57 protein-coding genes (1 of these 57 cut by a window edge) are annotated in these 57,073 nt (G+C 69.6%); 31 read left to right on the top strand and 26 right to left on the bottom strand.

The window, feature by feature from the left end; genetic code table 11:
- The 4 genes in view from VF557_11160 to VF557_11145 are tightly spaced (at most 13 nt apart) and all read right to left on the bottom strand, a layout consistent with a single transcriptional unit that may run on beyond the window.
- On the bottom strand, positions 1–533 hold the 5' portion of the coding sequence (locus tag VF557_11160) for a hypothetical protein (protein ID HEX8080760.1). The gene continues 400 nt to the left of window position 1, outside the view; 533 of the gene's 933 nt are visible here — the first part of the coding sequence; the start codon lies at positions 531–533; its stop codon lies off the left edge, out of view.
- A 13-nt stretch (positions 534–546) separates the two neighbouring features.
- A complete protein-coding gene (locus VF557_11155; GenBank protein ID HEX8080759.1) occupies positions 547–1,620 on the bottom strand; it encodes an NDP-sugar synthase in 1,074 nt (357 codons plus the stop codon).
- Positions 1,617–2,627, bottom strand: coding sequence for a glycosyltransferase family 2 protein (locus tag VF557_11150; GenBank protein ID HEX8080758.1), 1,011 nt, complete (start codon positions 2,625–2,627; stop codon positions 1,617–1,619). The genes VF557_11155 and VF557_11150 overlap by 4 nt, the downstream gene beginning before the upstream one ends.
- On the bottom strand, positions 2,624–3,769 hold the full coding sequence (locus tag VF557_11145) for a glycosyltransferase family 1 protein (GenBank protein ID HEX8080757.1): 1,146 nt from the start codon (positions 3,767–3,769) through the stop codon (positions 2,624–2,626). The genes VF557_11150 and VF557_11145 overlap by 4 nt, the downstream gene beginning before the upstream one ends.
- 147 nt (positions 3,770–3,916) lie before the next feature.
- Here VF557_11145 and VF557_11140 point away from each other — a divergent pair, with 147 nt between their 5' ends.
- From VF557_11140 to VF557_11085, 12 genes are all read left to right on the top strand, one after another.
- Positions 3,917–5,005, top strand: coding sequence for a lysylphosphatidylglycerol synthase domain-containing protein (locus tag VF557_11140; GenBank protein ID HEX8080756.1), 1,089 nt, complete (start codon positions 3,917–3,919; stop codon positions 5,003–5,005).
- Positions 5,002–5,727 (top strand): class I SAM-dependent methyltransferase, encoded by a 726-nt coding sequence (locus VF557_11135; GenBank protein ID HEX8080755.1) that lies wholly within the window; start codon positions 5,002–5,004, stop codon positions 5,725–5,727. Before VF557_11140 ends, VF557_11135 begins: the two co-directional genes overlap by 4 nt.
- 109 nt (positions 5,728–5,836) lie before the next feature.
- Entirely contained in the window at positions 5,837–7,021 is a 1,185-nt protein-coding gene (locus tag VF557_11130; protein HEX8080754.1) for a glycosyltransferase family 2 protein, read from the top strand.
- Positions 7,022–7,027: 6 nt separating this feature from the next.
- Positions 7,028–8,770: a hypothetical protein gene (locus tag VF557_11125; protein ID HEX8080753.1), complete on the top strand. Its 1,743-nt coding sequence runs from the start codon at positions 7,028–7,030 to the stop codon at positions 8,768–8,770.
- Between the two features lie 83 nt (positions 8,771–8,853).
- Positions 8,854–9,468, top strand: coding sequence for a hypothetical protein (locus VF557_11120; GenBank protein HEX8080752.1), 615 nt, complete (start codon positions 8,854–8,856; stop codon positions 9,466–9,468).
- Positions 9,455–10,411, top strand: a complete 957-nt coding sequence (locus tag VF557_11115) for a hypothetical protein (protein HEX8080751.1) — start codon at positions 9,455–9,457, stop codon at positions 10,409–10,411. Before VF557_11120 ends, VF557_11115 begins: the two co-directional genes overlap by 14 nt.
- Positions 10,408–12,162: an AAA family ATPase gene (locus VF557_11110; GenBank protein ID HEX8080750.1), complete on the top strand. Its 1,755-nt coding sequence runs from the start codon at positions 10,408–10,410 to the stop codon at positions 12,160–12,162. The genes VF557_11115 and VF557_11110 overlap by 4 nt, the downstream gene beginning before the upstream one ends.
- A 95-nt stretch (positions 12,163–12,257) precedes the next feature.
- A complete protein-coding gene (locus tag VF557_11105; protein ID HEX8080749.1) occupies positions 12,258–12,545 on the top strand; it encodes a multiubiquitin domain-containing protein in 288 nt (95 codons plus the stop codon).
- A gap of 1 nt (position 12,546) precedes the next feature.
- Entirely contained in the window at positions 12,547–12,957 is a 411-nt protein-coding gene (locus VF557_11100) for an E2/UBC family protein (GenBank protein HEX8080748.1), read from the top strand.
- Positions 12,958–12,963: 6 nt separating this feature from the next.
- Positions 12,964–14,307: a ThiF family adenylyltransferase gene (locus VF557_11095; protein HEX8080747.1), complete on the top strand. Its 1,344-nt coding sequence runs from the start codon at positions 12,964–12,966 to the stop codon at positions 14,305–14,307.
- Between the two features lie 223 nt (positions 14,308–14,530).
- A complete protein-coding gene (locus tag VF557_11090) occupies positions 14,531–14,845 on the top strand; it encodes a hypothetical protein (protein ID HEX8080746.1) in 315 nt (104 codons plus the stop codon).
- Positions 14,846–15,269: 424 nt separating this feature from the next.
- Positions 15,270–15,524 carry a hypothetical protein gene (locus tag VF557_11085; protein ID HEX8080745.1) on the top strand — a complete coding sequence of 85 codons (255 nt, stop codon included), beginning with the start codon at positions 15,270–15,272 and terminating at the stop codon, positions 15,522–15,524.
- Between the two features lie 101 nt (positions 15,525–15,625).
- Here the strand turns inward: VF557_11085 and VF557_11080 are convergent, their stop codons facing one another.
- Positions 15,626–17,527 carry a hypothetical protein gene (locus tag VF557_11080; GenBank protein HEX8080744.1) on the bottom strand — a complete coding sequence of 634 codons (1,902 nt, stop codon included), beginning with the start codon at positions 17,525–17,527 and terminating at the stop codon, positions 15,626–15,628.
- A 132-nt stretch (positions 17,528–17,659) separates the two neighbouring features.
- Here VF557_11080 and VF557_11075 point away from each other — a divergent pair, with 132 nt between their 5' ends.
- The 4 genes from VF557_11075 to VF557_11060 all read left to right on the top strand — a co-directional run bounded on the left by VF557_11075 (position 17,660) and on the right by VF557_11060 (position 20,134).
- Complete coding sequence (locus tag VF557_11075) at positions 17,660–18,832, top strand: methyltransferase domain-containing protein (protein HEX8080743.1); 1,173 nt, start codon at positions 17,660–17,662, stop codon at positions 18,830–18,832.
- Positions 18,833–18,923: 91 nt separating this feature from the next.
- On the top strand, positions 18,924–19,190 hold the full coding sequence (locus VF557_11070; protein HEX8080742.1) for a type II toxin-antitoxin system Phd/YefM family antitoxin: 267 nt from the start codon (positions 18,924–18,926) through the stop codon (positions 19,188–19,190).
- Positions 19,187–19,468, top strand: coding sequence for a type II toxin-antitoxin system RelE/ParE family toxin (locus VF557_11065; protein HEX8080741.1), 282 nt, complete (start codon positions 19,187–19,189; stop codon positions 19,466–19,468). The genes VF557_11070 and VF557_11065 overlap by 4 nt, the downstream gene beginning before the upstream one ends.
- Before the next feature lie 141 nt (positions 19,469–19,609).
- On the top strand, positions 19,610–20,134 hold the full coding sequence (locus VF557_11060) for a pyridoxamine 5'-phosphate oxidase family protein (protein HEX8080740.1): 525 nt from the start codon (positions 19,610–19,612) through the stop codon (positions 20,132–20,134).
- A gap of 13 nt (positions 20,135–20,147) precedes the next feature.
- Here the strand turns inward: VF557_11060 and VF557_11055 are convergent, their stop codons facing one another.
- Positions 20,148–21,026, bottom strand: a complete 879-nt coding sequence (locus tag VF557_11055; GenBank protein ID HEX8080739.1) for a GNAT family N-acetyltransferase — start codon at positions 21,024–21,026, stop codon at positions 20,148–20,150.
- An 89-nt stretch (positions 21,027–21,115) separates the two neighbouring features.
- Positions 21,116–21,724, bottom strand: a complete 609-nt coding sequence (locus tag VF557_11050; GenBank protein ID HEX8080738.1) for a hypothetical protein — start codon at positions 21,722–21,724, stop codon at positions 21,116–21,118.
- Between the two features lie 278 nt (positions 21,725–22,002).
- On the opposite strand from VF557_11050, the gene VF557_11045 reads away from it, so the two are divergent.
- Positions 22,003–22,737: a hypothetical protein gene (locus VF557_11045; GenBank protein HEX8080737.1), complete on the top strand. Its 735-nt coding sequence runs from the start codon at positions 22,003–22,005 to the stop codon at positions 22,735–22,737.
- 211 nt (positions 22,738–22,948) lie between these two features.
- A complete protein-coding gene (locus VF557_11040) occupies positions 22,949–23,647 on the top strand; it encodes an HD domain-containing protein (protein HEX8080736.1) in 699 nt (232 codons plus the stop codon).
- A gap of 164 nt (positions 23,648–23,811) precedes the next feature.
- Here VF557_11040 and VF557_11035 read toward each other — a convergent pair whose 3' ends face one another.
- The 4 genes from VF557_11035 to VF557_11020 form a co-directional block, all read right to left on the bottom strand.
- On the bottom strand, positions 23,812–26,046 hold the full coding sequence (locus VF557_11035; GenBank protein ID HEX8080735.1) for a glycosyltransferase: 2,235 nt from the start codon (positions 26,044–26,046) through the stop codon (positions 23,812–23,814).
- Positions 26,047–26,101: 55 nt separating this feature from the next.
- Entirely contained in the window at positions 26,102–27,283 is a 1,182-nt protein-coding gene (locus VF557_11030) for an ABC transporter ATP-binding protein (GenBank protein ID HEX8080734.1), read from the bottom strand.
- A gap of 4 nt (positions 27,284–27,287) precedes the next feature.
- On the bottom strand, positions 27,288–28,223 hold the full coding sequence (locus VF557_11025; GenBank protein ID HEX8080733.1) for an ABC transporter permease: 936 nt from the start codon (positions 28,221–28,223) through the stop codon (positions 27,288–27,290).
- Between the two features lie 152 nt (positions 28,224–28,375).
- Positions 28,376–28,837, bottom strand: coding sequence for an SRPBCC family protein (locus VF557_11020; GenBank protein HEX8080732.1), 462 nt, complete (start codon positions 28,835–28,837; stop codon positions 28,376–28,378).
- Positions 28,838–29,037: 200 nt separating this feature from the next.
- Here VF557_11020 and VF557_11015 point away from each other — a divergent pair, with 200 nt between their 5' ends.
- A complete protein-coding gene (locus tag VF557_11015) occupies positions 29,038–29,736 on the top strand; it encodes an SDR family NAD(P)-dependent oxidoreductase (protein ID HEX8080731.1) in 699 nt (232 codons plus the stop codon).
- A gap of 60 nt (positions 29,737–29,796) precedes the next feature.
- On the opposite strand, the gene VF557_11010 is transcribed toward VF557_11015, so the two are convergent.
- The 4 genes from VF557_11010 to rfbD form a co-directional block, all read right to left on the bottom strand.
- Complete coding sequence (locus tag VF557_11010) at positions 29,797–30,774, bottom strand: GDP-mannose 4,6-dehydratase (GenBank protein ID HEX8080730.1); 978 nt, start codon at positions 30,772–30,774, stop codon at positions 29,797–29,799.
- Entirely contained in the window at positions 30,771–31,757 is a 987-nt protein-coding gene (locus VF557_11005) for a GDP-mannose 4,6-dehydratase (protein ID HEX8080729.1), read from the bottom strand. The genes VF557_11010 and VF557_11005 overlap by 4 nt, the downstream gene beginning before the upstream one ends.
- A gap of 189 nt (positions 31,758–31,946) precedes the next feature.
- Positions 31,947–33,890, bottom strand: coding sequence for a SpoIID/LytB domain-containing protein (locus VF557_11000; protein ID HEX8080728.1), 1,944 nt, complete (start codon positions 33,888–33,890; stop codon positions 31,947–31,949).
- Positions 33,891–34,148: 258 nt separating this feature from the next.
- Entirely contained in the window at positions 34,149–35,090 is a 942-nt protein-coding gene (gene rfbD, locus VF557_10995; GenBank protein ID HEX8080727.1) for a dTDP-4-dehydrorhamnose reductase, read from the bottom strand.
- A gap of 150 nt (positions 35,091–35,240) precedes the next feature.
- Between rfbD and VF557_10990 the strand changes: the two genes are divergently transcribed.
- The 7 genes from VF557_10990 to VF557_10960 all read left to right on the top strand — a co-directional run bounded on the left by VF557_10990 (position 35,241) and on the right by VF557_10960 (position 42,491).
- Positions 35,241–36,959: an LCP family protein gene (locus VF557_10990; protein ID HEX8080726.1), complete on the top strand. Its 1,719-nt coding sequence runs from the start codon at positions 35,241–35,243 to the stop codon at positions 36,957–36,959.
- Between the two features lie 18 nt (positions 36,960–36,977).
- Entirely contained in the window at positions 36,978–37,709 is a 732-nt protein-coding gene (locus VF557_10985) for a TIGR03089 family protein (GenBank protein ID HEX8080725.1), read from the top strand.
- A gap of 177 nt (positions 37,710–37,886) precedes the next feature.
- Positions 37,887–38,702: a CoA transferase subunit A gene (locus VF557_10980; GenBank protein ID HEX8080724.1), complete on the top strand. Its 816-nt coding sequence runs from the start codon at positions 37,887–37,889 to the stop codon at positions 38,700–38,702.
- Positions 38,703–38,708: 6 nt separating this feature from the next.
- A complete protein-coding gene (locus VF557_10975; GenBank protein ID HEX8080723.1) occupies positions 38,709–39,350 on the top strand; it encodes a CoA transferase subunit B in 642 nt (213 codons plus the stop codon).
- A 15-nt stretch (positions 39,351–39,365) separates the two neighbouring features.
- Complete coding sequence (locus tag VF557_10970; GenBank protein ID HEX8080722.1) at positions 39,366–40,418, top strand: PAC2 family protein; 1,053 nt, start codon at positions 39,366–39,368, stop codon at positions 40,416–40,418.
- A gap of 53 nt (positions 40,419–40,471) precedes the next feature.
- Positions 40,472–41,002, top strand: coding sequence for an N-acetyltransferase (locus VF557_10965; GenBank protein HEX8080721.1), 531 nt, complete (start codon positions 40,472–40,474; stop codon positions 41,000–41,002).
- A 190-nt stretch (positions 41,003–41,192) separates the two neighbouring features.
- Entirely contained in the window at positions 41,193–42,491 is a 1,299-nt protein-coding gene (locus tag VF557_10960) for a DUF222 domain-containing protein (protein ID HEX8080720.1), read from the top strand.
- Between the two features lie 168 nt (positions 42,492–42,659).
- Here VF557_10960 and VF557_10955 read toward each other — a convergent pair whose 3' ends face one another.
- Positions 42,660–43,001 (bottom strand): YciI family protein, encoded by a 342-nt coding sequence (locus tag VF557_10955; GenBank protein ID HEX8080719.1) that lies wholly within the window; start codon positions 42,999–43,001, stop codon positions 42,660–42,662.
- A 70-nt stretch (positions 43,002–43,071) separates the two neighbouring features.
- Positions 43,072–43,521: a class I SAM-dependent methyltransferase gene (locus tag VF557_10950; protein HEX8080718.1), complete on the bottom strand. Its 450-nt coding sequence runs from the start codon at positions 43,519–43,521 to the stop codon at positions 43,072–43,074.
- Positions 43,522–43,677: 156 nt separating this feature from the next.
- Here VF557_10950 and VF557_10945 point away from each other — a divergent pair, with 156 nt between their 5' ends.
- From VF557_10945 to VF557_10935, 3 genes are all read left to right on the top strand, one after another.
- Positions 43,678–45,558, top strand: a complete 1,881-nt coding sequence (locus tag VF557_10945) for an AMP-binding protein (protein ID HEX8080717.1) — start codon at positions 43,678–43,680, stop codon at positions 45,556–45,558.
- A gap of 85 nt (positions 45,559–45,643) precedes the next feature.
- Complete coding sequence (locus VF557_10940; GenBank protein HEX8080716.1) at positions 45,644–47,347, top strand: Na+/H+ antiporter; 1,704 nt, start codon at positions 45,644–45,646, stop codon at positions 47,345–47,347.
- 86 nt (positions 47,348–47,433) lie between these two features.
- On the top strand, positions 47,434–48,306 hold the full coding sequence (locus tag VF557_10935; GenBank protein HEX8080715.1) for a hypothetical protein: 873 nt from the start codon (positions 47,434–47,436) through the stop codon (positions 48,304–48,306).
- 159 nt (positions 48,307–48,465) lie between these two features.
- Here VF557_10935 and VF557_10930 read toward each other — a convergent pair whose 3' ends face one another.
- From VF557_10930 to VF557_10905, 6 genes are all read right to left on the bottom strand, one after another.
- Positions 48,466–49,512, bottom strand: a complete 1,047-nt coding sequence (locus VF557_10930) for a hypothetical protein (protein ID HEX8080714.1) — start codon at positions 49,510–49,512, stop codon at positions 48,466–48,468.
- The gene (locus VF557_10925; protein ID HEX8080713.1) at positions 49,509–50,060 is read right to left on the bottom strand and encodes a sigma-70 family RNA polymerase sigma factor; all 552 of its coding nucleotides are present in this window, start codon (positions 50,058–50,060) and stop codon (positions 49,509–49,511) included. Before VF557_10925 ends, VF557_10930 begins: the two co-directional genes overlap by 4 nt.
- A 173-nt stretch (positions 50,061–50,233) precedes the next feature.
- Positions 50,234–51,241 (bottom strand): sensor domain-containing diguanylate cyclase, encoded by a 1,008-nt coding sequence (locus tag VF557_10920; protein HEX8080712.1) that lies wholly within the window; start codon positions 51,239–51,241, stop codon positions 50,234–50,236.
- Positions 51,238–51,981, bottom strand: coding sequence for a thiaminase II (tenA, locus tag VF557_10915; protein ID HEX8080711.1), 744 nt, complete (start codon positions 51,979–51,981; stop codon positions 51,238–51,240). The genes VF557_10920 and tenA overlap by 4 nt, the downstream gene beginning before the upstream one ends.
- Positions 51,982–52,085: 104 nt before the next feature.
- Entirely contained in the window at positions 52,086–52,985 is a 900-nt protein-coding gene (locus tag VF557_10910; GenBank protein ID HEX8080710.1) for an intradiol ring-cleavage dioxygenase, read from the bottom strand.
- Positions 52,986–53,154: 169 nt separating this feature from the next.
- On the bottom strand, positions 53,155–53,373 hold the full coding sequence (locus VF557_10905) for an antitoxin (protein ID HEX8080709.1): 219 nt from the start codon (positions 53,371–53,373) through the stop codon (positions 53,155–53,157).
- Positions 53,374–53,532: 159 nt separating this feature from the next.
- Here VF557_10905 and VF557_10900 point away from each other — a divergent pair, with 159 nt between their 5' ends.
- Complete coding sequence (locus VF557_10900; GenBank protein ID HEX8080708.1) at positions 53,533–54,003, top strand: group II truncated hemoglobin; 471 nt, start codon at positions 53,533–53,535, stop codon at positions 54,001–54,003.
- Between the two features lie 447 nt (positions 54,004–54,450).
- On the opposite strand, the gene VF557_10895 is transcribed toward VF557_10900, so the two are convergent.
- From VF557_10895 to VF557_10885, 3 genes are all read right to left on the bottom strand, one after another.
- Positions 54,451–54,792 (bottom strand): hypothetical protein, encoded by a 342-nt coding sequence (locus tag VF557_10895; protein HEX8080707.1) that lies wholly within the window; start codon positions 54,790–54,792, stop codon positions 54,451–54,453.
- A gap of 543 nt (positions 54,793–55,335) precedes the next feature.
- Positions 55,336–55,935, bottom strand: a complete 600-nt coding sequence (locus tag VF557_10890; protein ID HEX8080706.1) for a DM13 domain-containing protein — start codon at positions 55,933–55,935, stop codon at positions 55,336–55,338.
- Positions 55,878–56,114, bottom strand: coding sequence for a hypothetical protein (locus VF557_10885; GenBank protein ID HEX8080705.1), 237 nt, complete (start codon positions 56,112–56,114; stop codon positions 55,878–55,880). The genes VF557_10890 and VF557_10885 overlap by 58 nt, the downstream gene beginning before the upstream one ends.
- 250 nt (positions 56,115–56,364) lie before the next feature.
- Here VF557_10885 and VF557_10880 point away from each other — a divergent pair.
- Positions 56,365–57,073: T9SS type A sorting domain-containing protein (locus VF557_10880; protein ID HEX8080704.1), on the top strand; the 709-nt coding region annotated here is incomplete at its 3' end.

The raw sequence follows: 57,073 nt of genomic DNA, 5'->3' as shown, positions 1-57,073 counted from the left end.
TGCCAGTCCCAGCTGGGCACCTCCAGCAGCCGGGCCGGCTCGGCCGGCAGCCACAGCCGCGGTTCGGCCGGTCCCGGCGCCCGCTCGCCGTAGGCGTAGGTCAGCAGCCGCCAGGCCCGGAACGCCTCCTGGCCGGTGACCCGCTGCTCCAGGCAGGCCGGCACCAGCGAGTCCAGCACCAGGCCGGTCCTGGTCAGCCGGACGCCGGGCCGGTTGCGCCGGGCCTGCCGCAGCACCGGATGGCCGCTGACGTCGAGCTCGGACCAGTCATCGCCGGCGCCGAGCAGGTCCGGCGTCGCTGCCAGCAGCCAGTCCGCGCCGGCCCCCCAGGCTCGGGCGTGCAGCTGCTCGCCGGCAGCGCTGATCGCGAGGGTTCCGGGGCCTTGCGGGGTGCGGCAGGCCCACCAGAACGTGCCGTTGACGAACCGGGCGGTCGGGTCGCCGGCGCCGTGGCACAGCGGTCGCAGCGTCCGGACCAGGTCGACCGGCGCCGGCGGCTGCCAGCGGAGTTCGGCCATGGCCGGGCTGCTCATGTCGACGCCGGAACTAGCTGTCGGCCGAGAAACGGACGCTGCCGTCAGCGAGCTGGACGTCCGGCCAGACCCGTGCCCCGGCCAGCAGTTCGATGCCGGCGCCGAGCACCGCCCGGTCCCCGATCACCACCGAGTCCAGCAGGGTGCCGGGCCCGACCACGGCGTCCCGGCCGATGATGCTGGCGCGCACCGAGGCGCCGGCCGCCACCCGGGCGCCGTCGAAGAGCACCGAGCCGTCGATCACCGCGCCCGACTCGACCACGCAGTTCCGCCCGACCGTGCAACCGCCGGTCAGGACCGCGCCGTCGGCGACCTTCGCCTCGGGCAGCACCAGCGCCTCGCCGGTGGGTCCGGGCAGCGCCTCGGTGGGCGCGATTCCCCTTACCAGATCAGCAGATCCGGCCACGAAGTCAGCAGGCTTGCCCAGGTCGCGCCAGTAGCTGGTGTCCAGGTAACCGGTCACCAGCGCGCCGCCGGCGAGCAGGCCGGGAAAGGTCTCGAGCTCCACCGAGACCGGCCGTCCGGACGGGATCGACTCGACGACAGCGCGGGAGAACACGTAGGTGCCGGCGTTGATCTGGTCGGTGACCGGGTTCGGGTCCTTCTCCAGGAAGGCGGTCACCCGGCCGTCGGCGTCGGTGGGCACGCAGCCGAAGGCGCGCGGGTCTTGCACGGTGGTCAGGTGCAGGGTGACGTCGGCCGACGTCCGGCGGTGCTGGTCCAGCAGGCCGGTCAGGTCACAGCCGGTCAGGATGTCGCCGTTGAAGATCATCGCGGTGTCACCGCGCAGCAGGTGCGCGACGTTGCCGATCGCGCCGCCGGTGCCCAGCGGCACGGTCTCCACGACGTACTCCAAATCCAGGCCGAGCGCGGCGCCGTCGCCGAAGTGCTCGGAGAACACCTCGGCCTGGTAACTGGTTCCCAGGATGACGTGGGTAATCCCGGCGGCCTTGATCCTGGACAGCAGGTGGGTCAGGAACGGCACGCCCGCGGTCGGCAGCATCGGCTTCGGCGCCGACAGCGTGAGCGGCCGCAACCGGGTGCCCTTGCCACCCACCAGCACTATCGCCTCGACCGATGACGTCATCCAACATCCCCCTTATCGGCACTGACGGCATTGTCGCCGCTGGCGGCGCTGGCGGCACTGGCCGCATTGCCCGTGCGAACCTCGCCGTCCGATCGCCGGCGCTGCTTGCCGTGCGGGCGGGCGCCGGCGCTGACACCGGCGATCCGCAAGGACAATTGTTCACGCACTGCCAAACCGAGGCGTATCACCAGCCGCAGCGGCAGCCAGCGCAGGCCCGAGTAGTGCCGGCTGAAGTACAGCCAGGCGCTGCGATGGTGCGCCGAGGTCATCGCCGAGGGGTTTCGCGAGGTGGCGTGCGCCCCGGTGTGGGTCACCGCCGCCGAGGGGACGTAGACATTCAGCCAGCCGGCGTCGGCCAGCCGCTCCCCCAGGTCCACGTCCTCGAAGTACATGAAGTACGCCGGGTCAAAGCCCCCGACGGACTCGAACGCCTGCCTGCGCAGCAGCAGGCAGGACCCTGACAACCAGCCGGCGGTCCGCTCGGCCGGTTGCTCGTTCTCGCGCCGGTAGCGGGTGCTCCACGGGTTACCCGGCCAGAACCAGCCGAACACGGCATGACCGATGCCTCGTCCGAGGGTGGGCAGCGCCCGGGCCGACGGGTAGACCCCGCCGTCGGGCTGGCGGATCAGCGGACCGAGCGCGCCGGCGCGGGGCCAGCGCTCGGCCGCGGCCAGCAGCACGTCGATCGAGCCCGGGTCCCACACCACGTCCGGGTTGGCGGCCACCACCCACTCGGCGCCGGTCGCCGCGACACCGGCGTTGACGCCCCCGCCGTAGCCGAGGTTGCCGCCGGTGCTGATCAGCCTGACCCCGGGACGCCGCGCGGCCGCCTCGGGCGCCCCGTCGCTGGAGCCGTTGTCGGCCAGCAGCACCTCGACCTCACGGTCGGTGGCCAGCGCCAGGCTGTCCAGAAAGCTGGTGAGCGAGCTGCCCGGCGAGAAGGTGACCGCGACAACCGTGAGGGTGTCCCCGGCGACGGTGTCCTTGTCGAACGTGGCGTCGGTCAACGCCTGCCCTCCTGCCTGGAGCGCCGCAGCGCGTGCTCGTAGCCGCGCAGGTGCGCCTCGGCACAGGCGGCCCAGGTGAACCGCGCCGCCCGGGCCAGGCCGGCCTGGCCCAGTTGCTCGCGCAGCTGCGGGTCGGTCAGCAGCCAGCCCAGCGCGTCGGCGATCGAGTCGTCGGTGGGCTCGGCGTAGGCGACCGCCTCACCGCCGACCTCGGGCAACGCCAGGCGCCGGGTGGTCAGCACCGCCGCGCCGCAGGCCATCGCCTCCAGCACCGGCAGCCCGAAGCCCTCGCCCAGGCTCGGGTAGGCCACCACGGTGGCCGCGCCGAGCAGGCCGGGCAGCTCGGCCAGCGGCAGGTAGCCCGGACGCAGCAGCCGCAGCCCGGCCGGCACCGCCGCCACCGCGGCCTCGAGGTCGCGGTCCCAGCCGGCGCCGCCGGCCAGCACCAGGGCCGGCGGCGGGCCGGCGAGCCGCGCGCAGGCCGACACCCAGCCCCGGATCAGCGCCGGCACGTTCTTGCGGGGTTCCAGGGTGCCCAGGAACGCGATGAACTCCTCGGCCGGCTCCAGCCCGGCGGCGGCCCGGGCCCGGGCCTTGGCCTCGGCGTCCGGCGGCTTGAACAGCGCCGTGTCGACGCCCAGGTGCGCGACCTGCGCCCGGTCGGGTTCCAGGCCCAGCCGCCGGTGCAGCTCGTCGGCGGTGGCCTGGGCCGGCACGATGCAGACGTCGGCCCGGCGCACCGCCAGGCGGGTCGCGGCGCGGAAGAACGGGCCCTTGGTGCGGGTGTGCCACTGCGGATCGGAGAAGAAGGTGCCGTCGTGCACCGTCACCGCCAGCGGGCCCCGCCAGCGCAACGGGTGGGTGTAGTGCGGCGAGTGCAGCACGTCAGGGGCCAGCCGGGCCGCCACCCCGGGCAGCCCGTACTGCTCCCAGGCCAGCCGGGCAGCCCGGCCGGCCGGCACCGCCACGTCCGGGACGCAGGCCACGCCCAGGTCCTCGAAATGCTTGCGGTCACGGGCCTGGGCGAGGGCTGTCACCTCGACACCGGCGGTCACCAGGGCAGGCAGGACGTTGTCCAGGTAGCGCCCGACGCCGCGCAGTTGGGCGGGGATGGCCGTGGCGTCGACGAGCACACGCAGCACGGCAGGACTCCAGACCGGGATCGGGACCGCGGAAAAAATCGATCCTAGTGGACCACTGGTGCAACCTATTGCGTCCAGCGCTCGGCCGAGGCGACCGCCGCGCCGTCCGCGACTGGCCGTCCGGGGGTCGGCCAGGCACTAAGCTCGATGTCCGTGCCGGTATCCGACAGCGACGCGTCAGCGGCCTTGCCGACGCCGACGCCCACGCCGTCGCCGACGCCGGCTCCGCCCGACCAGCCCACCCGGTCCCGGCTGGCGGTGGCGCTCAAGGCCGGCGGGCTGGTGATCGCGGTGCTGGCGGTCGCGCTGTGCGTGCTGACCCTGGCCCGGGAGTGGAACAGCATCTCCGACGCTCTGGCCGACGCCCGGCCCGGCTGGCTGCTGCTGGCCCTGCTGACCGCCGCGGCGGCGATGACCGGGCTGGGGCTGCTGTGGTGGCGCTGCCTGCAGGTGTTCGGGGCCGCCACCCGTCGACGGGACGCGGTGGCCTGGTACTTCGGCGGTGAGCTGGGCAAGTACGTCCCGGGCGGTGTCTGGCCGGTGCTGGGCCGCGGCGAGCTGGCCGCGCGGGCCGGCATCTCCCGCTCGACCGGGTACCTGACGACGCTGATCTGCTACGCCGTGATGTGCGTGGCCGCCGCCGTGGTGTGCGGGGTGCTCGCGCCGTTCGTGGCAGCCGACGGCGACGGCCTGAGCTGGGGCTGGCTGATGCTGGCGCTCATCCCGCTCGGCGTCGGCGCGCTGCACCCGGCGGTGCTGGGGCGGCTGCTGGCGGTGGGCGCGAAGCTGACCCGCGGCCGGGTCCGGATCGAGCCGCAGCCGTGGCGCGCCATGCTGGGCCTGACCGCCTGGTCGATCGCCACCTGGCTGCTGGTGGGCGCGACGTCGGTGTGCGTCACCGAGGCGCTGGGCTACTCCCAGCAGCCGGCTCGGGTAGCGTTCGCCGCGGTAGCGGCCTGGATCATCGGCTTTCTGGCCATCCCGGTTCCGGCCGGGGCGGGGCTGCGTGAGCTGGTGTTCCTGGCCATCAGCGGCCTGGACAACGGGCCGGCGGTCGCGGTGGCAGCCATCGCCCGGCTGCTGTTCATCGCCGTCGACGCCGGCGGCGGGCTGCTCGGGTTGTGGGCGGTGCGCCGGGCCGGCGGGGCGGTCACGGCGAGCACGGCAGCCACCAGCACGGCAGCCACCGACGGCGCGCCGGCAGGTGGCGCCTTGACGAACGGGAGCATGCAGTGACCAACAAGCCGAACGCGCTGTTGCGCGCCAAGGGGCTTTACGCGGCCGGCGCGCGGGGAGCCGGCTCGGTGCTGACCAGGGCGGGCCTGCTGAGCGAGCAGCCCCCGTCGCGCGATCAGCGCACCAAGCACTGGATGTACAGCCTGACCCGGGCCTATGACTCGCTGGCGATCGCCGAGCTGGACGTGCCGTGGTGGACCTACCGGGCCGTCGACGTGGTCGAGGCTTGGCTGACTGCTCACCCCAAGCCGGTCCGGGTGTTCGAGTACGGCTCGGGCGCCAGCACCCTGTGGCTGGCCAAGCGGGCCGATGAGGTGCATTCGGTCGAGCATCACCGCGAGTTCGGCGAGCACCTGCGGCCCTCGCTGGCGCCGCTGGCCAACGTCGACTTCCGAATCGTCGAGCCGGTGCCCTCGGACGCTCCGGTGGTCGGCTCCCGCAAAGAAGGCGCGGCCGGCCTGGACTTCGCCGGCTACGTGGCCAGCATCGACGACGTGCCCGGTGAGTTCTCGCTCATCGTGATCGACGGGCGCGCTCGCGAGGCCTGCCTGGAACGGGCCCGGCACCGGCTCGAACCGGGCGGCGTCATCGTCTTCGACAACACCCGCCGGCGTCGCTACCGCGAGGCGATCCAGCGGTCCGGAATGGCCGAGCGCCGGCTGACCGGTCTCACCCCGACCCTTCCCTACCCCGACCAGACCTCGATCCTGACGGCCCCGTGATGCCCGTCCGCCCAGTGGCCAGGCCCGGCGGGCCGCGCGCGCTGACCGGCCGGGCCCTGCTCCGGCGGTACGATCGACGGGGTCCCTTCAGCGCCGAACGGAGTACTTCGTGACCAACGCACGCCTGTCAGACGTGGACATCTCCCTTGTCATTCCTGCCAAGGACGAGGTCAAGACGATCGCTCCGCTGGTCGCCGAGATCGTCAGCGCGATGCGGCAGCGGCCGGAGTTCAGCTACGAGATCGTCTTCGTCGACGACGGCAGCACCGACGGCACCTGGGACTCGATCGAGGCGGTCGCGGCCGTCGACCCGCGGGTGCGGGCGCTGCGGTTCCGCAGCAACTTCGGCAAGGCCGCCGCGCTGGCGGCCGGCTTCGCCGAGGCGCACGGCGAGATCATCATCACGATGGACGCCGACATGCAGGACGACCCCAACGAGCTGCCCCGGATGCTGGCCATGCTGGAGAGCGGCTTCGACCTGGTCACCGGCTACAAGCGCGACCGCAAGGACCCGCTCGGCAAGCGGCTGCCGTCCAAGCTGTTCAACCGCGCCACCGGCGTGGTCACCGGCCTGAAGCTCAACGACCACAACAGCGGCCTGCGGGTGGCCCGCAAAGAGATCTATGACGTGGTGCCGCTGTACGGCGAGCTACACCGTTACGTCCCGGCGCTGGCGCACGCCAACGGCTTCCGGGTCACCGAGATCCCGGTCAACCACCGGCCGCGGCTGCACGGGGTGTCCAAGTACGGCCTGGAACGCTATGCCCGCGGCGCGCTCGACCTGCTCACCGTCGTCTCGATCACCCGGTACGGCCGGCGGCCCTCGCACCTGCTGGGCGGGCTCGGCCTGATGTTCGGCGTGCTCGGCTCGCTGATCCTGACCTACCTGCTGGCGGTCTGGCTGTTCACCGACAACGGCATCGGCACCCGGCCGCTGCTTCAGTTGGGCATCCTGCTCGAGATGCTGGCCGTCCAGCTGATCGGCATGGGGCTGCTGGCCGAGCTGATCATCCATCGGACAGATCGCAACTTCGACACCTCGGTGCCGTTGCGCAGCAGGACCCGGCCGATTCCGAACGTGCCCGCCGTGTCGGGCGTGCCGGTGGCCGACACCGGCGTCGAGACCGCGGTGCTGGCGAACGACGGCGCGCCGGCAGCCACCACCGCTCCGGTTGCCGCCGGCGCCACCTCGATGCCGGCGGCCTCGACCGAGACCACGGTGCTGCCCGCGCTGACCCCGCAGAACTCGCAGCCCCCGACCGATCCGGCGCTGGCCCGGCCGCGGGCGAACTGATCGACTGTGGACACCACGATCACCGACAGCCCTTCCGAACGCGAGACCGACCCCGAGCGCACCGGCAGGACCGGAGCCGGGGCGAGCGCGGTAGGGTCGGTCGCTGATCGTCCCGGCCGGTTCGGCCGGTGGGGTGAGCGGGCCGGGACCGTGCGGCCGGGCTGGTGGGCCGCGCTGCTGGTGTTGCTGCCGGCGCTGCTGATGGCCCGGCGGGTCGGCAAGTCCACCCAGATGCAGTACCAGGACTACTGGCCCTCGCTGGTGCGCATCACCAACCCGGACGGCAGCCTGCACCTGCGCGGGTTGTTCAGCTACCAGAACGAGCACCCGTTCTTCGTGCCGCAGGTCGTCTACTACCTCGACGCCAAGCTGCTGAACGGGACGAACCACGAGCTGGGGTACTTCGCCATCGGAATGGCGCTGGCCTCGCTGGCGGTGCTGTGGTTCCTGCTGCCGAGCCGGTGGCCTCCCCTGGCGCGGATAATGCTGATGCTGGCCGCCAGCGCGGTGCTGTTCTGCCCGACCGGGGCGTGGAACTACCTCAAGGGCATGAGCGGGACGGCCTGGATCACCGCGAACGTGTTCGGGCTGCTGGGCGTGCTGTTCGCCCGGGACCGGCGCACCGGCCTGGCCGTGGCCGCCGCGGCGCTGGCGCTGCTGAGCTACGGCACCGGGTTCGCCGCGCCGCTGGCCATCGTGGTGGTGGCGCTGCTGCGCCGTGATCGCTGGTGGCGCTGGGCCCTGCCGCTCGGGTTGTTCTTCGGCGCCGCCGTGGTGTACAAGCTGACCTCCAACGGCGGCACCACCGGCAAGGGGATCAGCAAGGACCCGGGGCTGCTGTCCCAGACGTTCCTGACCAACCTGTCGACGCTGTGGGACCCGACCGGCGGGACGTTCGGCCTGGTGGCCGGCGCCGGCGGGCTGGCGGTGCTGGCGGTGGGCTTCGTGACGTTCTGGACCCGGCGCGAGGAGTACGCCGACCTGATCCCGTGGTGGGGGGTGGCGACCTACTCGCTGCTCGCGGCCGGTCTGATCTCCCTCGGTCGCAGCGAGGTGTTCCTCGGCGACGGCGCCCAGGCACGTTACGTGTCGCTGTCCGGGTTGTTCTGGATCGCGGTGGCGGTGGTCGGCATCCGGACGCTGCGCAGCTCGCGCGAGCTGACGGTCGGCATCGCGGTCATCGCGGCCGCGGTCGCGGTGTTCTGGGCGGGCAGTCCGCCGCTGTATCAGACGACAGCCGGCGAGTCGCCGGTGCAGAACGCGATGGCCGCCGGGGTGCGGTTCGACGCGACCGACCCGTTCCAGCCCCGCCTGCAGGACCCGGACGCGGTGGTCTCCCGGCTCAAGGGCCTGGGCAGCTACCCGTTCACCAGCGACTACACCCTGGGCTGCGGGCTGAAGCCTGAGGACTCCATCGACCTGGCCAAGGCCCGCCCGCTGCCCGTCCGGCTGTTCGGCAAGTCGGCCTCCCTCGATCAGGACCGGTTGGTGGGCGGCACCCGCGAGTTCTCCGGCTGGATCCACTGGGTCGGGCACCCGCTGCAGTGCGTGGCGGTCACCGACGGCAGCGGCAAGATCATCGGCGGCGGCGCGACCCAGGTGGTGCGCACCGACGTCTCGACCGCCAACCGCGGCTTTCCGAACAACACCGGCTTCATCGCCGTCACCCCGTCCTCCAACACCGACGCCAGGTTGGTGTTCGGCTTGCCCGACGGCTTCTACACCCTGCCGGCCATCCCGACCCCCTAGGGTGCGAAGGCAATGACGACCGCCCCGCACTCCAGGCGCGCGCAGGGGGTTGCAAACCGCCAGGTTCGGACGACTGACTTGTGATGGATGACGATGCGCGCGAGCTCGACGAGCTCGTGGAGCGGTGGCAGACAGGCTACGGCGACGTCCGGAGCCTGTATGACTCGTTGCGCGAAGGCATGCACCAGACCGCTCGCCGGGGCATCCAGCGGGTCATCGCCAAGCCGCCCGACGAGCACCGGGTCCAGGACGTCGTCTACATCGCCTTCATGGAGCTGCTGCGGGGCGACCCGGCGGCGATGACCTCACCGGTCGGGCTGGCCAAGACCATCGCCTACCGGCGCGGTATCGACGAGGGCCGCCGGATCCTGCGGGAACGCCAGCGCATCTCCAGCCTGGACGCCCTCGAGATCGCCGGCACCCTGCCCGACCGGCGCGAGATCCTGGCCGCCGCCGAGGAGGAGGCGTTGCACCAGCTGGTGACCACGTGCCTGGAGAGGTTGACCGCCGATCAGCGCGCGGTCGTCCGGGCGACGGTGATGGGCAACCAGACGCTGTCGGACTGGGCGTTGACGGCCGGCACGACGCATCAGGCGGTGAGCCGGCTGCGCTCGCGGGCCCTGGACTCGCTGCGGCGATGCGTGAAGCGCCTGCGCAACCCGTCAGGTGGAAGGGAGGCCAGCCGTGGACGCAGCTGACTTCGATGACGTGTCCAGCGACCTGGTCGACAGCTACCTCCTGTTCCTCAGGGGACGCGGGCCCGAGCCCGACCTCTCGAGCTTGTCCAACGACGAGCGCCGGCGATTGCGCGAGCAGTTCGCGATCGTGGCCGCGCTGGCCGATCGGGCCCCGGCGCTGCCGCCGCTGGAGAGCGACCCGGTGGCGATCCGGCTCGGCCTGGTCGCGCCCGGTACGCAGGCGGCGGCCACCGGCAGCCGGTCCCGCCCGGACGCCGCAGCCGGGCCGGAGGTGGCTGACCCCGTCACTGATCCGGTCGAGGTGGCGCTGCGCCAGCTGGAGCTGCGCTTCGACCGGCAGGTGGTGGTGGACCGCTCCCCCGCCTGGAAGCAGTGGCAGTCGGCGCAGCTGTCGGCGGTGGCCCAGTGCAGCGCCCTCGGTGACAGCGTCGCGTTGTTCAGCGCGCCGCCGGCCGCCCTGACGGCTGAGCCGGCCGAGGTCGCGGTGTTCCTGCGGCGCTACCCCGACATCTCCGCGGTGTGCCTGAGCACGCCCGACGCCCGGCACGCCGTGCTGCTGACCGCGGCGGACGCCAACGCCTCGATCGACCCGGTCCGGGGTTGGCTGGAGCCGGGGGTCCACACCGCCGCCGACCTGCTCGAGGTCACCCTGGGCCGGTATTTCGAGTCCCGGCTGCCGCGCTGGGAGCGGGTCGCCGGGTTCACCGAGCTGATCGACCTCGGCGACGTGAGCGCCGACGCCCTCGCGGTCGCCACCGCCACGCTGGCCGCCGCGCGGCGGTCCCGGCCCCGGCTGCAGCACAAGCGCGAGGCCGTCACCGCGCTGAAGTCACTGGACCCGTCGAGCATCGGCGGGGTGGTGGCCGACGTGCAATCAGGCCGGCTGCACGGCACTGCCCTCATCACCCGGCTGGCGGCCCTGGCCGAGGCGGTCGCATCGTGATCCGCCGGATCGGGGTGCGGCACTGGCGGGCCTATGAGGACCTGGACCTGCGGCTCACCCATCCGGTGACGTTCTTCGTCGCGCCGAACGGCGTGGGCAAGTCCTCGCTGGTAGAGGCGGTCCGCTGGTGCCTGCTGGGCCTGCCCGACGGCCGCGCCGCGGTTCGGGCGATCCGCAGCGGCCACGACTCGGCGTCGGTCCAGCTCGGCTTCGACCTGCCCGGCCACCCGGACGTCCGGGTCAGCAGGTCGCTTCGCCGCAACGGCGTGAGCACGTTCTCGGCGAGCGTCGACGGTGACGCGCTGGACGAGCGCGCTTATCTGAGGCTGTTGGCCAAGGCCTGGTCGGCTGACCGCACCGTGCTCGACGCGGTGGTGTTCGGGCCGCCGCCGGCCGCCGGCAAGGCCACCGGCTTCCCGGTCCGGGACCACCTCGCGCAGGTGTTCGGCGTGCAGACCCTGCTGGCCGCGGCAGCCCAGCTGGCCGAACGCCGCCAGGTGCTGGCGGCCGAGATCAGGTCGCTGCGCGCCGACGCGCAGGCCGGTGACGAGGAGTTCGAGGCCGCGGCCCACGCCATCTCTGCCCTCGAGGCCGAGCTCGAGGCGACCTCGGCGCGGCGGCAGCAGCTGGCCGAGCAGATCACCGCGCTGGAACCGGCGGCCCGGCTGGCCACCCGCTGGGAGCAGTACCGGACCGAGGCCGCCGCTTTCAACGAGAAGGCGACCGCGCTGGCCGAGCAGATGGCAGATGCCATCGAGGTGGGCGAGCGTGACCTGCTCACCGCCATCGACGAGAGCCAGCGAGAGGTGGCTGCCGCGCTGGCCGAGACCGCGGAGGCGACCTCGGCAGCGGAGGTCCGCGTCGCGCAGTCGGCGACGGCCGCTCAGCTGCTGGCAGGCGCCCCCGGTCACTGCCCCACCTGCCTGCGCCCGCTGAGCGAGCACGAGCGCGAGGCCGCCCTTGCCGCGCACGGCCAGGTCGGCGCGGACACCGACACCGACATCCAGCGGCACCGGGAGGAGGCCAGGCGGCTGCGCGCCCGGATGACCGCGATCTCCCGGTTCACCGCCGCGCTCAGCAAGCTGCGGCCGCCGGTGGAGCCCGACGAGGCCGATCCCGGCCCGGCCGCCACCGCCGCGCTCACCGACGCCCGACGTCAGGACGTCGAGCTGGCCGAGCAGCACGGCGCGCTCACCGCCCAGCTCCGGGCCGCCCGGCAGCGGCTCACCGACCTCGACACCGCCGCCGCCGATCAGGCCGCGCTGGTGGCGGCGTCCCGCGAGGACCTGGTGCTGGAGGTGACGCAGAACAGCATGACGGCGCTGGCCGACCGCTACCTCACCCAGCGGATCAACCCGCTGGCGACCGAGATCAGCCACCGCTGGAAGCTGCTGTTCGGCTCCGAGGGGCTGCGGTTCGGCCCGCACGGGCAGTTGACCTTCAGCGAGGGCGGCGTCGACCTGCTGCTGGAGGACCTCAGCGGCGCCGAGCGCGCCACCGCGGTGCTGGTGACCCGGCTGCTGCTGGCCGCCTCGGCCACCCGGGCCTCGACGATCTGGTTCGACGAGCCCCTGGAGCATCTGGACCCGGCTCGCCGCGCGGCGGTCGCCCAGACCCTGGTCCGGGCCGCTCAGGCCGGGGCGATCGATCAGATCCTGGTCACCACCTACGAGGAGGGCCTGGCCCGCCGGCTGCAGGCCACCGCGCCGGACACCGTGGCACTGACCTACGCCCATACCACGACGCGCTGACAAATCTTTTAGACACGCCGGGGTTGCAAAACAGCCCGCTCGGTCGACTTTTCAGTGAGAGCCCCTAAGTCGGGGCCCCACTCAGGAGGACGACCATGACCCGCTCTATTTCTGACGCCGACGTGACGAACCGCAGACGCCCCGACGGCACCCCGCACCGGCTGCACGCCGTGTTCGTCTACGACGTCGACGGCACCAGCTACGAGTACGACCAGCCCACCATCACCGGCGCCCAGATCATGTTCGCGGCGGGCCTTGACCCGCAGCAGGGGCTGATCCAGATCCTGAGCGACGGATCCCGGGTCACCGTCAACGGCGGCGACACGGTCAACCTCTCCGCCGGAGCCCACTTCAAGCGCCGTCCCCGGTTCAAGCGGGGCTGAGATGAGCTCGATCTCGGCCGACCTGCGGCAGCGCCTGGCGCGGGAGAACCCATACCTGCGCCAGGCGTTTCCCACCGCGTCGCTCGACGTCGAGGCGCTCGTGGTCACCCTTGCCGACCACCGGCTGCCGCCCGGTTGGTCACATCGGCGCACCGAGGTGCTGTTCGCCATTCCGGTGAACTATCCCGCCGGGCAGCCGGAGAACATCTGCGCGCGGCCGGACCTGACCCTGGCCGGCGGCGCCGCTCCCGGCAACAGCCAGGGCATCCAGACCCACGCGGGCCGGCCGTGGCTGCAGCTGTCCTACCACGTCAACCCGGCCGATTGGCGGCCCAAGGCCGACCCGGCGGCCGGCAGCAACCTGACCGACTACCTCACCGGGGCGCTAACCCGATTCGACGAAGCGAGCTGACACACGTTGAGCACCTTGAAGTTCACCGACCCGCACCACTGGGACCGCCTCGAGCAGCATCTGGCGCAGGCCAACGGTGAACGATTCGCCTTCGCCTACACCCGGGCCATCAGCAACAACATCCGCACCGGCCCGGTGCTGGAGGTGGTCGGGATCACCCTGATCTCCGACGCCGACACCACCCGCGGCATCGACGGCTGGTACCTGTCCGACCAGGCGCTGGACCGGGTCCACAACCACGCCCTGGCGATCGGCGGCGGCATCGTGGAGTTCCACAACCACCGGCACGGGCCGCCGGCCTTCTCCTCCACCGATGAGGACACCCTGGCCCCGACGGTCCGCTACTGCCTGGACCTGCTCGACGGCGCGCCCTACGCGGCCGCCGTCTGGGCCGACGGCGCCGTGCACGCCGAGTGGTGGCGCTTCGACGCCCATGGCGGTGTCGAGCGCGGACAGTTCAGCACGGTGACCGTCCTGGGTGACCAGTTGCGGGTGCTGAACGCCGCGGCTGTTCCCGAGGAACGGCTGGCCCGGCAGGTGCCCTTGCTCGGCACCCGGGCCCAGGCGGCGATCACGACCATGCGGATCGCGGTGGTGGGCGCCGGTGGCACCGGGTCCCACATGGCGCAGTCGCTGGCCTACCTGGGCTTTCGCAACGTCCTGATCATGGACGACGACCTGGTCGAGATCAGCAACCTCAACCGGATGGTCACCGCCGGCTACGCAGACGTCGGCCACCCGAAGTCGCACGTGACCCGCAAGCGGATGCGCGCCATCAACCCGCTGATGAACGTGACGACCGCTCGCGGCGTCACCGCCGCCGACGAGCATCCCGAGCTCGAGGACGTCGACCTGATCATCGGCTGCGTCGACAACGACGGGCCACGCAACCGGCTCAACCAGATAGCCGTGCAGACCCGGACGCCCTACATCGACATCGCGACCGGTGTCGATGACGCCGTCGAGCCGTTCGCGCTGGGCGGCCGGGTGATCATCTTCACGACACCGGACGGGCCGTGCCTGAGCTGCCTCGGCGAGCTCGACCCCGCCGAGGTCGCCCGCTGGGCCAAACCGGTGCACCAGCAGGGCCTGGACCGCCAGCACGGGTACGGCACCGGCAGCAAGAGCCCGTCAGTGGTGTACCTCAACGGCCTCACGGTCAACGCGGCGGTGTCCGAGCTGGCGGCCTGGCTGTCCGGGGCGCGGCCGCCGGCACGCTGGCTCGACATCGACCTGATCGGCGAGTCGAGCCGGCCAGGCACCCGGGTCGATCCGCGCGACGTCGACGGCCCGGACCCCGACTGCATCACCTGCGCCGGCGTCAACCGCTTCACCCGGTCCCGGCAATGAAGGGGCCGGCGATGAAAGTCCCGGCGATGAAAGTCCCGGCGATGAAGGGGCCGGACTCGCCTACCGCTGGCGGCGCATCGAGACCCCGCGCATCCCGACATCGGTGCGCCGCCAGTTGATCCGCCGAAGCCAGGGCAGATGGCTCTTCCAAAGCCGCCGTCCCGCCACCTATTATCGAACGTATGTTCGACCACCCTCCCCAGCTGCTCCCACGAGGTCCCTCATGCATAACTCAGCACTCCCCGCCTACGGCGCGGTCAGGTACTGCCCCGCCGGCCACTGGCAGCCCCGTCCGGGCCTGCACCCGATGGGCCACGCGCTACCGATGGCCGCCTATCGGGTGCGCCGCGACTCCACCCGCAAGCTCGAACTCAACGGCCAGTTGACCGAGTGGCCGGCCGACCAGCTGTTCATCCGCCGGTGCACCACCGTGGTGCGCACCGAGGACCCGAACACCGGCCGGGCGGTCTCGATCCTGTGCGGCCAGGAGTGGGTGGAGTCGACCCACGGCGCCACCAACTACTGGGCCGTCAGCTGAAGTTCACGCGAGATTGGGCTGGAGAAAGGCCTGGGCGAGCCCAGCAACAGTTTCACGACCTCACTCAAATTGAATCGACGCCAAGCTGAGCGCAAATGGCCTTAGCTGTTGTCACCGGTATCTCACGGTGACGTGGGACGCTTGATCTGCGTTGGCTCACCGGATTCCACCAAATGGCGTGTCGCCCGCCTTGGCGAAGCAGTTCGCAGCCATGGCGCTGTAGATGCCGTTCCAGATCGCGCAGGCGAATCAATGGGTATCTCTTATCAAGTTGGTGCCACGTCCTTGCTGCTGCCGCAAACCCAGAGGCTGAGCATGTCAGCCAATGGACTGGAGCCGCGGCACCCTGTTGATAAGTCTCGAGCTGTGCGTCTTTTACGCCTCCAGCATGTGATACCCCCGCTGCAGGCTCTAGTCTGAGGGTGTGACCGCCACCCATGAGCTGCTGCACCTGACACCTGTCTACAAGCAGGTTGAAGGTGGCTGGATTCAGGCTGGCTTGGTGGAACTGCCGGGGGTGATCACTACTGCAGCCTCAAGAGAAGAGGCGCAAGACATGTTGCTGGATGCCCTGCGGGAGTTCCTCCTGTCATTCGGTGACGGCTCGGCAGCTACCACCCCGCCCAACCCAGAAGGCTTGACCCTTACGGTGCACATCGGGCCGGCGTCCGCCGCGTGACAGTGAGCAAGGGGTTGTAGCGCGCTTGAATTTTCGATGTTGCCCAGAGAGCCTGATGCTCAGAACAACTAGCCCACCCTGGTAAGTCCGCCGCACGCTGATTAGCTCGCGCGGATCGGACGGCCGATCCGGATGTCCGTCAGGCAGATCCCGGGATGCTGGGCGTCCAGCCGCAGGATCTTGATCGCGGTGCCACGCAGCATGAAGGTCAGCTCCCCCGACCCCTTCACCGGAAAGCCGCGGAAGGACCCGGTCGCCTCGATGTAGCGGGTGCCGTCGTGCACCGCGAACCGCAGCAGCGACGGCTTGGCCACCTTGTAGCGGAACCTGATGTTCCAGTTCTCCTTGCCCAGCGCCGGCGTCAGTGGCGCGAACACCTGCTGCTTGATGCTGGTGCTGCAGGCCAGCGCCACCGTGCTGCGGGTCTGGAACTGGGCCGGCACCACATGCCCGGCCCGGTCCAGCACGTACATCGGCCGGCGCAGGTCATCGACGCTGACCTCGTGCCCGCTCACCAGCCGGGCCAGGAACGGCGAGGTGCTGTAGCGCCCGTACGTGGTCAGCGACAGCGTGTTGGGCACCATCGTGGTGTAGAGGCTCCACGGCCCCCGGGCGTCGGCCGCCTCGATGCCCTGTTGCAGGTTCGGCACATAAGTCTTTCCGGGCGCGGTGGACCAGCGGCGCGAGACCGGCACCGCCGAGGTGATGAACACCGTCCAGGTGACCAGCAGGAAGACCCCGGTGATCAGCAGGTGCCGTCGGTTCAAGCCGCGCCAGCTGCCGCTGAGCAGGCCGGCCGCCCGGTGCGAGGGCTCGACGCCGGCTGCGACGTTCGGCCGCTCCGGGTCAGGCCCCGGACGCATCAGCACCACCGCCAGCGCCAGCACCGCCAGCACTGCCACGTCTGAGATGTAGCGGAACTCGTTGCCGATCCGGGGCCCGTGCCCGGCCAACCGGGCGGTGGCGATCGAGTACTGCGCGACCAGGAAGATCGGCAGCAGGATCAGCCAGCCGCGCAGCGAACGCCAGCCGAGCCGGCGCAGCCCCAGGACGGCGATCGCCAGCACCGCCAGCTGGGTGATCACCACCCACCACAGCGGGGTGCCGGCGGTGGAGTACGGGCCCAGCGATCTGGTCTGGATCGACCCGCCGAACAGGCTGGGCACCAGCGCGCGGCTCCAGGCCACCCACAGGTACTCCGCCACCTCGGCGTTGGTGTAGCCGGGCTGCCGGCGCACGAACGCGCCGGTCAAGTAGTACACCAGGAAGCTGACCGCCACCACGACCAGCGACAGGTAGCCGACCCAGGCCTGCCGCAGCACCCGCAGCAGCTCGCGCGGGCTGAGCCGCCGGCACACCGCGGCCGGCAGGAACAGCGCCCCGAACAGGCAGCCGAACAGCGTCCGCTCGTAGAACATCAGCCCGGCCAGCAGCCAGAAGCCGGCCAGCAGCCCCCAGAGCACCTTGCGCCGGCCGCTGTCGGAGAGGTAGCAGCGCACCAGCGACGCGCAGCTCAGCACGCTGGTCAGCGTGCAGGCCGTCACCCCCGAGCCGCCGGCCCACCACTGGCCGGTGGGCAGCCACATCGCGGTCGCGCCGGCCATCGAGGCGAACACCAGGTGCAGCGGGCTGGGCGGAAAGAGGTTGCGCAGGATGCGGTACACCGTGAAGGCGGTCAGGCCGATGCCGATCGCGACCAGCGCGGCCGCGACCTGGTAGTTCATCGGGAAGGCCCGGATCAGCAGCCAGTTGACCAGCCGGTTGCCGGGCTGCGGGTGCCCGAACACGGTCAGCTCCAGGTACGCCCTGGACAGCGGGTTCATCTGGGCCAGCTCCAGGTTCTGGAAGTCGTCCAGGAACCAGCTGCCCACACTCATGAACCGGTACAGCAGGGCCGCCTGCAGCAGGGCCAGCGCGATCGCCAGCCGGTCCAGCAGCCGATGGGGGTTCGTGGCGACGGGTTGGGAGCCGCGCTCCTCGGTGATAACTGCCTGACTCGCCACGAAGGCCAGTATGGCATTGCGGGGCCCACCGGCCGGGCAGGTGCGGCGTGGGTCGGGTCGGGCCGGGCGGACCGTTAAACTGCGCTGCGCGGGCCGTCGGTACCCGCCTGGCCAGCTAGGAGAGAGCGGTCCATGTCAGAGCTCACGACCTCGACAGAGTCGACCCCCGAACGCCTGATCTCGGAGAAGGCGGCGGCTGCCGAACCGACAGCGGCCGAGGTCGCGGCCGAGACCGCGACAGCCCCGCACACCCCAGCGGCGCACGCGGCGCCAGAACCGGCCGCGGCCGCCTCGGAGACCGCGATCGAGGCCCCGCCCCCGGTGGCCGCCGTCGACCACTACTCCAAGTCGGCCAACGACGAGGTGTGGTTCAACGCCCACTACGAGCAGGCCGCCGAGCAGGTCCTGGAGTTCTTCGCCGGCGACGGCATCTCGCTGGAGGGCAAGACGGTCGCCGACATCGGCTGCGGTGACGGCATCATCGACCTCGGCGTCGCGCTGAAGGCCAAGCCGGACCGGCTGGTGGGCTTCGACATCCTGACCCACGACATCGAGGAGCTGCGCGAGCGGGCCGCCAAGTACGCCGGCCTGGAGAAGCTGCCCGACAACCTGTACTTCTGCATGAGCGAGACCACCCGGTTGCCGGCCGAGGACGACGAGTTCGACTACGTGATCAGCTGGTCGGCCTTCGAGCACATCGAGGACCCGGTCGCGATCCTGCACGAGATCCGCCGGGTGCTGCGCCCGCACGGCGTGCTGTTCATCCAGCTGTGGCCGTTCTACCACTCCGCGCACGGCACCCACCTCGTCGACTGGTTCCCCGAGGGCTTCGCGCAGTTCAGGTTCAGCCACCACGAGATCGTGCGCCGGCTGCGCTCCGGCGGCGAGCAGCAGATGGCCAGCGACATGCTCGAGGCCTACCGCACCCTGAACGGCATCACCGCCGACGGCCTGCAGGACGCCCTGCGCCAGGCCGGCTTCCGCGTCGTCAAGGTCGCGCTGCAAGCTGACGCGGTGCACATCCCGGCCGAGGCCTCACACCTGCCGCTGTCCCAGGTCGCGATCAGCGGCATCAAGCTGCTGGCGATCGCCGACGAGGAGTGGGCCAAGTCGGCGCCCCAGTTCATCAACGCGCCCCAGCCCGCCATCGTGCTCCAGCCCGACACCGACCCGTCCGAGTCCGACCCGTCCGAGTCCGACGAGTCCGGCGCCGATCAGGACGAGCCGGCAGCCGAGCCCGGACACGCCGAGCCGACCGAGCAGCCGGACGAGGAAGCCGAGCCCGAGTCGGGCTCACCCAGCTAGCGAAGGCGCCAGCCCTGCCCGCATCGATGGCATTTCTGGCTGTGCTCAACAGCAGTGGACAAGTTTTCCTAGGTGCGCCACAATTGTGGCCATGAGTACTGAGTCGCTCCGTACGGTCCGGGATCACTTGAGCGAGATGGTCGACCGGGTCGAGCACCATCACGAGCGGTTGGTGGTGACTCGCAACGGCCGGCCTGCTGCGGTGTTGATCAGTCCGGATGACCTGGCTCAGCTGGAAGAGACGATCGATGTGCTGAGTGACCCTGACGCGCTGGCGGACATCCGCGAGGCGGACGCTGCCTATGCGCGTGGCGACGTGGTGCGTGGCGTCGATGCGGTTCGCGGATTGCGCGGGTGAGCGACCAGCAACCGTACGAGCTGGTGGTCGCCCCGCCTGCCCAGCGAGCTATCGCCGACAAGTTGCCTGAAGCCGCGGCGGTCGCCGTGATCGACTTTCTGACAACTGCGCTGATCGAGAACCCACAGCGAGTAGGCAAACAACTCCGGGACGATCTGGCGGGCATCTGGTCCGCGCGACGAGGAACCTACCGCGTGCTATATCGAATCAACGATGACCTACGCGAAGTCATCGTGCTACGAATCGAGCGTCGAAGCGATGCTTACCGCGCAAGGTAGGCGCACGATCGAAGGATGTCTGCGCGGATCGGCGCAGCGTTCAGGTGGCTGAGCGGCGACCGCCGTAGGAGGCGATCAACGCGTCGCCACGATCCTCGCTGAGTGTTGGCTTGGACGCGTGGCGAAAGTACCTTTCGCGTTATGGAAATCATCAATATCGGTAAGGCGGACGGCTTGCCGCCGGTGGAGTGGGACGGCATCGTCGAGAAACTGGACGCGGGCTCGGCGCCGGCTCCGGACGGGATCAATGCGCGCACGACGTGGTTGGCCACCGTCAACGAGGACGGCAGCCCGCATGTGACCGCTGTCGGTGCGATGTGGCTGGACGGCAGGTTCTGGTTCCAGACAGGTACCGGTACGCGCAAGGGGCGCAATGTGGCTCGTGACCCGCGGTGTTCGGTCGCGGTGTCGATTCGCGATGCCGATGTGGTGTTCGAGGGTGACGCGACGCGGGTGAGCGACCCTGCCGCCCTGGCACGCATCGCCAGGGCTTGGGCTGACAGCGGCTGGCCGGCGAAGCCCGACGAGAGCGGCTCGGGGATCACAGCTCCGTTCAACGCACCGTCGCAGGGGCCACCGCCGTGGAACGTCTACCGGATCGAGCCCCGTTCAGCGACGGTGGCCTTGTCATCCGACCCGGGAGGTTTGACCCGGTTCCGATTCTGAGCCGGCCAGTCGCTCAGGCGTCCCGGGTTCTGTCCAGCCGTTCGGGGAGTCGCTGGAAGCCCGCTGACTGGTAGGTGGCGACGGCGCCAGCACGCGCGCTCGGGGTGCAGACGAGCGCACTCGACGAACCCAGCCTCTGGAGTTCGGCCGCCGCGGCAATGCAGATCGCCCGGCCGTAGCCGCGCCCGCAATGTTCGGCGTGGACGCCCATCGGCTCGATCAGCCCCGGCTTCCCCGGACCGGCCGACCACACTGTCACCGTCGCTACCGCGACGCCCGCGTCGTCGTGCGCGAGCAGGCACCGTGCGTCGGTGAACGGCGAACCGGCCGCCATCGCCTGCCATCGCTCCTCGGTGAACCGCGTACTGCCGAATGCCGACCGGTGGACGGCTGTGAATTCGGACGCCTGCTCCGGCCCGATCACCACGATCGGCAGATCGGTTTCTTCCACCGGCCCGGTTAGGTCGCGGCGCAGCGGCGTCCACGGCTCGCCGGCGCTCCAGCCGACCTCGGACAGCAGATCGTGGACTCTGGCGCCGTTCGGAGTCTCGACGGACACCCTTCCTGCCGGTAGGACGCCACGCTCCGGATCGGAGGAGTCCGCGACCACCTGGTGAGCCAACTCCTCCTCGCGCCAGACCTCAGGCGCGACCGTCATCCGCAGCAGCTCAGGACCGTCCAGCAATCCGATGGCGAGAATCTGTCCGCCTCGGCTCCAGGTCCGCACCGCCGCGGCCGTCGCCTCCGCGCCGAACCGCCAGAACCAGCCCAGGTCACCCGGATGCAGCTGCAGCGGCGATGCGTCGTGCTGCCAGTCTCGAAGGGCGCGCACGACGTCGTCGAGCTGACCGGCTTGCGGGGTGCCCAGCTCGATCGCCACGCTTGCGATCAAACACTGTCACGCTCGCGGCGTGCACCCGAATTGTTCGGTGAGGACACCCGACCATCGTGCCGCCGTCGAACGTTCGAACCCCTGACCGCTCAGGTGGCTGAGCGGCGACCGCCGTAGGAGGCGATCAACGCGTCGGCCACGATGCTCGCGTCAGCCTCGGACACCTCCGCCGGGTATTCGGGCAGCAGGTCGTCCCAGATCGTCAACCACGACCCGTACAGCTGGGCCTGACCCTCGGGCCTGGCGAAGAACCAGACATGCAGGTGCGCGCCGCCATCGCCGATCCGATAGACATGGGCCCGCGATACGTTCGCCAGCGCTTGGATGTGGCGGGCGAGATGGGTGCTCAACACGCCCAGTTCGGCGGCCAGCTCATCGGTCAGGTCGATTAAGTCGTAGTGCTCGCGCGGCTGCAGCATCAGAACCAGCGGCGTGCCGGCTCCACTGATGCGGGTCAACCGCCAGCGGTCGTCGAGCCAGATCCCCTCGTCGGGGCGGGTGCACGCGTCGCACTCGGCCGGATCCTCCCCCTCTCGGGCAGGCTCTGGCAGCACCGGTGGGCGTAGCGGCGCGATGCGCAGCCCGGCCTCTTCGAAGGGACTGATGTCCCAGCCCGTCATGCGTGAGAGCGGAAGCCGGCGCTCGCTGTCCGCGGCTGCGATCGCGTGGTCGTAGAATTGCTGAGGACTTAGGGCCATGACCGAAGATTAGATGGTGACGCTCTTGGATCGCGGCCTGGCTCCAGTGCGGTGGGTTTACCAACCTCAGGCGGCATCCTGTAACGCCGCCAAATGAACTACGGCCTATACGGGCCTGCCAAGGCCCCGGAACAACCGTCACCTAACGAACTCAAGTCTAATCTGGCGCCCGCCAGGCATTTACACCGTGGCGTTTGTTGAACGCCGCGGGCGGCTAGCACCTGCGCATGTGCCTAATCTCGGATCGGAAGGATCGGAGGACCATCGACATGTTGCCGGTGGCAGAGTCCAAGTCAGCGAAGACAATTTCCCTTCCAACCGCCTTGAGCCCCGCGCGGCGGAGCGGAGAAGACGCGCAAAAGTTGATGGCTCACACGTACTACGGACTGCGATATGGGATTGGCATTGCCGCATTCTTCCTTCCCCTCGGCACTCGCGTAGGTCAGCAGCATCTGACGGGTCATTCCCTTCCGCAATCGATCAGCGGTTACTACCACACCGGCATGCGCAACTACTTCGTCGCCACTCTCGTCCTCATCGCCGGGTTCCTGATGATGTACCAGGGCTTCAATCAGTTGGAGAATTGGCTCTTGAACCTTGCAGGTTTGGCCACCGTTGGAATGGCTTTCTTCCCGACCGGGTGTGACAGCGGCGCGACCCAATGCGCGACATATAGCGCACCTGCCGTACATGGAATATGCGCTATTATCGCGTTCGGCAGTATTGGTGTAGTTGCGGTATTTTTAGGAAGTAGCAATTTGGATCTATTAAAGGACCCAAAACAGGTAAAACGGTATCGCATAACATACACAGCTCTCGGTGCGGCGATGATCATTCTTCCGCTCGTGACAGCAGGGCTAGCGGCCCTAGACGTCGCTTCTTTGTATTGGATCGAACTTGTTGCGATGTGGGTCTTTGTCGCGTACTGGGCCGTCAAGACGATCGAGTTCAGATCGACCCACGCTGAGACCAGAGCTATCGAGGGGACTCTGCCCGGACCCCAACACGCATGACGTTGCGTCTAAGCGGCTTGAGACCGAGGCCCCCACGCCCCGCGCAGCGGAAACGTTGTGACGCGGCAATCGGTGTCTCTGTGAACCGTGGTCGCCATCGCCACTGACCGTGGCTAGGTAGGCGAAAGGAACGCCCGTGGCCCACGTTGGAACGCTGGGGTGGTCGCGGAATACCGGTGGCCGACTCAGCGCCCGAGATCGCACTGAATTGGTGGGGCTTGCAGCAAAGACCGTGGTTGCGGACGGCCCGAACTTTCTTGCGTATCGGCTTGGACTTCAGCGTCGATTTCCAGAAGCGAAGGGCCTTGCAAGACTGAGCGCACCTGTTACCCCTGCTGCAAGGCATGCTCGCTCGTCACTATGCGAGATCGCGCCGCCATACATGGTCAATCACAGTCTGCGCACGTATTGGTTCAGTCGCCTGCTGGCTGACGATTCCAGGATTTTGCTCGACGATGAGAACGATGAGCTTCTCTACCTCGCCAGCCTCGCCCATGACGTTGGGCTGTTCTTGCCTTGCTCACCGGGGACCAGCAACGCGAGCTGTTTCTCGATCCGCGGCGCGGAGTGGGCATCGGAAATTGCGCGGCAAGCGGGATGGAAGGCGGGACGGCGGAACTGTCTTGAGGAAACGATCACGCTTAATCTCAACGGTCGTGTTCCCGCGCATTTGGGCGTGGAGGCCCACCTGATGATGCGCGGGGTCCTTCTTGACGTCACTGGCATGTACGCCTGGCGCGTCAATCCCATAGATGTAGAGGAAGTATTCGCTTTGACGCCGTTGCTTGATCAGCGTCAACGGCTGTGGCCGTTGTTCCGTGACGAGGCTCGGCGTCATCCCAAATGTCGGGGACACTTCGCGGTGTGCTGGCTCGGCTTCGGCTTCTTAATGCGACATAGTCCGTGGTAGGCGATCCTCGCTGACCAACGCCTCTGCTCAGCAGTTGCCGGATCCAAGGCAACACTGCTCGTGAGTCGAGAGAGCGAAAGCATGTCACCGCTGGTCAAGAGGGAATACAACATTTGTGAGCCGCAAGCCGAACCCGTTGAGCAAGCCAGCCGGGCGGCCGAGGGCTAGAGCCGGCGGTGGACCTGGTCGATCCCCTTGCGCACCAGGGCCTGCCGCTTGGAGTTCGGCGGCACCAGCTTCACCCGAATGTCGGGACGGGCCAGGAACCAGTCGACCGCGAAGTCGATGCCCTTCTTGACCGGCGAGCCCGACCCACCGGACCCAAAGCCGGCCCCGGCGAGGAAGGCGTAGTCCTGCTCACCGCGAATCGCCACCACCCGGCAGGCCGGCCGGCTGGTGACCTCGTGCAGCACCTCCAGCACGTCTGAGGCGACCCGTGACCACGTGAACTCGCTGCCCTTGCTCAGGATCTGGTCGACCACCTTCTGCCCGGCCGCCGGGTCGTCCAACAACGCACGAGCAGTGCCGGCAGCCCCCGCGGGGTCGAAGTCCGCGATCACCGGGATGTCCTCGGGCAGCACCTCGGCCAGCGAGCCCTGCCGGGTCGACAGGCACGGCACGCCGTAGTGCGCGGCCTCGAACGGAACCAGCCCGAAGCCCTCCGAGATCGTCGGGTACAGCACCAGCCCGGCGTTCTGGTACAGCCAGACCTTCTCGGCCTCGCTGATCATCCCCAGGTTCACCACGAACTCGGCGAGTTCGGGGTGCTCCAGCAAGAAGCGGGCCTCGGCGGCCAGCGACGAGCCGTCCGGTGGCTGGGCGCCGGCCAGCACCAGCGAGCCACGCCAGCCCTGCTTGTGCAGTTCGGCCAGCACCGCCAAGGCGAACAGCCGGTTCTTGTGCAGGTAGGAGACCCCCAGGCACAGGATGAAGCCGGTCTCGGCCGACTCGGTGCCCGGCGGGCGGATCGAGTCCGTCTGCACCAGCGCGGTGTGCTCGGTGCCGCAGTAGATGACCTTGTTCGGCTTGTCCTCCGGCAGCAGCCCCTCGGCACGGGCCGCCTCGCGGGAGTGCTCGCTGAGGTAGGTCAGGCCGTCGACCACGTAGGCCGAGAGCTTGGCCAGGTCGCGGTAGGCCCGCCAGCTGTGGTCGCGGCTGAAGTACGCGGCGTCGTGGTAGGCGATCAGGTCCAGCTGGTTGACCACCACCCGGTCACCGATGCTGCGCAGCCACTCCAGCTCGTCGGCGTCGCGCACCTGGTAGGGCCGGTAGGCCACGTGCGCCTTCTCGCCCAACTGCGGCGTGAGGTTCATCGTCCGCCGGATCTCGACCTTGGCGTTATTACCGAAGGCGTTCCAGACGTAGTCCGGCACCTGCATCGGGGTGTAGACCAGCACCTGGTACACGTCCGGACGCTGGGCCAGCGCGCGAACCGTCTCGACCACGACCACCTGGGTGCCGGCCGGCAGCGGGCCCAGGCACATCCCGTCGACCGCGATCACCAGCCCCTGCAACGAGCGCCGGGCAGCCAGCAGCGAAGCCGCCAGCGGCGAGTAGTCATCCATCGACGACCGGCGCACCCACGGGCCGTAATAGGGATAGCGGCGCTGGATAATCTGCTCGTGCTCGTGCTTGCGCTTCTCGATCTCCGGCGAGCGCCCGAAGCTCGAACCGCCCTTGTGGAACACGAAGACGTCATCGGCCACCACGTGCTCGAAGCCGGCGGCCAGCGCGCGCTGGCTGAAGTCCACCTCTTCGCCGTAGCCCGGATTGAACGCCGGGTCGAACGCGCCGACCACGTCCAGCGCGCTGCGCTTGACGTAGGTGCAGTGCCCGATCGCGGTCGGGATCCGCGGCCGCAGCCTGGGCGAGCCGGCCGCCACCCGGCGAGCGGCCTCGTCCACCGACAGCCCGCCCGGCACGTCGTCGGTCGCGACGTTGCGCTTGGGCACCGAGACGATCGTGCCGTGATTGGTCAGCGCCGTCACGGTGGCCACCGTCGAGGAGGAGAAGGCCGCCTCGCGCATCCGCTGCAACCACTCCGGGCCGACGATCACATCGCTGTTGAGGATCACGATGTCACTGCGGCCGGCCGCGACGAACGCGTCGTTCATGGTGAGCAGGAAGCCCTTGTTCGAGACCTGCTCCAGCACCACCACGTCGTGCGCCGGCGCGGCGGCGTCGAAGACCTCCTTCAGCACTGCGAACGGGCGCCGGTCCCAGCCGCGGTCGTCCACCACCAGCAGCGGCACGTCGGCCGGGGTGTTGCGGAAGAAGGCCTCGTAGCAGCGCACCACGTCGTCGTAGGAGTTGAAGACCGGGACGATCACCACCGGCTGGTCGTTGACCGGAAGCAGGCTGGCCGCCTCGGCCGGGGTGCGTGCTTGGAACAGGCTCATCGCGGAAAGTTCCTTCTCTTGACGGTCAGGCGCTCGGCAGTCAGGCGCTGGGCGGTCATTCGATCTCGATCTTCGGGCTCAGGGCCAGCACACCCGGGTCGTTGGCGCTGTTCTCCACCTGGAAGGACATCGCCCGGTCGATGCGGTGGTAGTCCGGGCCGGTCTTGGGATGCACCGCCAGCGTCACGAAGTACTGGCCCTCGGCGACCGGTAACTGGTCGAAGCGGAACCGGACGGTGCGGGTGCCGGTGATCGGGGCGACCGCGACGTTCTGCAGCACCGTGTTGGTGCCGTAGATCAGCAGCCCGGAGGCATCGGTCAGCGCCACCCCGGCGGCCCAGTCGGTGACCGCGGCGGCGCCGGCCTCGGCGCTGATGTCGAACTCCACCGCGACGCTGGACCCGACCGGGTAGGTTGCCAGCCGGTTGCCGGCGGCGTCGACGGTGCGCGGGTCCGAGATCGTCAGCAGGTGGTTGCGGGCGGCCTGCTCGACGTGGTCCCGCTCGGAGTTGGCCTCGCGGAAGTGCCGGACCGCCTCGCCCGGTGAGCCGTCGACCACCACAGAGCCCGCGTTGAGCAGCACCACCCGGTCACACATCTGCCGGACCTGCTCCAGGCTGTGGGTCACCAGAATGATGGTGCGGCCGTCCTGCTGAAACTGCTTGATGCGGTCCAGGCACTTGCGCTGGAACGGCTCGTCGCCCACCGCGAGCACCTCGTCGACCAGCAGGATCTCGGGGTCGACGTGGATCGCCACCGCGAAGGCCAGCCGGACGTACATGCCGGAGGAGTAGAACTTCACCTGGGTGTCGATGAACGGCTCGATACCGGAGAAGTCGACGATCGAGTCGAAGTACTGGTCGGTCTGCACCCGGGTCAGGCCCAGGATCGAGGCGTTGAGGTAGACGTTCTCGCGGCCGGTCAGGTCACCGTGAAAGCCGGCCCCGAGTTCGAGCAGCGCCGCGAGCCGGCCGCGCCGCTCGACGAAGCCGTCCGAGGGCGTCAGGATGCCGCCGATGATCTTGAGCAGGGTGCTCTTGCCCGATCCGTTGCCGCCGATCAGGCCGAGCGTCTGGCCCGAGCCGATCTCGAGGTCGACGTGGCGCAGCGCCCAGAACTCCTCGATGTTCGCGCGCGACCGGCGGGCGTTGACCAGCCGCTCCTTCAGCGATTTGTCTTTGCGGATCACGAATTTCTTCGAGACGTCGGTGACCCGGATGACGGGAGCGCCGGTCACGGGATCAGAGCTCCTGCGCGAAGTTGCCTTGAGCCTTGGCGAAGATTCGCTGGGCCAGCCACAGGAAGACCAGACCGGCCAGCAGCATGATGCCCAGCCGGCCGTAGATGTTGCCGTCAAACTCGAACTCGGTGCCGTCGCCCTGCGGCCAGAAGAACGCCTGGAAGCTGAACACCACCGGCGCCATCGGGTTCATCAGGTACAGCGTGTAGAGCGTCGAGGGCAGCTCGCCGCTGACCCGGCGGACGTTGTAGATGATCGGCGTGATCCAGAACCACAGCATCAGCACCACGGTGATCAGGTGCTGCACGTCACGCAGGTAGACGTTCGCCGCGGCCAGCAGCAGGCCCAGCGCGGTGGCGAAGACGACCAGCACCACCAGCCCCAGCAGCGGCAACGGCAGCTCGCTCGGATCGGGCCACTTGCCCGTGTTCAGGCCGGCGATCACCACCGCCCCGAACAGGATCACCAGCTGGAACAGGAAGTTCACCAGCGCGGCGCCGGTCGCGGCCAGCGGGAACAGCTCGCGCGGGAAGTAGACCTTCTTCACCAGGCCGGAGTTGAAGACGATCGAGGTGGTGGCGGTGCTCAGGATCTCGGAGAACAGCGTCCAGACCGCCAGGCCGCAGAAGATGTAGACGCCGTAGGCGGGAATCGCGCCGGCGCCGAGGAACTTGCCGATCACCAGCCAGTAGACGAACAGCTGCACCAGCGGCAGCAACAGGCTCCAGACGAAGCCGAGCACCGAGTCCTTGTACTTGACCTTGAGCTCTTTGCGGATCAGGTTGCCGAGCAGCTCGCGGTACTGCCAGATTTCGCGCAGCGTGTCACCGAAGCCCCGGAAGAAGCTGCCGGGTGCGTTGATCCGCTGGAGCGGGTGATCCGACGCCCCCGCCCCCGCGGTCATCCGCTCCGGCAGCTTCGTTCCGGCTGCGGTCATGGTCCTCATTCTGATCGTCGGGAAGCGCTCTCACCCGGCTCACCGGGCTGGCTGCCAACAGCACATGTTACCGACCATCCGCCGATGGTCGGTCCCAGCGCGCCTGAGCTCAGGCGGATTGCTGCCCGGACGGCTCAGTCATCCGGCCGGTTTCAGTTGTCCGGGTTGTCGACGTTGCCCCGCCACGCGCCGTCCTCGTGGCCCTTGCCCTCGATGTAGGACTTGAACCGCTCGAGGTCGGCCTTGACCTGGTGGTCATCGACGCCGACCAGCGCGCCGGCCTTCTCCACGATGCCTTCGGTCTCCCAATCGATCTGGACGGTGACCCGGCTCTCACCCTCGCCCAGCCGGTGGAAGGTGACCACCCCGGCGTGGGTGGTGCCGTCGGTGCTCTTCCACGCCACCCGCTCGTCGGGGTGCTGCTCGGTGATCTCGGTGTCGAACTCGCGGGTCACGCCGCCGATCTTGGTCACCCAGTGGGTGTGGGTGTCATTGAGCTGGGTGATGGATTCCACGCCGCCCATGAAGTGCGGAAAGGATTCGAACTGCGTCCACTGGTTGTACGCGGTCCGCACCGGCACCGACACGTCGATGGACTTCGTCACGCTAGGCATATCTGGCCCCTTTCGAGTACGGGTCCCCTGTGGTTTCAGGGCCCCAGCCACCCGGACGGCCGACCAGCGGCCGATCAGCCACCAGCAGCGACCAGCCGGGAGGCACCTATGCCACCTTACTGAAAGCCACCGGAGGCCGCCCGAACCCACCCAAGCCGCACGCGTTGGTCCAGCGCCTGGGGCGCTGCCATGCTCGGTGGATGACTGACGCGCTGGTGATCGGCGGCTCGAGCCGGATCGGGGCCGCGATCGGCCGGACGCTGGCCGCCCTCGGCCAGCACGTCACCCTGTGGGGACGGGACCCGGGCCGGCTCGACCTGGCCGCCGAGCAGATCAGGGCGGCCGGTGGCCGGGCCGGCAGCAGGGTGGTCGACGTCCGCGACCGCGCGGCGCTGGGCGAGGCCGCCGAGCAGGTGCTGGCCGGCTCCCGGCTGGCGGCGGTGGTGTGGGCCGCCGGGCTGTTCGACTGGGCCGACGCCGACCAGGCTGAACCGGACACCTGGGATCAGCTCTTCGACGTCAACCTGGTCGCGGCCGCGACGGCGACCAGGCTGCTGCTGCCGGCGCTGCTGGCCGGCGCCCCCAGCTCGCTGATCTACCTCGGCTCGGGCGCGTCCCGGCAGGCGTTCGCCCACAATGCCGCCTATGTGGCCAGCAAGCACGGGCTGGCCGGGCTGGCCGGCGGGGTCTGGCTCGACGTCCGCGACCGCGGGGTCAAGGTGAGCCTGATCGCTCCGGGCCTGGTCGCGGCCGGCGCCGGCCTGCGCTCACCACAGGGCCAGTCGAACCCGGAGCAACTGCTGCAGCCCGAGGACGTCGCGGCGGCGGTCGGATTCGTGGTGACCTTTCCCGACCGGGGCTGCCCCACCGAGATCAGGCTGGAACCGCAGCGCGGCTGAGGCGCCCAGCCCCGGACGTCCAGCCCCCGGAGCCCCGGACGTCCAGCCGGGCCGTCCTGCTCAGAGCCGGGACAGGTCCGCCTCGACCATCGCCGTGACGATGGCGGCGAAGTCCAAGGTCGGCGACCAGCCCAGCACCGTCCGGGCCTTGGTGGCATCGCCGCGCTGCTCGGCGGCGTCCACCGGCCGCACGAACGACGGGTCCACCCGCACCCTGGATTGCCAGTCGGCGACGCCGGCCGCCTCGAAGGCCGCCGCCACGAAGTCGGCCACCGTGTGCGACTCGCCGGTGGCGATCACGTAGTCATCGGGCTGCTCGTGGCGCACCGCCCGCACCATCGCCTCGACGTAGTCCGGGGCCCAGCCCCAGTCCCGCCGGACGTCCAGGCTGCCCAAAGAGAGGCTGTCCTGCTGACCGGCCGCGATCCGGGCGGCGGCGGCGGTGATCTTGCGGGTCACGAAGGTCTCGGGCCGGCGCGGGGACTCGTGGTTGTAGAGGATCACCGCGCTGGCGGCCAGCCCCCGGCTGCGAAAGATCGAGGTCATCTGATGGGCGTAGGCCTTCGCCGCGCCGTACGGGGTGCCCGGCCGCAGCGGGGTCAGCTCGTTCTGCGGCGCCTGCTCGGGGTTGCCGAAGATCTCCGCGCTCGAGGCCTGCAACACCCGCACCGGACGCCCGACCTGCTCCTGCAACCGCCAGCAGGCCTCCAGCACCGCCACCGCGCCCAGGCCCGACACCTGCCCGGTCAGCACCGGCTGCTGCCAGGAGAAGGCCACCGAGCTGATGCCGCCGAGGTTGTAGACCTCGTCCGGCTCCAGCTCGGCGATCAGGCCCCGGATCCGGTCGCCGTCGGTCAGGTCGCCTTCGTGCAGCACCGCGCCTGGGCAGCGCTCGGTCAGCGCGCCGGCCTGCTCGTCGTGGCCGTGCACCAGTCCGTGTACGGCCACGCCCTCAGCCAGCAGCCGCTCGGTGAGGTAACCGCCGTCCTGGCCGGTGATGCCGGTGACGAAGGCCGTCGGTCCGCTTTCGGGCCTCACTTGCCTGCCAGTGCTCGCTGCTCGGCCAGGTCGGAGTCGACCATCATCTCCACCAGTTGCTGAAAGCTGACCGTGGGCTGCCAGCCCAGCCGCTGGTGGGCCTTTCTCGGATCGCCGATCAGCAAGTCCACCTCGGCCGGCCGGAAGAACCGCGGGTCCTGCAGGACGTAACCCTCCCAGTCGGTGATCCCGGCCCGCCGGAAGGCGATGCTGAGGAACTCCCGGATCGAGTGGGTCTCACCGGTGGCCACCACGTAGTCATCGGCGTCGTCCTGCTGCAGCATCCGCCACATCGCCTCGACGTAGTCGCCGGCGAAGCCCCAGTCCCGCTTGGCCTCGATGTTGCCCAGCGAGATGTCCTTGTCCAGGCCCAGCGCGATCCGGGCCACCGCCATGCTGATCTTGCGGGTCACGAACTCCGGGCCGCGCCGCGGCGACTCGTGGTTGAACAGGATGCCGGAGGAGGCGTGCATGCCGTAGGACTCGCGGTAGTTGATGGTCATGTAGTGGCCGAACACCTTGGCCACCCCGTACGGCGAGCGCGGCCACAGCAGCGTCGACTCGCGCTGCGGGACCTCCTGGACCTTGCCGAACATCTCCGAACTCGAAGCCTGGTAGAAGCGCACCTTGGAGATGTCGTCACCGGCGTAGAGCCGGGTCGCCTCCAGCATGTTCAGCACGCCCATGCCGGTGACGTCGGAGGTCAGCCGGGCGTTCTCCCACGAGTAGGCCACGAACGAGATCGCGCCAAGGTTGTAGACCTCGTCCGGCCGGGCCTGGGCGTAGGCGCGGATCAGACTGGACAGGTCGGTCAGGTCCCCGGTCAGCAACTGGACGCCGGGCACTTCCTGCTCGACCAGGGCCCGCTTGGGGTTGTTCTGGCCGCGGATCAGCCCGAACACCTCATAGCCCTTGGCCAGCAGCAACTCGGCCAGGTACAACCCGTCCTGCCCGGTGATTCCGGTAATCAGCGCGCGGGGCATGTGCGACCTTTCACGTTGGCAGTCAGAGGGCAGTCAGGCTGGCGAACCGGCGCACCCCGCGGCCGCGAAGCGCGTGGGTCAGGGTACCCGGCAGCTGCCCGCCGACCGCTCAAGCCCAGCGGCCGCGCGCGAGCCCAGTAATCGCGCTCAGCTCAGTGGTCGCGCTCAAGCCCAGTAGTCGCGCTCAGCTCAGTAGTCGCGCCCGACGCCCACCGTGTCCTTGCCGTCGTGGTTCCAGTCACCGGCCAACGGTCGGTCACCGGCCAGGCCGTAGCGGGTACGGGCCGCCACCGGGCCGCCGAGGACGTTGACCATCGAGAACAGGTTGCCCTGGTACCCCCCGTAGCTGTCCGAGCCGTTGCCGTCCCAGTCACCGGCGACCGGGACGGTGCCGGCCAGGCCGAACTGGTAGCGCAGCCGGGGCGAGCCCGGCGCCAGGGTGTTGACCAGGTAGAAGGTCGTGGTCTTGGGGTCATACACCCCGGGGGTGGCGGCCTTGTTGCCGTTCCAGTCACCGGCCACCGGGATCGCGCCGGCGCCGCCGAGCAGCACCTGGGTCAGCGGGCTGCTCGACGTCCGGTTGTTGGTGTTGAGCAGGTAGAACATCGAGTTCGAGGGCCGATAGACCCCGACCGTGTCGGTGCCGTTGCCGTCCCAGTCACCGCAGACCGGCCGGTCACCGGGAGCGCCGAGGCGCACCTGGTGCAGCGTCGCGTCGGCGGCGAAGGAGTCGCGGTAGTAGAAGGTCGCGGTGGACGAGCGGTACACCCCGCCGCTGTCGGTGCCGTCGCCGTTGAAGTCGCACGCGAACGGCTGGTCGCCCTTGATGCCGAAGGCACGCGCGACCGCGGTCGTCGGGCTGCTCAGGGAGTTGGTCACATACATCGTCGGAGCGGTCAGCGGCTTGGCCACCTTGAACCAGTCCGACTTCAGGCCGAGGGTGGTGCGGAACTGGTTGCCGGTGACGGTGACCGAACGCGAGCTGCCCTTGATCACCGCTGAGAGCACCCGGCCGCCGTCTGCGCCGAGGCCGTTGCCGGTGGTGCTGATCGACTGCAGGGTGCCCACCCCGAAGGCGTTGCCGATGGTGGTGGCCGGGATGCTGATGGACCAGTTGTGGTTGGGCGAGACCGTGTCACCGAGGTCCTGCACGGCCGGGAAGGTGCCGCCGGCGGTCCAGCCACCGGTCGAGGCGCTGAACTCGGCCGACATGACCGCTCCGCTGGAGTTGGTGAGCACCTTGCCTGCCGTGCTGGAGATGGCGGTGTTGGTGCGGGGATCCTCGATCAGGACGCCGTCGAGCGCCGCGCCGCCGTAGACCTGGCAGCTTTCGGTGTCACAGGTCCGAGCCCAGCTGTACCGGTTCTGCGCGGCCGAGTAGGACCGGGCCGCGACCGCCTGGGCCTGCAGCGCGGCCATGCCCTTGCCGCCGGCCGCATCGCCCCAGTACGCCGGCGACTCCCGCGGCACCACTCCGCGCAGGTAGTCGTCCATGGCGACCAGGTTGACCAACCGGCTCGCGCCGCCGCCATAGGTCAGCGACAGCGAGCCCCGGTAGGTCCGGGTGGAGCTGCCGGAGCAGATGCTGAGCATCGAGGACAGCGAGCTCGGCGGCACCGAGGACCGGATCGCGCCCGAGGTGACCGGCCGGGTGGCCGACCACGGCTTGCCGCAGCCGGGGCTGGTGGCCAGCTGGTAGGAGTTCGTCGAGACGTAGCGCAGCAACGCCGCGCCGCCGGCCGGGATCGCCACGCCGCCGGCGGTGAAGGCGCTGCCGGAGGTGACCACCACCTGGTTCTTGCCGATGAAGGCGCTCAGGTCGACGCTGAGGGTGCCCAGGCTGCGGGTGGCCAGGGTCGCGCCCCGGTAGAAGTGCCCCAGGATCTGGGTGTGCGTCCAGCTGTAGTTGGTGGCGTAGCCGAAGGCGCCCCACTGGCCCATCCCCCGGCCGTGACCGTGGCCGTGGCCGGTGATGCTGACCTGGCCGTTGGGCCAGGAGGCAGCCGCCGGAGCAGGCGACACGACCGCCAGCGTGGTGCAGGCCAGCACGCCGCCGACCACGGCAGCGACCGCCCGCCTACGTCGTCCGTTTCCGCTGGAAGTGGTCCGGCTGAGAGATCGGGTCCTGAACATCTGCGTCACCTCGGGCGGCCCGGCCCGATAATGATGAGCCGATAAGTCCGGATAGGGGCGGTTGAAACCGCCGGGAGTCAATTTCCTTACGGCTTTACCTATTGGCCGTTACAGAGGCGATCTGAGTGATCCGGAAGGACTCTAACCCCGCCGCGTAGTGCAGCGCACTATCAGAACGGCGGCTATTCAGCTGCTTTTCGGCCTCAAAACTCTAAATATTTCAAGCCTTTTACAACCTTGATAAGTTCCGCGAATTGATCAGGCCGGGAACGGCTCAGCCGGCAGGTAGGCGGCGCGGTCCTCGGCGAACGCGCGCCGCAGCGCCGCCCGCCAGTGCGGCATCGGGCTCAGGCCGGCGTCGCGCCAGACCTGATCCGACAGGACCGAGTAGGCCGGCCGCGGCGCCGGTCGCGGGAACTTGTCGGTGGTGGTGGGCAGCACTCGCGCCGGGTCGGCGCCCAGCTCCTCGAAGACCGCCCGGGCCAGGCCGAACCAGCTGGTCTCGCCCGAGCCGGTGCAGTGATAGAGGCCGGGCGGAGCCGCGCTGCCGGCCAGCTCGACGAGCCCGCGGGCCAGGTCGGCCGACCAGGTGGGTGAGCCGCGCTGGTCATCGACCACCTCGACGGTGTCGCGGGACTGCTCCAGGCGGGCCATCGTCTTGACGAAGTTCGAGCCGATGGCGCCGTACACCCAGGCGGTCCGCACGATGTAGCCGTGCTCGGGGGCCAGCTCGCGGACCGCCAGCTCACCCGCCAGCTTGGTGCGCCCGTACGCCGAACGCGGATCGGGCTCGGCGTGCGCCGGATAGGGCTGCTCGGCCTCGCCGGCGAAGACGTAGTCGGTGGACACCTGCAGCAGCCGCGCGCCGGTGCGGGCCGCGGCGGCGGCCAGCAGCGCCGGGCCGGCGGCGTTCACCGCGAAGGCGCGGTCCTCCTCGCTCTCGGCCTGGTCGACGGCGGTGTAGGCCGCGGCGTTGACGACCAGCTGCGGCTCGAAGTCGGCGAACACCGCCCGCACCGACGCCGAGCTGGTGATGTCCAGCTCCTCGGATCCCAGGGCCAGCAGCTGGGCCGGCTCGACGCCGGCGCCGGCCAGCACCCGGCACAGGTCGCTGCCGAGCTGGCCGCGAGCGCCGGTGACCAGCCAGCGGGACGGCTGCCCGCCGTTCCGGTGCGATCGGGTCACGATCGGTCCGGTCACGTGCGGTCCGGTCACGAGCTGTCCGGGAGGGCGCGCATACGGCCATGCTCGCACACGCCGGGATCGGGTTCGGAGGTGTGTCGAGCCCGGTCTCCGGGCGTGCGCGGCTTCTGAAGTAGCACACAGCTGGCCACCGATAGACTCGCTGACGTGCCCTCCAACAACGACCGACCGCCTGGCGGCCGGCCGTATCCGGCTGATGGCGATTTGCCCCCCGAGCTCGACCCGCGCCGCGGGCGGACCCGGCCGCCGGCCAGGAACACCCAAGCGCAGGGCAACCAGGGCGCCCCATCGCCTAGTGCCGGCGCCCCGTTGCCGCCCGAGCTCGATCCGCGCGGTCGCCAGGCCGGCCGCACTCGGCCCTCGGCAGGCTCGGGACAGCCGCCGACCGGCCGCCCACCGGCAGGCCGTCCAGCGGCAGGCCGTCCAGCGGCCGGACCGGCTGGCCGGCCGAAGTCCGACCTGCTGCACGGCGCCGCGCTGGGCCTGCGGATCGTCCTGACCCTGTGCTCGCTGCTGGTCCTGATCGGCAGCGGCTGGGCCTGGGCGACGTACCGCAACTTCAACGCCGACATCGTCCGGCTCGACGCCATCTCCCCCGAGGGCAGGGCAGCCGACGGCGGCATCGACGGCAAGGCCCAGAACCTGCTGATCGTCGGCAACGACGACCGCGACACCGCCAGCGACGCCGAGCTGGCCAAGCTGGGCACCACCCGCGACGGCGGCAGCTACAACACCGACACCATGATGGTGCTGCACCTTCCCGCCGACGGCAGCAAGGCCACGTTGATCTCGTTCCCGCGCGACTCCTACGTCACCATCCCCGGCCACGGCAAGAACAAGTTGAACGCCGCCTACCCGATCGGCGTCCAGGCCGCCAAGGGCGACAAGGCCGCCGGCGCGCGACTGCTGGTCAAGACCGTCGAGAACCTGACCGGGCTGAGCATCGACCACTTCGTCCAGATCGACCTGCTCGGCTTCTACCGGATCTCCAACGCCATCGGCGGCGTCGAGGTCTGCCTCAACCGCGCGGTGAAGGAAACCAACTCGGGCATCGACCTCAAGGCCGGTCCCCAGATCATCAAGGGCACCCAGGCGCTGGCCTTCGTCCGGCAGCGTTACGGCTTTCCGCAGGGCGACCTGGACCGGATCAAGCGCCAGCAGTACTTCCTGTCGGCGGTCTTTCGAAAGGTCTCCTCAGCCGGCACCCTGCTCAACCCGATGAAGCTGCAGAACCTGCTCAAGGCGGTGTCGACCTCGCTGCAGATGGACCCCGGCCTGGTGCCGCTCAAGCTCGCCCAGCAGATGCAGAACCTGCAGGCCGGCAACTTCTCGTTCACCACCATTCCCACCCAGGGATTCGTCGACGAGAACATCAACGGGACGATCCAGAACACCGTGGCGGTCGACGCGGCCGCGATGCCGGCCTTCATCGACAAGCTGATCGGCGCCGAATCCAACTCCCCCTGGACGAAGGCCAAGCCGGCGGATCCCTCCACGGTCACCGTCCGGGTCATCAACAACACCAACGCCAACGGGCTGGAGACGGCCAACGCCCAGGCGCTGCAGGCGGCCGGCTTCAAGACCGAGATCCCGCCGGCGACTTCTGACGTGGTGGCCAAGACCTCGATCCTCTACGCCCCGGGGCAGGAGGCGGCGGCCAAGGCCCTGCAGGCCCAGGTGCCCGGCGCGGTGCTGGAGCGCACGGCTGACGTCAGCTCGGTGACCCTGGTGCTCGGCAACAATAAGGTCCAGGTCAAGAGCCTGATGCCCGCGCCGGACCCCAAGCCCTCCGCCAGCAGCACGGCCAAGGGGGTCACCCCCTCGCCGGCCGTGACCACGGCGGCCGACGCCGGCTGCATCAACTGATCGCCGCCGTTGCCTTCGATGTCGACAGCAGGCCCTGAGCAGCTCTTCGCCGCGCGGCTGGCCGCCGACCCGGGCGGCCCGCTGGTCACCTTCTACGACGACGCCAGCGGCGAGCGCGCCGAGCTGTCGGCCAAGTCGCTGGCCAACTGGATCGCCAAGACCCACTTCCTGCTGATCGACGAGCTCGGGACGGCGGTCGGTGATCGGGCCTTCGTCCGGCTGCCGGTGCACTGGCTGGCGGCGCCGATCCTGCTGGGCTGCTGGTTTGCCGGCCTCGAGGTGGTCAATGACCCGGCGGCTGCCACGGTGGCCTTCGGCGACGCCGACTCGCTGCTGCAGGCGCTGCCCGGCACCCAGCCGGACCGGCTGGACGGCGCGTTCGCGGTGTCGCTGCTGAGCATGGCCAGGCCTTCGACACCGCCGCCGGGAATGGCCGACTACGCCAGCTCCGTGCGCCCGATGCCCGATGCCTGGGCAACGGTTCAGGCCCAGGCCGGGCCGGAGCAGCCGGGGCTGGCCGGGCGTACGCGGGCCGAGCTCGGCCGGGCCGCGCGGCAGGCGGCCGACGAGCTGGGGCTGGCGCCTGGCGGCAGGCTGATGTGGAGCGCGCCCTGGACCGGGCCGCGGGACTGGACGGCGTCGCTGCTCGCGCCGCTGGCCGTCGGCGGCTCGGTGGTGCTGGTGCGCAACCCGGACCCGGCCAAGGCGGCCGCCCGGGCCGGGGCGGAGAAGGTCACCGCCAGCTTCTGATGGCTGCCGGGGGGCTGCCTGGGGCTGCTGCTCGGCGGCGGGTCGGCCACGTGATGCCGCGCCCAAGCCCGCTGACTAGAGTGCGGGGACCGACCTCGTCCGGTTGTCGGGGCAGCCCCCGCTGTGTCGGAGGCGGCCGCGCCGGACGTCCGATCGATGAGCGGGAGAGGCACAGGCGTGGACAAGGTGGTGGCAACGGCCGCCGAAGCGGTGGCCGACATCGGTGACGGAGCTTCGCTGGCAGTCGGTGGTTTCGGGGTGTGCGGCATTCCGCACGTGCTCATCCAGGCGCTGCTCGAACTCGGCAGCGGCGAGCTGGAGACCGTGTCGAACAACTGCGGGCTGGACGAGGCGGGCCTGGGCATCCTGCTGGGCGCCAAGCGGATCCGGCGCACCATCGGTTCCTATGTCGGGGAGAACCGCGAGTTCGCCCGGCAGTACCTGGGCGGCGAGCTTGAGCTGGAGCTGACCCCGCAGGGCACCCTGGCCGAGCGGCTGCGAGCCGGCGGCTCCGGAATTCCGGCGTTCTACACCCCGGCCGGGGTGGGCACCCTGGTCGCCGACGGCGGCCTGCCGTGGCGCTATCACCCGGACGGCACGATCGCGCTGGCCTCGCCGGCGAAGGAGGTCCGCGAGTTCAACGGCCAGCAGTACGTGCTCGAAGAGGGCATCGTCACCGACTTCGCGCTGGTGCGGGCGGCCCGGGGCGACCGGCACGGCAACCTCAGCTACGACGCCTCGGCCCGAAACTTCAACCCGCTGTGCGCGATGGCCGGACGGATCACCATCGCCGAGGTCGAGCAGCTCGTCGAGCCCGGCGAGCTGGACCCCGAGCAGGTGCACACCCCCGGGGTGTTCGTGCAACGGGTCGTCGAGGTCGGCGAGGCCGGCAAGCTGATCGAGAAGCGCACCGTGCGCGAGCGGTCCGAGGCCGGGGTGGCGGGCGCGGGACAGGGTTCGGAGCAGGGCGGACAACAGGAAAGCGCAGGCTGATCGACGATGGCGCTCAACCGCAACGAACTCGCCGCCCGGGTGGCCCGCGAGCTGCACGACGGCCAGTACGTCAACCTCGGGATCGGGCTGCCGACCCTGGTCCCGAACTACGTCGACCCGGCGATCACCGTGGTGCTGCAGAGCGAGAACGGCATTCTCGGAGTGGGCCCGTACCCGCTGGAGAGCGAGCTGGACGGCGACCTGATCAACGCCGGCAAGGAGACCGTCACGGTGTTGCCGGGGGCGTCCTTCTTCGATTCCGCGCTGTCCTTCGGGATGATCCGGGGCGGCCACATCGATGTGGCGGTGCTCGGCGCGATGCAGGTCGGAGCAAACGGTGACCTGGCGAACTGGACCATTCCTGGGAAGATGATTAAGGGAATGGGCGGCGCGATGGATCTCGTGCACGGGGCGAAGAAGGTGATCGTGATGATGGAGCACGTGGCCCGCGACGGTACCCCGAAGGTGGTCCAGCAGTGCTCGCTGCCGCTCACCGGAGCTGCCTGCGTGCACCACATCATCACCGATCTGGCGGTGATCGACGTCCGGCCCGAGGGCCTGGTGCTGCGCGAGCTGGCACCCGGTGTGACGGTGGACGAGGTGCGCGCGGCCACCGAGCCCGAGCTGACCGTCGCGCTGGCCGGCTGAGGCGGTCGGAGAAAGATGTTGGACCCGGCTGAGCTGTTCCAGCTGATCGAGGAGCTGCCCGACCTCGACCAGCCGGTTCTGGTGCTGGCGCTGGACGGTTTCGTCGACGCCGGCAACGCCGCCCAGCTGGCTCGCGCCCACCTGCTCAGCACGCTGGAGTCCCAGGTGATCGCCACCTTCGACATCGACCAGGTCTTCGACTACCGGGGCCGGCGTCCGGAGATGCTGTTCGTCACCGATCACTGGGAGAGCTTCAACGCCCCGCAGCTGAAGATCCACGCGGTGCGCGATGCGGCCGGCACCCAGTTCCTGCTGCTGGCCGGGGCGGAGCCCGACATCCAGTGGGAGCGTTTCGCCGAGGCGGTGCGGATGATCGTCGAGCGGCTCGGGGTGCGGATGCTGATCGCGCTGGACGCGATCCCGATGGGGGTTCCGCACAGCCGGCCGTCCACCGTGATCGCCCGCGGCAGCTCGCCGGACCTGGTCGGCGAGTACAGCAACTGGCTGGGCACCGTCCAGGTTCCGGCCAGCGCCGGGCACCTGATCGAATTCCGGCTGAACGAGGCCGGGGTGGGCTCGATGGGCTTCGCGGTGAACGTGCCGCATTACCTTGCCCACCTCGACTACCCGGCCGCCGCGTTGACCCTGATCGAGTGCATCGCCAAGGGCGCCGGCCTGGTGTTGCCCACCGAGGCGTTGCAGGAGGCTGCCGCGGCCAGCCGGATCGACCTGGACAGCAAGGTCGCCGCGTCCGAGCAGATCACCGCCGTGGTCCGGGCGCTGGAGTCGCAGTACGACGAGATCGTCGCCGGACGCAGCCGGGGACTGGTCGCCGAGGGCGCCCGGCTGCCGACCGCGGATGAGATCGGCGCGGAGTTCGAGCAGTATCTGCTGCAACAACAGGATAATCCTGGGGGTCCGGGCGTCACTGGCGATCATGAGGACCCGGGGAGTCCTGGTGACCCTGGTGACCCTGGCGGCCCTGGTGACCCTGGCGGCCCTGGCGGCCCTGGCGGCCCTGGCGGCCCTGGCGACCCTGGCGACCCTGGCGGCCGGCCTTCCGCCTGAGCTGTTATTCGCTCGCCGGGGCCGGCCCTCGGGGTGAGAATGCACCGGTGAGCATGGTCATCGAACCTGAGCGCCCGGCGGATCACGCGGCCGTCCGCGCGGTGGTGGGCGCCGCCTTTGCGGATGAGCCGAGCGTCGTGGACCTGGTGGAGCTGATCCGGGCGTCACCGGGGTACCTGCCGTCGCTCGCGCTGGTCGCGCGGGTCGATGATGAGGTCGCCGGCTTCGTGATGTTGAGCCGCGCCGAGCTGGTCTCCGATTCCGGCTCGCGGCACCCGGTGTTGACCCTGTCGCCGCTGGCGGTGGCGCCGGCGCTGCAGGGTCGTGGCATCGGTTCAGCACTGGTGCCGGCAGGTCTTGCCGCGGCTGAGCGGCTGGGTGAGCAGCTGGTGGTCCTCGAAGGCAGCCCGCGGTACTACCCGAGGTTCGGCTTTCGCGACTGCCGCCCGTTCGGCATCCAGATCCACCTTCCGGACTGGTCGGCGCCGGAGGCGGGGATGGTGTTTCCCCTTTCTGCCTATGATGGGCGAGCGCGTGGCTGGGTCGTCTACCCGCCGGCGTTCGCCGTTGTCGGCGCGGGGTGAGACGGGAGTTCCACGTCGCCCGTCGATCCTGTCCCCGCCTTACCGACACGAGTACTCCGACTGCTGGTTCTCGTCCGTGACGGTGGCCCGGGATTGCGGACGTCAGCAGGTACTTTTCGATTCGCCCAGCCTGTGGATAAGTGCTGTCACTGAGCTGGTTCTGTCGTACCCCGGGCCTAGTGTCTGATGTATGGAACCGCTGCACAACGGAGGCGTCTCGGCCGGCTTGGCCGACTTGGCTAGTGCTGCGCAGGCATATCTCGACTCGATCGCTAACTGGCTGATCCGGCTGTCTGATGCCGACGTGCTGTCCGAGCTGCGCGAGCTGGAGGTGTTGCGGCGGCGGTTGGCGGTCGTTGACCACGCGTTGGTCGGCGAGCTGGACCGGCGCGGGCTGGCCGGTCAGTTGGTGATGGCCAGCACGTCGGCTGTGCTGCAGGGGTTGCTGCGGCTGTCACCGCACGAGGCGAAAGACCGGGTTCGAGCCGCCCGCGCCTGCGGCCCGCGCCACACCCCGACCGGTCAGCCGCAGCCCGCGCTGCGTCCGGCGCTGGCCGCCGCCCAGGCCGACGGCTCGATCTCGACCGAGCACACCACGACCGTCCTCGCCGCCCTGAGCGACCTGCCGAGCACGGTCAGCGCCGAAGACCAGTCACTGGCCGAGAAGCACCTCGTCGAAGCGGCGACCACCCTGCGACCCCGCGAAGTGGCCGCGGTGGGCAGGCGAATCCTGGCCCATCTCCACCCCGACGGCACCCTGGCCTCCGAGGCGGAGCAGCGCCGCCGCCGCGGGTTCACCCTGCATCCCGAGAGCGACGGCAGCTACACCGCCCGCGGGCGGCTGACGGCACGCTGCGGCGCGCTGCTGCTAGCCACCCTCACCCCGCGCTCGGCGCCGCAGCCTACCGGTGAGGCCGGCCCTGACCCGCGCAGCCAGCCCCAGCGGATGCACGACGCCCTGCAGGACCTGGCCGGCGTCGTCGTTCGGCGCAATGAGCTGCCCGAGTCCGGCGCGCCGGCGCAGGTCATCATCACCCTGACCGCCGACCAACTCGCCAGCCGCCAAGGACTCGCACAGACAAGCTTCGGCCAACAGCTGGGCGTGAGCCAGGCACTCGCACTGGCCGATGAAGCCGCGATCAACCTGCTGCTGACCGACTCCACCGGCGCGGTGCTGGCCCACCGGCGCACCAAACGCATCGCCACCCGCGGCCAGACCCTGGCCCTGATCGCCAGGGACGGCGGCTGCACCTTCCCCGGATGCGACAAGCCACCCGAATGGTGCCAGCGCCACCACATCACCGCCTGGGCCGACGGCGGCCCAACCGACCTCGACAACCTCACCCTGCTCTGCGGCTACCACCACCGCGAGTTCGACCGCGCCGGCTGGACCTGCCAACTCACCGACGGCCAACCCCACTGGATCCCACCAGCCTGGATCGACCCCACCCGAACACCCAGACGCAACCACCGCATCACCAGGCAATAGCCAGGGCCACCGACCTCGACAACCTCACGCTGGCCTGCAGTTATCACCGCCACTCAGCCGAGAATGACCTAGCCAGGCGAGCCGCGATGTGCCGCGATGTGCCGCGATGTGCAACGGCTTCGCCGCAGTCATCGGTAATCCGCGTAGGCGCCGCCACTCGGCCCGCTCTCAGGATTCCGGGTCGTACCCGATCTCCCGGACCTCCTGCGCGCAACGGCAGCTGCTGGCGAGTCGAGCAGCCCATTGCAGCGCCTCCTCACGAGAGGGCACCTCGATGATCGAAAACCCGCCGATGCCCGCCTTCGTCCTCGGGTCGGGGCCGTCCGTGGCTGTTCCGTCGATGGCCACGATGGTCGCCCTCTGGCGCTCAACGCCGGCGCCGAAGATCCAGACTCCTGCGTCCTTGGCTTCCTGGACCACTGCGCGCGTCCTCTCACCCACCTCAGGCAAGTCCTCGTCCGGGATGTGGTCCATCGAGCCGTCGTCGAACGAAATCAGGTACCGCTGCATCTGATGACTCCCCTCCCCGGCAAACTCCTGCTGTCGATGCGTCGCTGACCGAGGCTACTGCGCTGGCTTGCTAGCGGACCGACCACTCACGATCTGTGACGTCCAGCTCGTGAAACGTCCGGCCGCTGTCGATGAACACCCGGCCACCTGGCGCGAGCGCGGTTCTGATGCGCGACATCGCTTGCCGGCCCGCGGCGGGATGGCGGCCGTCGAGCGCACCTACCCGCACGGCGAAGACGATGTCGAAAGGAAGGTCCTCGGGTTCCAGAACGAATGACTCCACAGCACTGTGGCGGACAGTCATGCGTCCAGAGGCGATCTCGCTCACCGAGCCGGCGCGCGCCTGTGCCACTGCCTTGGCAGATCGGTCGATCGCGAGGATGTGACCGCTGTCCAGCCGGCGTGCGATGGCACGCGCGGCGGCGCCGGACCCACATCCGATCTCCAACACGCGCGACTGTGGGGTGAGCGGCAGGGCATCCACGACAGCTGCCAGCCGCGGTGAAAGCTCGGACGGCATGGCCTCGAGTGTAGGGATCGGCAGAGCGTCGTCCGGCCGCGGCGCTGACCTGGGGCGGCAACGCCCACGTAGTGATCATCGGCATCGCCGTCGCCTTCTGAGTCCCACCATCCGCAGCCGTGGCGATCACGCAACGGGTACGGCACTATCCGCTACATGAGCTACGCGCAGGACTACCGGCTGAGCCTGGAGGACCCTGACCGGTTCTGGGCGCAGGCGGCCACCGCGATCAACTGGATCCACAAGCCCTCGGTGGTGCTGGACCCGACGGGCGCCCCGTTCTCCCGGTGGTTTCCCGACGCCACCCTCAACACCTGCTACAACGCCCTGGACCGGCACGTGGTGGCCGGCCGGGGCGAGCAGCCGGCCCTGGTCTATGACTCGCCGGTCACCGACACGCTAAAGGAGTTCAGCTACACCGAGCTCACCGAGCTGAGCGCAAAGTTCGCCGGGGTGCTGCGCGCGCTCGGCGTCGACCAGGGCGACCGGGTGCTGATCTACCTGCCGATGGTCCCCGAAGCGGTGATCGCGATGCTGGGCTGCGCCCGGATCGGCGCGGTGCACTCGGTGGTCTTCGGCGGCTTCGCCGCCAACGAGCTGTCCGCCCGCATCGACGACGCCCGGCCCAAGGTGATCGTCTCGGCGTCCTGCGGCATCGAACCGAGCCGGCTGGTCGAGTACAAGCCGCTGCTCGACCGGGCCCTGGAACTTTCCAGCCACCAGCCGGAGAGCTGCCTCATCCTGCAGCGTCCGCAGCTGCAGGCCAGCATGACCGAGCGCGACCTGGACTGGCGGGAGCTGATGAGGTCCCAGCTGATCGCCCCGGCCGAATGCGTCGAGCTGAAGGCCACCGACCCGCTCTACATTCTCTACACCTCCGGAACGACCGGCCGGCCCAAGGGCATCGTCCGGGACAACGGCGGGCATGCCGTGGCGTTGCGGTGGTCGATGGCCAACATCTACGACGTCGGCCCGGGCGAGGTGATGCTGACCGCCAGCGACGTCGGCTGGGTGGTCGGGCATTCCTACATCGTGTACGCCCCGCTGCTCACCGGTGCCACGACCGTGCTCTACGAGGGCAAGCCAGTCGGCACCCCGGACGCCGGGGCGTTCTGGCGGCTGGTCGCCGACTACCGGGTCAAGGCGCTGTTCACCTCACCGACCGCCATTCGCGCGGTCAAGCGCGAGGACCCGGACGGCGAGCTGACCGCGGGATATGACCTCAGCTCGTTGCGGACGCTGTTCCTGGCCGGTGAGCGGCTGGACCCGGCGACCTACGAATGGGCCAGCGCCCGGCTGGGCATCGCGGTGGTGGACCACTGGTGGCAGACCGAGACCGGCTGGCCGATCGCGGCCAACCTGCGTGGGCTCGAGCCGATGCCGATCAAGCCCGGCTCGCCGACGGTGCCGGTGCCGGGCTACGACGTGCGGATCCTCGGGGCGGACCGCCGGCAACTGGGCGCCGGCGAGGAGGGCGCGATCTGCCTGAAGCTGCCACTGCCACCGGGCGTCAGCCAGCAGGTCTGGGGCGATGACCAGCGCTACCTCGAGTCCTACCTGTCCGCGTTCGAGGGTTACTACCTGACCGGTGACGGCGGTTACCTCGACTCCGACGGCTACCTGTTCGTGCTCGGGCGCACCGATGACGTGATGAACGTGGCCGGCCACCGGCTCTCCTCCGGCCAGCTGGAGGCGGCGCTGGCCGAGCATCCCGCCGTCGCCGAGTGCGCGGTGATCGGCGTCGAGGACGCCTTGAAGGGCCAGGTGCCACGCGCCCTGGTGGTCACCAAGAGCGGCTGGTCCGGCTCGCCCGAGCAGCTCGCCGCCGAACTCAGCGCCCGGGTGCGTGAGGTGGTCGGACCGATAGCATCACTGTCACGGGTCGACGTCGTCGCCGGCCTGCCCAAGACCCGGTCGGGAAAGATCCTGCGCGCGACGATGCGCCAGCTCGCCGATGGTGGCGAACCGGTGGTCCCGTCCACCATCGAGGACATCGCCGTCCTCGACAGATTGCGGACGGTGCTCCGCCCGGAATGACGCCCTGGCGATCAAGCGGCTTGCTCGAAGGCTGAGCCACCTCGCGCCGACCGGTAAGTTTGTGGTCCTGGACGGAGGTGATGGCGTGGACCAGCTCGCATTGATTGCCGCCGTCCTGTTTGCGACCGCGGTGTTCATACCGCTCTCGACGAAGATCAACGTGCCCTGGCCGGTGCTGGTCACCCTCTTCGGAATCGTGCTGGCCGCGATTCCGCAGGTGCCGCAGGTGTACGTCGACCCGGACCTGATCCTGCCGTTGGTGCTGCCACCGCTGCTCTACGCCGCTGCCCGCAAGACATCATGGCGGTTCTGGGCCGCCAACGCCCGGCCGATCCTGCTGCTGGCGGTGGCCCTGGTCATGGTGACCACCGCCGCGGTGGCCTACGTCGCCTCCGCGGTGGTGCCCGGGATCTCGCTGGCCGGAGCGGTGGCGCTGGGCGCCCTGGTGTCACCGCCGGACCCGGTCGCGGCCACCGCGATCGCCGCCAAGCTGAACCTGCCACGGCGGCTGGTGTCGATGCTCGAAGGCGAGGGCCTGTTCAACGACGTGGCCGCGCTGGTGCTCTACCAGGTGGCCATCGCCGCGGTGGTCGGCGGCTCGCTCACGCCGGGCCAGGCCGCGACCAGGCTGCTGCTCGCGGCGGGGCTGGCCGTGGTGGTCGGCTTCGGCTTCGGCTGGGGGTTCACCCGGCTGATCGCGCTGCTGGGCTCGGCCGACCCGCGGCCGCAGGTGCTGCTGTCGGTGCTGGCGCCGACCGCGACCTACGTGATGGCCGAGGAGCTGCACGGTTCCGGGGTGCTGGCGGTGCTGATCTACACGCTGTACTCGGTGTCACGGCCGGTCGACGCCGCTGACGCGCACGGCCGCTTGACCACCGACACGTTCTGGTCGATGACCCAGACCCTGGTGACCGGCATCGCCTTCGGCCTGGTGGGCCTGGAGTTCCAGACCGCGTTCGAGGCGATCGGGGCGCGCTGGACGTCACTGGTGGGCGAGACGGTGGCCGTCGTCGGGGTGGTAGTGGTGGTGCGGCTGCTCTACCTGCTGCCCTCGGTGCTGCTGGCCAAACGGTTCTATCAACGGTTGCAGGCCGGGGCCCTCGACGACGCGCTCAGCGGCCGGAGCGCGAGCCGCCGGTTGCAGCGCCAGCGCGACACCGACGTCCCGATCGGCTGGCGCGAGACGGTGGTGGTGTGGTGGGCCGGCATGCGCGGGGTGGCCACCGTCGCGCTCGCCCTGGCCATTCCCACCGTGACCGACGACGGCACCCCCTTCCCGGCTCGGGACCGGATCCTGTTCATCGCCTTCTCGGTGGTGCTGGTGACCCTGGTGCTGCAGGGCCTGACGCTGCCGACCGTGGTGAAGCTGCTCGGCGTCCGGCCCAGCGCCCGGGACAACGACGAGGCCGAGGCGGTGCTGGCCGAGCGAGCCGCGCACGCGGCAGCCGAGGCGCTCAACCGCCTGCAGGACGAGCGGGACTTCGGGGTCGAGGTCTGGGACCGGCTCAACGCCTTTCCGACCGATCTGCTGGTGCGGCTCAACGCCCAGCTGAGCAGCGACTCCCAGCACACCTCGCGCACCGGCAAGGCTTCCGATCGCGCTGACTTCCTGATCGGGCTGCGACAGATGCTCAGCGCCGCGCGGGAGGAACTGCTCACCGCCCGATCCGAGCGCGGCGTGGATCCGTTGCTGATCGATCAGCTGGTGCGCCGGCTGGACCTGTACAGCCTGCCGGCGCTTCCGGCCACCGAAAGGGACCTCACGGGCCAACCGGACAGCACGCAATGACAGACTTTGCGATGTCAACCCGACGCTTACCGCATTGAGCCGCGCTGACCGGAGCTGACCGGAGCGCCGAGGCAGGAGGACAGCCGATGCCCCCACGGCGTAAGAAGGCCGCCGGCTTGACCGAGGAGGACGTGGCGCGACTGCGCGGCCAGCTCAGCGAGGGACGGCGGCCCCGGGTCGCGCTGTCCGGGCCGCAGTTCGAGGCCGGCGCCTCCGGCACGGTCGTGCGGATCGGCGACCCGGCCGTCGACGGGGCCGACTTTCTGACGGTGCGGGTCAAGGTCAACGGCGTCACCGATGAGCTGGCCTTCGCCCCCGCCGAGCTGAGCATCGGCAAAGCCCGCGCCAGCTCGGCCGGCGGAACCGGGACGGCGCGGACCGGGACTGCGCGGGCCGGGACTGCGCGGACCGGGACGGCGCGGGCCGGGACTGCGCGGACCGGGATGGCGCAGGCTGGGACGGCCGGTGGCCGGGCTCGCGCCGGGGGGCCCGCACCCACCTCGGCAGCGCCGGCTCCGGCAGCCTCACAGGCAGCACCGTCCCAGGCGGTGCCGTCCCAGGCGGCGCCGCCTCAAGCAGCGCAGGCAACGGCCGCTCCGGCGGCGGCAGGCTCAGCGCCACCGGCCGCTCCGGCGAGGGCGGCTGGCGCCGCGACCACGGCAGCCGGTCGGCGGCGCAAGGCTCCGGCCGCCCCGGCGGTCAACGTGACGATCAGCTCGACCGGTGCGTCCTGGTCGGTGAGCGCCAGCCGCGGCGCCCGGACGATCATCAAGAACGTCCCGATCGCTCCGGGCGTGGTGACCGCGATCGCCGAGCTGCTCGCTCAGGCGGGCTTGTCCGAAGCGGTGGCCGAGATCAACGAGACCGCGCGGCTGCAGGCACAGCAGCGCGCGGAGGAACTGCGCGCCGAGCTCAGTGACCTCGAAGCGGTGCTGGCCACCCACCGGGCGCCGCGCTGACCGGCCCCGCGAACGGTTCCCGCACACCGGTTCCCGCACACCGGTTCCCGCACACAAGGTTCCCGCACACAAGGTTCCCGCTCACAAGGTCCGGCGCCAGGTCAGCAGTGCCGCCAAGCAATGCTGACCTAGCGCTGGACTTTCTCACCAGGCTCGCTATCAGGCGCGAACACCGTGGATAGCGAACCGCTCTACCTGTTGCAGGTGTCCACCGGTGCTTGCCACGATGGTCAACACCCCACGTTGGGTGAATGAAACCGGCCCGGTCGTCCAGGGGGCGCGGTCACCGCCCGCCGGCACCCGTGCCAGTTCGGTGCGGTCGCTCCCGGTGCTGGTCATCCGCAGCACCGAGACCACGATGTTCTCATCGACGCCGCTGATGTGGCCGCCGATGGTCATCGGCGAGCTCACCTTCGAGCCGTAGGCCGGCTTCTCCAGCGTCAGCGTGGTGTCGTCACTGCCGACCACCACCCACGGTGAGTCGCTGGCGGTGCCGTACTGGACCAGGCGCAGGGTGGCCGCCGTGCGCTGGACGCCGTTCGGGTCGCGGTAGCCGATCCCGATGTGCGCGCCCAGGTCGTCGAAGAACGTCGCGGTCACCTGGTCGAGTTCGGTGAACCCGAGGTAGGAGCGGGTGAAGTTCAGCGCGGTCTCCTCGGGATCGAGGTGCCACGGCTGGGAGCCTCCTCCCTTGGTCCGCCATTGCTCAGCGGCCCACAGGCTGCCGAACGGCCACAGCGGCTGGTAGCGCTCGTACACGGGCGGCGGGAACTGCGACGGCGTGGCCGTCGCCGAGGCTGACGCTGACGGGCTGGTCGCCGTAGCGGACGGCGCGGCTGACGTCGCGGTGTGCGACGGGACCGGCGAGGTCGCCGACGGGGTGGGCTGGGTAGTAGCCGACTGCGACGGCGCCGGCTGGGTGGCTGTCGGGGTCGGCGCCGGCGGCACGCTGGACGAGGGCAGCACGGACACGGCCGGCGGGATGACCGGACGGGCAGAGTTGGAGCGGCTCACCTGCACCGCGGTGATGGTGCCCACCGCCACGGCGCCCACGACCGCCGCGGCCAGCAACGGCGCCGTCCAGCGTGGCCGTTCGGGCTGCAGCCAACGGCTGGCCGGAGGGTTTGCCAGTGACAGGTCGTCTTCGGTCAGCGTGTGCGCCTGCGCATGCAGGGCGGCTGAGATCCGGTCGTCGATCGTGTTCATTCGGCACCTCCGAGTGCTGCCGCGATCGCCTGGCGACCGTGGAACGCGTTGGATTTGACGGCTCCCAGCGAGATGCCGAGCGTGGCCGCGACCTGTGCTTCGGTCAGTTCTGACCAGTAGCGCAGCACGATCACCTCCCGTTGCCGGCGTGGTAACCGTTGCAGCGCGGCGATCACCTCGCGGTGCTCCTCGGCCAGCATCAGGCGGCCGTCGGCGGCTTCGACCGTCAGGGTTCCGGCCTCGGGTTGGGGATTGCGGCGGACCGTGCGGCGCCGGCGCAGCACCGAACGGGAGCCGTTCAGCACGCAGCTGCGCAGGTAACCGACCGCCGCCTCGCGGTCAGCCAGCGACGGCCAGCGCCGGTGCAGGGACGCGAAGGCCTCCTGCACCACGTCCTCGCTGGTCTCGAGATCATCGACGAGCAGCAGCGCCAACCGCACCATCGCCAGCCGATGGGAGCCGAACAGCGCGGCCACCGCGGAGTCGGCGTCGTCCACCGGCGAGAGCCGAACCGGCACATCCTTGTTGCGCACCATCGTCGTCCTCATGGCCACCGTCCCCGGCTCGGCGCACCATCGGCGATTCGTGGTGCTACCTCCAGAGACGTCTGGCCGGGGCAATGGTTGCACCGGGCGCCCAACGTGACCAGCGGTTCTTTCACGCTGCGGTTACGGCGACGCCTGCCGGGTGCGGACTGCCGCCGGCGTCGGCTTGGAGATCGTCAGCGCAGCCGGGCGTTGCGCAGGTGCTTGTACTCATACATCGCGGCATCCGCACGGGCCAGCACCTCGGCCGGGCTCTCACCGGCGATGGCGGTGGCCGCGCCCACCGAGGCGCTGATCCACAGCTCACCGCAGGACAGCTGGAACGGCTCGGCGAAGGCCTGCTGCAGCCGCCGGACCAGGAACTGAGCCCCGTCGACATCACCGCTGGCGCCTTCGGACAGGACGACCAGCTCGTCCCCGGACAGCCGGGCCAGCAGGTCCGAGGCGCGGACGGTGGCCAGCAGCCGCTGCGCCACGGCGCGCAACAACTCATCACCGACCGCGTGACCGTAGGTGTCGTTGACGGCCTTGAATCGGTCGATGTCGAGAAAGATCACGCTCGGCGTCGCCAAGCCACGTTGATGCTTGGCCATCGCGAGGGTCAGGGCTTCGGAGAACAGGGCACGGTTGGGCAGGCCGGTGAGGTGGTCACGGGTCGCGGCGTGGCCCAGGCGGGCGGCGTCCTCGCGGAGCTGGAGCACCAGCACCGCCTGGTCGGCGACGTCGCGCAGCCGCTCCAGCTGCAGGCGGGTCAGCTCCTGGGGACGGCCGCTGAACGCGCAAACCGTGCCGATGACCTCGCCGCCGCCCAGGATCAGCGGGGCGGCCGCGTAGAGCCGGACCCGATCCAGCACGCCGGTGACGAACGGGTTGTCCGACCACCGCGGATCGACGGCGGCGTCGGCGGTGTAGCTGACGTCCAGGCACTGGATGCTGGTGTTGCACATCGAGTCCAGCCGGCTGGACTCGACCGGCTCGAAGCCGTACGCGGCCGCCGGGAACTGCCTGGCGGCGTCGATCAGGTTCACCATCGCGGTCGGCGTCCCGCACACGAAGGCGGCCAGCCGGGCCAGGCCGTCCAGCTCCGGGGTGCGGGGCTGGTCCAGCACGTCGAGATCGTGCAGGGCGGTCAGGCGCAGCAGCTCGACCTGCTCGCGAGCCCCAGAGATCCGGAACCCGCTCACCACTGCCCCATCGATTCCGTCCCCGGTTCCTTGAGATCAGACCCTTGCCCTTTGAGATCAGACCCATGCCCCTTGAGATCAGACCCTTGCTCCTTGAGGTCGGGCCATTGCTCGGCTCGCCAGGCCGCGTCCCAGAACATCCACTCATAACGGGCCGTGACGGTGAAGTGCTTGCCCGCCCTGCGGTCCTCGTCCGCGCTGAGTCCCTCGCCGATCGCGTCAGCGAAAGCGAGGACCTCGGCCACGGTCGCGGTGAACTCCTCACCGGCGTAGGTGTCGATCCAGCGCTGGTAGCGGGGGTCCGACGACCCCTGCTCCAGCAGCGCCGCCCCGACCCGGGCGTAGATCCAGTAGCACGGCAGCACCGCGGCCAGCCCCTCGGCGAAGCTGCCTCCATGGACCGTCGCCAGCAGGTAGCTGGTGTAGCTCAGCGTGGTGGGAGACACCGGGATCTGGTCCAGCTCGGCGGGATCGAGCCCGAGCTGGGGCAGCAACGTGCTGTGCAGCTCGAGCTCGACGTCCACGGTTCCCGCCGCGTGCCGGGCGAACATCCCGGCGGCGGCATGCGTCGGCGCCTTCGCTGCCAGCACCGCGAGCGTTCGGGCGTAGTCGCGCAGGTAGTGGGCATCCTGGGCCACGTAGTAGGCGAACCGATCCGGCGGTAGCGAGGCTGCCGTGAGACCCGTCAGGAACGGGTGCTCCAAGATCGCGGCGTAGATCGGTTCGGCCTCTGACCACATACGTTGAGTCCAGCTCGTCGTCACCGGGTGATCATCGCAGCAGAATCACCAGCCAGCATGTCGACGCGTAGCCCAGTTGCGTCGATTTTATGCCGTCGATATATCTATATGGCCACCGTCAACGAGGCGGTGTACCCGCTCGACGCCGATCCGCTCATCGTCGCCAGCTGATGGACGCCGCCGTCGTCACCGAACACCATGTCCGAGGTCAGCGAGGTCCGCGCCAGGTTCTGGACGCTCTGCTCGTAGCCCGGGGTGGCGTACACCTGGGCGCACGCCTCTTCGGGCAGGGCGAGCTGGGACGTGGCGAGGATCCTGCCGGCCGCGGTGGCGTTGGCAAGGCTGGAGTACACCTCGAAGTGCAGGTGCGGCCACCGGCCGTCGTAGGCGCCCGGAAAGATCGTGGTGAAGGTGAGCTGGCCGTTGGCGTCGGATTCCTGTACGCCGCGCAGGTAGTTCTCGTTCGTGACGTTCTGCGAGTACATCGAGTACTGGCCGTCGATGTCGCAGTGCCACAGGTAGACCGCGGCGCCCTTGAGCACCTGGTAGCCGTTCGCCGAGTCGCGCAGCGTCAGCCGGACCGTGAGCGGGAGGCCCTTGGCGGTGGTTGTCGAGGTTCCGAAGCTGGATCGGATGTCGCTGCGCACGATCCCGCTCATGGCCAGCGCGTTCGGGCCGTTGGAGCCGTTGCCCGGGAACGGGCCGGCCGTCTCGTCGGGGATCTCGGTGTAGGACTGGGCAGCGGAGGGCGTGTTGCTGGCCGTGGCTGTGGACCCGGCTGCCGACGAGTTGGACGGCGAGTTGGATGGCGAGGTCGCTGTCGCGGACGCGCCCGAGGTGACCTTCGCCGCGGTGGAGCACCCCACGACTGCCAGCAGGCCGGTGCCCATGAACGCCAGTGCGCCGCGCCGGCTCAGGGTCTGCAGGTCGAACTCCAACCCGCGGTCGTGGTCTTCGATCTGGTGGTCTGGATGGTCGGTGCTCTTGGTGCGTCGGGGCGGCATGAAGGAGTCTCCGGATCAGTGGCTCGCGGTGTTGACTGCGGTGTCCACGTTGCCCGGCTTACCCCTCGAAAAGATTGTGCGAAGCCTGTGCGGCCACTGTGCGTCGTGGTGACGGGCGTCTTCGTGACGGCTCGGCGCCAAAGGGCGCCGAACCGCCGTCAGCGCGCCGCTACCTCAAAGTGGACGGCGGGTCCTGCCGCTTGTCCGGCGCGAGGAAGTCCGCGACCTTGTCGCCGGCCGAGTCGATCTGGCGGCCGCGCTTTCCGCCGGTTCGCTTGTTGGCGACCCTGCCCGCCTGGTCGATCACCCTTCGCACTTTGTCCGGATTGGCCTGCGCATAGCCGCGTGCCCGCTGCACCAGCTTGCCGATACCACCGATACCGCCCATTGCCATGACTTCTCCTGCCCGATCGCTGTCGCATGCTCCGGCTGCTTCGGAGGTGTCGCGAGCTTGTGAGCGCTTGGACCCACATTAGCTCGCAGGACGAAAGCGGGAACGTGTCACTATGTGCCGAACCGCGCTGAACCCAGAGGGGAGGGCGAGTCGATGAACCCCGACGCCGTGCCGACGCTGTTCGACTGGGCCGGCGGCCAGGCTGCGATCAGGCGGTTGATCGACATGTTCTACGACCGGGTCGAAGTCGATGCGCTGCTGAGCCCGTTCTTTCCCGGCGGGGTCAGCGAGGAGCACCGCGCACACGTCAGCCTCTGGTGGGGCGAGGTGTTCGGCGGCCCCGCCCGCTACACCGAGCAACTCGGCGGGTACGAGCGGATGCTCGCCCATCATCGCGGCCTTGGCATCACCGACGAGCAGCGGCTGCGCTTCGCCACCACCATGAGCCAGGCCGCCGATGACGCCGGCCTGCCGGCTGACCCGGAGTTCCGGGCCGCGCTGGTCGGCTACCTCGAATGGGGTACGCGGCTGGCGCTGGCCAACTCCCAACCCGATGCCCAGCCGCCGCCGCACGCACCGGTGCCCCGGTGGGGCTGGGGAGTCGCGCCGCCATACCAGCCTTGACGGACTGGATTCGCCAGGTTCGGGGTTACCCCTGAAGAGTCTGGCGTGAGAACCCAAATGGATCACGCTCGGGTAGTGGGTCAGTTTGAGGGTCGCCAGGGCTGATCAGCCGAAGTGGCACAATCATCACATGGTGGAGCTGAGGGGACTCGACCCCCTGACCCCACCTGCCAGGGGTACGGCGAGCCTCTACAGGCCCCGTGTTGCTGAGGCATAGGCATCCACTGGGCCATACCTGGTGCGGTTGACGGGCCGTTGGGCATCGTTCTGAGCCGTTGCCCGCAGGTCATCTTCCAGGGCCGCTACACCCGAGAATGGTGTGAGGCCGCAGGTGACGCCGCCGACTGGAGCACGGGCTGATCCTCTGCCAACAAATGGTCCTCAGCACCGACGCGCTACCTGCCCGCGACGACCTTCGACTTGCCAGTCGAAGGTCGTCGCTCGCGCTCACCAGCAAAAGGAAGCGTGGATTTGCTTCACCCACCTGCTATCGGATGTCGTGTAGCCCCACTTGTTATAGTGAGCGATAGGTGCCCAAATCTGAGCCAAAAAGCGGCCATCGTAGTTGCCGTGGCTTCTAAAACGGTAGCCAGTGTAAAGGTAAAGCGGGTCCGTTAAGGAATTGCCGGTGGAGGAGGCGAAGAAGCTGATGTCCTGTGCTGTTACCTCACGGCAATTCCAGTCCGCTGTCGACCCCTCGGGTGCGGGCGCGGCGGCGACTGTCCCAGGCGTGAGCATAAGCCCGGCGGCCGCCAGCACGGCGATGGCTGTGCGCGACAATCTTCGCATTGTGTCCTCCTTCAACGATGGGAAATCTTGTAGGTAGGGTAGGTAGGGTAGGGCGCTTATCACCTTATGTCGATTTTGGTGCGCTACCCGGCTTACTAGCTACACGGCCGGTTATTCGCTACTCGCGACGGCCAGCTACATCAGTCGTGGTTGCGCCAAGACCCTGCACTGGTGACTATTGCACCGGTCCGGTCCCGTAGGTCGCGGAGCTGCTGACGCAAGCCTGCATTCTGTGAACGCAAAAACGCGTTTGCCGCCTCCAAAGAACTGACTTCCCGTTCAAGCTCAACGACTTGTGCGCGCAGTGACTCAACCTCCGCCTCACTGCCACCCATTCGTTCACACTGCGTGACCCGAGAAGCCAGGCTACGGATCTTCTCTGCAATACCCACTGTGCCTCCGGTTAAGCGAGACCTTTTTCGGAAGGTTAGCGGCTGAAAGCAGTAGTTGGGTTTCCAGTACAGCGACGCGAGCCTCGTCGGAACGCCAAACGAGGCCCCGCGGTGGTGCACTCATGAGCCTTACATTGGGATGCCCGCAGTTTCAGGCGAGCATCGCCGCGCCGAACGAGACGTCGAAGCGATCGCACCAGATCACCACGCTGCGGATGCCGGCAAGGTCAGCGCCCTCCGGTATCCGGTACAGCTGGTTTCCCTGGGTGCCCTTGAGCCGGCCGAGGTCAAGGTAGCGACCGTCGTCGAAGACCCGCCAGCTGCCGGAGGTCACGGCCTGGTCGGTGAGCCAGACGTTCAGCACCGGGCCGTCGCTGGTGCGCAGGCCGGCGATGGCCAGCACCCGCGAGCCGTCCGGCTGCTTGACGACGGTGACGGTGCCGCTGGTGGAGTGCTCGTGGCTGATGAACGTTCCGCGCAGCAGGGCCATCGGTTGTGGGGTCGCGGCCGGTGAAGTGGCCGGCGAGGCGCTCGGTGCCGCCGAGGCGCTCGGCGCCGTCGAGGCGGTCGGCGCCGCTGGGGAGCCAGGCAGGGTGGCGGACGGCGACACGGCGACCGCCGGCAACGCGTCGTTGACCCGAGAACTGGTGAAGAGCTTCCAGGGCGTGAACCACCACAGCCCGAAGGCGGCCGCTACCACCACCACCGTTCCAGCCGCGATCCACGGCGCCCACCGGCGCTGCCGAGCCATCTCAGTCCTGCCTGACCTGGTGCAGCGCCATGGGTGAAACCTACTCCCACTCGATGGGTGCCGGGGGGCTTGCTGGTCACGTCCAGCACCACCCGGTTGACCTCGCGCACCTCGTTGGTGATCCGGGTCGAGATCTTCTCCAGCACGTCATAGGGCACCCGGGTCCAGTCCGCGGTCATCGCGTCCTCCGACGATACCGGCCGCGGCGCGATCGCCGACCACGAACCGAATACGTCCGACTTCGTGGCAGGCGGTCGACACCACGCTTATCGCCGTCCGGACCGGATGTGTGGTCGCCTAGTGCAGTTTCGCGCGAAGGTCCAAATTTCTCATGGATGTTACGTGCTGTCTGGGACGATTCCGACCGGCAGTTTGTCGAGTTTACGGCTGCACATCCTATAGCGCTTTTCCCTCGGAAGGATTTCGGTCATGAACCGAACGCGCGCTCTGCTGGCAACCATTGCCGCCCTGGCCACTACTGTGGCTGTTCTGCCCGGCGCGTTAGCGTCGAATCCGTCGTCCGGCGGCCTCACTCCGCCGGCCGCCGACGGGTCGAACTCGGTGACGTGGACCGGCGGCCCGTACACCGGGTTCGTGAACGGGCCGGAGGAGTGCACCGACCTCACCTGTGACACCTACACGTTGAACTTCGCGGCGCCGGCGGACTACTGGAGCTCGCACGACGGCAGCGTGAGCGTGGGTATCGAGTGGGGCCTGCCCAGCGATGACTTCGATCTGTACGTCTACGACTCGGCTGGAACCAAGATCAAGGACTCGGCAGCCGCGTTCACGAATTCCGAAAGCGTTGACCTCGGCCAACTGCCGCCGGGCGCGTACACGGTCAAGGTCGTGCCGTATCAGACCGCGGGCGGGTCCTACTCGGGGACGGCGACGGTCAGCGCGTTCGACATTCCGACCGGTATGAAGTTCCCGGAGGACCGTTCGGCGGTGGAGAAGGAACTCGTCCAAGACTACCCGCTGAACATCGTTTTCATCGGCCGCACGCCGTCCGCTGCGGAGGTCGCCGACTTGAAGTCGCGCATCCCCACGCAGTACCGGCCGCCGGTGTCGAGCAAGTCGGACAACGCGTGCGAGCTGACGCAGGTCGGGGCGGGCTACCTCAACTGGAACAAGTGCA

The organism is Jatrophihabitans sp. (assembly GCA_036389035.1).
GTDB lineage: Bacteria > Actinomycetota > Actinomycetes > Mycobacteriales > Jatrophihabitantaceae > Jatrophihabitans_A.
The sequence above is the reverse complement of the archived record's forward strand: the minus strand, read 5'-3'. Positions and strand labels throughout refer to the sequence as shown.

Excerpts from the sequence above, each read along its gene's own strand:
- VF557_10885 (HEX8080705.1), bottom strand. The coding sequence starts at position 56,114 with ATGACCGCGGACTGGACCCGGGTGCCCTATGACGTGCTGGAGAAGATC.
- VF557_11015 (HEX8080731.1), top strand. The coding sequence starts at position 29,038 with ATGACTGACGCGCTGGTGATCGGCGGCTCGAGCCGGATCGGGGCCGCG.
- VF557_11120 (HEX8080752.1), top strand. The coding sequence starts at position 8,854 with ATGGATGACGATGCGCGCGAGCTCGACGAGCTCGTGGAGCGGTGGCAG.
- VF557_11005 (HEX8080729.1), bottom strand. The coding sequence starts at position 31,757 with ATGCCCCGCGCGCTGATTACCGGAATCACCGGGCAGGACGGGTTGTAC.
- VF557_11075 (HEX8080743.1), top strand. The coding sequence starts at position 17,660 with ATGTCAGAGCTCACGACCTCGACAGAGTCGACCCCCGAACGCCTGATC.
- VF557_10925 (HEX8080713.1), bottom strand. The coding sequence starts at position 50,060 with ATGAGGACGACGATGGTGCGCAACAAGGATGTGCCGGTTCGGCTCTCG.
- VF557_11140 (HEX8080756.1), top strand. The coding sequence starts at position 3,917 with ATGTCCGTGCCGGTATCCGACAGCGACGCGTCAGCGGCCTTGCCGACG.
- VF557_11035 (HEX8080735.1), bottom strand. The coding sequence starts at position 26,046 with ATGAGCCTGTTCCAAGCACGCACCCCGGCCGAGGCGGCCAGCCTGCTT.
- VF557_11070 (HEX8080742.1), top strand. The coding sequence starts at position 18,924 with ATGAGTACTGAGTCGCTCCGTACGGTCCGGGATCACTTGAGCGAGATG.
- VF557_10975 (HEX8080723.1), top strand. The coding sequence starts at position 38,709 with ATGGCGCTCAACCGCAACGAACTCGCCGCCCGGGTGGCCCGCGAGCTG.
- VF557_11020 (HEX8080732.1), bottom strand. The coding sequence starts at position 28,837 with ATGCCTAGCGTGACGAAGTCCATCGACGTGTCGGTGCCGGTGCGGACC.
- VF557_11025 (HEX8080733.1), bottom strand. The coding sequence starts at position 28,223 with ATGACCGCAGCCGGAACGAAGCTGCCGGAGCGGATGACCGCGGGGGCG.
- VF557_10955 (HEX8080719.1), bottom strand. The coding sequence starts at position 43,001 with ATGCAGCGGTACCTGATTTCGTTCGACGACGGCTCGATGGACCACATC.
- VF557_10895 (HEX8080707.1), bottom strand. The coding sequence starts at position 54,792 with ATGCGAAGATTGTCGCGCACAGCCATCGCCGTGCTGGCGGCCGCCGGG.
- VF557_10900 (HEX8080708.1), top strand. The coding sequence starts at position 53,533 with ATGAACCCCGACGCCGTGCCGACGCTGTTCGACTGGGCCGGCGGCCAG.
- VF557_11000 (HEX8080728.1), bottom strand. The coding sequence starts at position 33,890 with ATGTTCAGGACCCGATCTCTCAGCCGGACCACTTCCAGCGGAAACGGA.
- VF557_10960 (HEX8080720.1), top strand. The coding sequence starts at position 41,193 with ATGGAACCGCTGCACAACGGAGGCGTCTCGGCCGGCTTGGCCGACTTG.
- VF557_11100 (HEX8080748.1), top strand. The coding sequence starts at position 12,547 with ATGAGCTCGATCTCGGCCGACCTGCGGCAGCGCCTGGCGCGGGAGAAC.
- VF557_10965 (HEX8080721.1), top strand. The coding sequence starts at position 40,472 with ATGGTCATCGAACCTGAGCGCCCGGCGGATCACGCGGCCGTCCGCGCG.
- VF557_11105 (HEX8080749.1), top strand. The coding sequence starts at position 12,258 with ATGACCCGCTCTATTTCTGACGCCGACGTGACGAACCGCAGACGCCCC.
- VF557_10945 (HEX8080717.1), top strand. The coding sequence starts at position 43,678 with ATGAGCTACGCGCAGGACTACCGGCTGAGCCTGGAGGACCCTGACCGG.
- VF557_11050 (HEX8080738.1), bottom strand. The coding sequence starts at position 21,724 with ATGGCCCTAAGTCCTCAGCAATTCTACGACCACGCGATCGCAGCCGCG.
- VF557_10890 (HEX8080706.1), bottom strand. The coding sequence starts at position 55,935 with ATGGCTCGGCAGCGCCGGTGGGCGCCGTGGATCGCGGCTGGAACGGTG.
- VF557_10935 (HEX8080715.1), top strand. The coding sequence starts at position 47,434 with ATGCCCCCACGGCGTAAGAAGGCCGCCGGCTTGACCGAGGAGGACGTG.
- VF557_10985 (HEX8080725.1), top strand. The coding sequence starts at position 36,978 with ATGTCGACAGCAGGCCCTGAGCAGCTCTTCGCCGCGCGGCTGGCCGCC.
- VF557_10970 (HEX8080722.1), top strand. The coding sequence starts at position 39,366 with ATGTTGGACCCGGCTGAGCTGTTCCAGCTGATCGAGGAGCTGCCCGAC.
- VF557_11090 (HEX8080746.1), top strand. The coding sequence starts at position 14,531 with ATGCATAACTCAGCACTCCCCGCCTACGGCGCGGTCAGGTACTGCCCC.
- tenA (HEX8080711.1), bottom strand. The coding sequence starts at position 51,981 with ATGTGGTCAGAGGCCGAACCGATCTACGCCGCGATCTTGGAGCACCCG.
- VF557_10950 (HEX8080718.1), bottom strand. The coding sequence starts at position 43,521 with ATGCCGTCCGAGCTTTCACCGCGGCTGGCAGCTGTCGTGGATGCCCTG.
- VF557_10905 (HEX8080709.1), bottom strand. The coding sequence starts at position 53,373 with ATGGGCGGTATCGGTGGTATCGGCAAGCTGGTGCAGCGGGCACGCGGC.
- VF557_11155 (HEX8080759.1), bottom strand. The coding sequence starts at position 1,620 with ATGACGTCATCGGTCGAGGCGATAGTGCTGGTGGGTGGCAAGGGCACC.
- VF557_10910 (HEX8080710.1), bottom strand. The coding sequence starts at position 52,985 with ATGCCGCCCCGACGCACCAAGAGCACCGACCATCCAGACCACCAGATC.
- VF557_11060 (HEX8080740.1), top strand. The coding sequence starts at position 19,610 with ATGGAAATCATCAATATCGGTAAGGCGGACGGCTTGCCGCCGGTGGAG.
- VF557_10930 (HEX8080714.1), bottom strand. The coding sequence starts at position 49,512 with ATGAACACGATCGACGACCGGATCTCAGCCGCCCTGCATGCGCAGGCG.